Source organism: Pseudoalteromonas sp. B160, from assembly GCF_037162485.1.
Classification (GTDB): Bacteria; Pseudomonadota; Gammaproteobacteria; order Enterobacterales; family Alteromonadaceae; genus Pseudoalteromonas; species Pseudoalteromonas rhizosphaerae.
The window spans coordinates 922,747-980,417 of record NZ_JARLUX010000002.1 but is presented as its reverse complement, the minus strand read 5'-3'; the positions used below and the strand labels follow the sequence as shown (position 1 = coordinate 980,417).

Annotated in this window: 50 protein-coding genes and 3 pseudogenes (1 of these 53 running past the window's edge); 18 read left to right on the top strand and 35 right to left on the bottom strand. The window is 39.6% G+C overall.

The genetic code is table 11. From position 1 onward, the window contains the following. The 7 genes from P4S61_RS22795 to P4S61_RS22765 form a co-directional block, all read right to left on the bottom strand. On the bottom strand, positions 1 to 2,872 hold the 5' portion of the coding sequence (locus P4S61_RS22795; protein ID WP_337119276.1) for a glycosyl hydrolase family 18 protein. The gene continues 299 nt to the left of window position 1, outside the view; only the first 2,872 of its 3,171 coding nucleotides appear in the window; its start codon is at positions 2,870 to 2,872; its stop codon lies off the left edge, out of view. Between the two features lie 458 nt (positions 2,873 to 3,330). After that, positions 3,331 to 3,531 (bottom strand): alternative ribosome rescue factor ArfA, encoded by a 201-nt coding sequence (gene arfA, locus P4S61_RS22790; protein ID WP_337119275.1) that lies wholly within the window; start codon positions 3,529 to 3,531, stop codon positions 3,331 to 3,333. 108 nt (positions 3,532 to 3,639) lie between these two features. Beyond that, positions 3,640 to 6,177 (bottom strand): TonB-dependent receptor plug domain-containing protein, encoded by a 2,538-nt coding sequence (locus P4S61_RS22785; RefSeq protein ID WP_182758624.1) that lies wholly within the window; start codon positions 6,175 to 6,177, stop codon positions 3,640 to 3,642. A gap of 285 nt (positions 6,178 to 6,462) precedes the next feature. After that, positions 6,463 to 7,113 (bottom strand): UPF0149 family protein, encoded by a 651-nt coding sequence (locus P4S61_RS22780; protein ID WP_182732540.1) that lies wholly within the window; start codon positions 7,111 to 7,113, stop codon positions 6,463 to 6,465. A gap of 923 nt (positions 7,114 to 8,036) precedes the next feature. After that, positions 8,037 to 9,200, bottom strand: coding sequence for an HDOD domain-containing protein (locus P4S61_RS22775; protein ID WP_182758595.1), 1,164 nt, complete (start codon positions 9,198 to 9,200; stop codon positions 8,037 to 8,039). Next, positions 9,197 to 11,200 (bottom strand): EAL domain-containing protein, encoded by a 2,004-nt coding sequence (locus P4S61_RS22770; RefSeq protein ID WP_182732538.1) that lies wholly within the window; start codon positions 11,198 to 11,200, stop codon positions 9,197 to 9,199. Before P4S61_RS22770 ends, P4S61_RS22775 begins: the two co-directional genes overlap by 4 nt. Positions 11,201 to 11,224: 24 nt before the next feature. Continuing rightward, the gene (locus P4S61_RS22765; RefSeq protein ID WP_182758594.1) at positions 11,225 to 11,782 is read right to left on the bottom strand and encodes a response regulator; all 558 of its coding nucleotides are present in this window, start codon (positions 11,780 to 11,782) and stop codon (positions 11,225 to 11,227) included. Between the two features lie 578 nt (positions 11,783 to 12,360). On the opposite strand from P4S61_RS22765, the gene P4S61_RS22760 reads away from it, so the two are divergent. Continuing rightward, complete coding sequence (locus tag P4S61_RS22760; RefSeq protein WP_337119274.1) at positions 12,361 to 13,785, top strand: ATP-binding protein; 1,425 nt, start codon at positions 12,361 to 12,363, stop codon at positions 13,783 to 13,785. A gap of 45 nt (positions 13,786 to 13,830) precedes the next feature. Here the strand turns inward: P4S61_RS22760 and P4S61_RS22755 are convergent, their stop codons facing one another. The 5 genes from P4S61_RS22755 to P4S61_RS22735 form a co-directional block, all read right to left on the bottom strand. Beyond that, positions 13,831 to 14,736, bottom strand: a complete 906-nt coding sequence (locus P4S61_RS22755; RefSeq protein ID WP_182732127.1) for a sensor histidine kinase — start codon at positions 14,734 to 14,736, stop codon at positions 13,831 to 13,833. Continuing rightward, entirely contained in the window at positions 14,729 to 15,274 is a 546-nt protein-coding gene (locus P4S61_RS22750; protein ID WP_145239835.1) for a heme NO-binding domain-containing protein, read from the bottom strand. The genes P4S61_RS22755 and P4S61_RS22750 overlap by 8 nt, the downstream gene beginning before the upstream one ends. A gap of 85 nt (positions 15,275 to 15,359) precedes the next feature. After that, entirely contained in the window at positions 15,360 to 16,634 is a 1,275-nt protein-coding gene (locus tag P4S61_RS22745; RefSeq protein WP_145239837.1) for a sensor histidine kinase, read from the bottom strand. Next, positions 16,634 to 17,209, bottom strand: a complete 576-nt coding sequence (locus tag P4S61_RS22740; protein WP_145239839.1) for a chemotaxis protein CheC — start codon at positions 17,207 to 17,209, stop codon at positions 16,634 to 16,636. Before P4S61_RS22740 ends, P4S61_RS22745 begins: the two co-directional genes overlap by 1 nt. Continuing rightward, complete coding sequence (locus P4S61_RS22735) at positions 17,206 to 17,571, bottom strand: response regulator (protein ID WP_145239841.1); 366 nt, start codon at positions 17,569 to 17,571, stop codon at positions 17,206 to 17,208. The genes P4S61_RS22740 and P4S61_RS22735 overlap by 4 nt, the downstream gene beginning before the upstream one ends. Positions 17,572 to 17,819: 248 nt before the next feature. Between P4S61_RS22735 and P4S61_RS22730 the strand changes: the two genes are divergently transcribed. Together P4S61_RS22730 and hemH are read left to right on the top strand one after the other, a co-directional pair. After that, positions 17,820 to 19,148 (top strand): HD domain-containing phosphohydrolase, encoded by a 1,329-nt coding sequence (locus P4S61_RS22730; protein WP_145239843.1) that lies wholly within the window; start codon positions 17,820 to 17,822, stop codon positions 19,146 to 19,148. A gap of 96 nt (positions 19,149 to 19,244) precedes the next feature. After that, entirely contained in the window at positions 19,245 to 20,264 is a 1,020-nt protein-coding gene (gene hemH / locus P4S61_RS22725; RefSeq protein ID WP_337119273.1) for a ferrochelatase, read from the top strand. A gap of 1 nt (position 20,265) precedes the next feature. Here the strand turns inward: hemH and arfB are convergent, their stop codons facing one another. Further along, entirely contained in the window at positions 20,266 to 20,679 is a 414-nt protein-coding gene (arfB, locus tag P4S61_RS22720; protein ID WP_145239847.1) for an alternative ribosome rescue aminoacyl-tRNA hydrolase ArfB, read from the bottom strand. Between the two features lie 131 nt (positions 20,680 to 20,810). Between arfB and P4S61_RS22715 the strand changes: the two genes are divergently transcribed. From P4S61_RS22715 to P4S61_RS22705, 3 genes are all read left to right on the top strand, one after another. Beyond that, entirely contained in the window at positions 20,811 to 21,371 is a 561-nt protein-coding gene (locus tag P4S61_RS22715; RefSeq protein WP_182735312.1) for a short-chain dehydrogenase, read from the top strand. 105 nt (positions 21,372 to 21,476) lie between these two features. Then, complete coding sequence (locus P4S61_RS22710; RefSeq protein ID WP_337119272.1) at positions 21,477 to 21,905, top strand: hypothetical protein; 429 nt, start codon at positions 21,477 to 21,479, stop codon at positions 21,903 to 21,905. Then, positions 21,862 to 25,536, top strand: coding sequence for a DEAD/DEAH box helicase (locus P4S61_RS22705; RefSeq protein WP_337119271.1), 3,675 nt, complete (start codon positions 21,862 to 21,864; stop codon positions 25,534 to 25,536). The genes P4S61_RS22710 and P4S61_RS22705 overlap by 44 nt, the downstream gene beginning before the upstream one ends. Positions 25,537 to 25,607: 71 nt before the next feature. Here the strand turns inward: P4S61_RS22705 and P4S61_RS22700 are convergent, their stop codons facing one another. The 4 genes from P4S61_RS22700 to P4S61_RS22685 are packed head-to-tail and all read right to left on the bottom strand — an operon-like array spanning position 25,608 to position 27,731. Further along, complete coding sequence (locus tag P4S61_RS22700) at positions 25,608 to 26,363, bottom strand: phytanoyl-CoA dioxygenase family protein (protein ID WP_337119270.1); 756 nt, start codon at positions 26,361 to 26,363, stop codon at positions 25,608 to 25,610. Between the two features lie 4 nt (positions 26,364 to 26,367). Then, positions 26,368 to 26,958 carry a uracil-DNA glycosylase family protein gene (locus tag P4S61_RS22695; RefSeq protein WP_337119269.1) on the bottom strand — a complete coding sequence of 197 codons (591 nt, stop codon included), beginning with the start codon at positions 26,956 to 26,958 and terminating at the stop codon, positions 26,368 to 26,370. Continuing rightward, positions 26,948 to 27,322, bottom strand: a complete 375-nt coding sequence (locus P4S61_RS22690; protein ID WP_145239857.1) for a VOC family protein — start codon at positions 27,320 to 27,322, stop codon at positions 26,948 to 26,950. Before P4S61_RS22690 ends, P4S61_RS22695 begins: the two co-directional genes overlap by 11 nt. Positions 27,323 to 27,368: 46 nt before the next feature. Beyond that, positions 27,369 to 27,731: a VOC family protein gene (locus tag P4S61_RS22685; RefSeq protein WP_182758592.1), complete on the bottom strand. Its 363-nt coding sequence runs from the start codon at positions 27,729 to 27,731 to the stop codon at positions 27,369 to 27,371. A gap of 259 nt (positions 27,732 to 27,990) precedes the next feature. On the opposite strand from P4S61_RS22685, the gene P4S61_RS22680 reads away from it, so the two are divergent. From P4S61_RS22680 to P4S61_RS22670, 3 genes are read left to right on the top strand one after another with little or no spacing between them, the layout of a single operon-like run. Further along, positions 27,991 to 28,335, top strand: coding sequence for a hypothetical protein (locus tag P4S61_RS22680; RefSeq protein ID WP_337119268.1), 345 nt, complete (start codon positions 27,991 to 27,993; stop codon positions 28,333 to 28,335). Further along, a complete protein-coding gene (locus P4S61_RS22675) occupies positions 28,332 to 29,939 on the top strand; it encodes a PepSY-associated TM helix domain-containing protein (protein ID WP_337119267.1) in 1,608 nt (535 codons plus the stop codon). The genes P4S61_RS22680 and P4S61_RS22675 overlap by 4 nt, the downstream gene beginning before the upstream one ends. After that, a complete protein-coding gene (locus P4S61_RS22670) occupies positions 29,939 to 30,274 on the top strand; it encodes a DUF3325 domain-containing protein (protein ID WP_145239865.1) in 336 nt (111 codons plus the stop codon). Before P4S61_RS22675 ends, P4S61_RS22670 begins: the two co-directional genes overlap by 1 nt. A 218-nt stretch (positions 30,275 to 30,492) precedes the next feature. Here the strand turns inward: P4S61_RS22670 and P4S61_RS22665 are convergent. The 3 genes and pseudogenes from P4S61_RS22665 to P4S61_RS22655 form a co-directional block, all read right to left on the bottom strand. Continuing rightward, positions 30,493 to 32,168: pseudogene (locus P4S61_RS22665) on the bottom strand (hypothetical protein). Positions 32,169 to 32,247: 79 nt separating this feature from the next. Then, positions 32,248 to 34,149: an alkaline phosphatase PhoX gene (locus tag P4S61_RS22660; protein WP_337119266.1), complete on the bottom strand. Its 1,902-nt coding sequence runs from the start codon at positions 34,147 to 34,149 to the stop codon at positions 32,248 to 32,250. 247 nt (positions 34,150 to 34,396) lie between these two features. Beyond that, entirely contained in the window at positions 34,397 to 34,933 is a 537-nt protein-coding gene (locus tag P4S61_RS22655; protein WP_149981969.1) for a lipocalin family protein, read from the bottom strand. Positions 34,934 to 35,056: 123 nt separating this feature from the next. On the opposite strand from P4S61_RS22655, the gene P4S61_RS22650 reads away from it, so the two are divergent. The 3 genes from P4S61_RS22650 to P4S61_RS22640 are packed head-to-tail and all read left to right on the top strand — an operon-like array spanning position 35,057 to position 36,470. Beyond that, entirely contained in the window at positions 35,057 to 35,506 is a 450-nt protein-coding gene (locus tag P4S61_RS22650; RefSeq protein WP_145239874.1) for a YaiI/YqxD family protein, read from the top strand. Next, positions 35,503 to 36,045 carry a DUF6942 family protein gene (locus P4S61_RS22645; protein ID WP_337119265.1) on the top strand — a complete coding sequence of 181 codons (543 nt, stop codon included), beginning with the start codon at positions 35,503 to 35,505 and terminating at the stop codon, positions 36,043 to 36,045. The genes P4S61_RS22650 and P4S61_RS22645 overlap by 4 nt, the downstream gene beginning before the upstream one ends. A gap of 53 nt (positions 36,046 to 36,098) precedes the next feature. Further along, positions 36,099 to 36,470: a response regulator gene (locus tag P4S61_RS22640; RefSeq protein ID WP_182758585.1), complete on the top strand. Its 372-nt coding sequence runs from the start codon at positions 36,099 to 36,101 to the stop codon at positions 36,468 to 36,470. A gap of 17 nt (positions 36,471 to 36,487) precedes the next feature. Here the strand turns inward: P4S61_RS22640 and P4S61_RS22635 are convergent, their stop codons facing one another. After that, positions 36,488 to 37,399 carry a LysR substrate-binding domain-containing protein gene (locus tag P4S61_RS22635; RefSeq protein WP_149981972.1) on the bottom strand — a complete coding sequence of 304 codons (912 nt, stop codon included), beginning with the start codon at positions 37,397 to 37,399 and terminating at the stop codon, positions 36,488 to 36,490. Positions 37,400 to 37,512: 113 nt separating this feature from the next. Here P4S61_RS22635 and P4S61_RS22630 point away from each other — a divergent pair, with 113 nt between their 5' ends. After that, positions 37,513 to 37,818, top strand: coding sequence for a hypothetical protein (locus P4S61_RS22630; protein ID WP_145239882.1), 306 nt, complete (start codon positions 37,513 to 37,515; stop codon positions 37,816 to 37,818). Positions 37,819 to 37,868: 50 nt separating this feature from the next. Here the strand turns inward: P4S61_RS22630 and P4S61_RS22625 are convergent, their stop codons facing one another. After that, positions 37,869 to 38,150, bottom strand: a complete 282-nt coding sequence (locus P4S61_RS22625) for a putative quinol monooxygenase (RefSeq protein ID WP_337119264.1) — start codon at positions 38,148 to 38,150, stop codon at positions 37,869 to 37,871. A 240-nt stretch (positions 38,151 to 38,390) separates the two neighbouring features. Between P4S61_RS22625 and P4S61_RS22620 the strand changes: the two genes are divergently transcribed. Beyond that, positions 38,391 to 39,257: a LysR family transcriptional regulator gene (locus tag P4S61_RS22620; protein ID WP_337119263.1), complete on the top strand. Its 867-nt coding sequence runs from the start codon at positions 38,391 to 38,393 to the stop codon at positions 39,255 to 39,257. 202 nt (positions 39,258 to 39,459) lie between these two features. Further along, complete coding sequence (locus P4S61_RS22615; protein WP_337119262.1) at positions 39,460 to 40,308, top strand: substrate-binding periplasmic protein; 849 nt, start codon at positions 39,460 to 39,462, stop codon at positions 40,306 to 40,308. 64 nt (positions 40,309 to 40,372) lie between these two features. Here P4S61_RS22615 and P4S61_RS22610 read toward each other — a convergent pair whose 3' ends face one another. From P4S61_RS22610 to P4S61_RS22585, 6 genes and pseudogenes are all read right to left on the bottom strand, one after another. Continuing rightward, positions 40,373 to 41,083, bottom strand: a complete 711-nt coding sequence (locus P4S61_RS22610) for a hypothetical protein (RefSeq protein ID WP_337119261.1) — start codon at positions 41,081 to 41,083, stop codon at positions 40,373 to 40,375. A gap of 328 nt (positions 41,084 to 41,411) precedes the next feature. Then, positions 41,412 to 41,642 (bottom strand): hypothetical protein, encoded by a 231-nt coding sequence (locus tag P4S61_RS22605; RefSeq protein WP_337119260.1) that lies wholly within the window; start codon positions 41,640 to 41,642, stop codon positions 41,412 to 41,414. 852 nt (positions 41,643 to 42,494) lie between these two features. Continuing rightward, positions 42,495 to 43,883, bottom strand: a complete 1,389-nt coding sequence (locus P4S61_RS22600; protein WP_337119259.1) for a HipA domain-containing protein — start codon at positions 43,881 to 43,883, stop codon at positions 42,495 to 42,497. Continuing rightward, the gene (locus P4S61_RS22595; protein WP_259401956.1) at positions 43,867 to 44,187 is read right to left on the bottom strand and encodes a helix-turn-helix domain-containing protein; all 321 of its coding nucleotides are present in this window, start codon (positions 44,185 to 44,187) and stop codon (positions 43,867 to 43,869) included. The genes P4S61_RS22600 and P4S61_RS22595 overlap by 17 nt, the downstream gene beginning before the upstream one ends. A 771-nt stretch (positions 44,188 to 44,958) precedes the next feature. Next, positions 44,959 to 46,076, bottom strand: a pseudogene (locus P4S61_RS22590) (Fic family protein). A 355-nt stretch (positions 46,077 to 46,431) separates the two neighbouring features. Continuing rightward, the gene (locus P4S61_RS22585) at positions 46,432 to 47,892 is read right to left on the bottom strand and encodes a family 43 glycosylhydrolase (RefSeq protein WP_337119258.1); all 1,461 of its coding nucleotides are present in this window, start codon (positions 47,890 to 47,892) and stop codon (positions 46,432 to 46,434) included. A gap of 654 nt (positions 47,893 to 48,546) precedes the next feature. Here P4S61_RS22585 and P4S61_RS22580 point away from each other — a divergent pair. Then, positions 48,547 to 49,563 carry a nuclease-related domain-containing protein gene (locus tag P4S61_RS22580; protein ID WP_337119257.1) on the top strand — a complete coding sequence of 339 codons (1,017 nt, stop codon included), beginning with the start codon at positions 48,547 to 48,549 and terminating at the stop codon, positions 49,561 to 49,563. Between the two features lie 71 nt (positions 49,564 to 49,634). On the opposite strand, the gene P4S61_RS22575 is transcribed toward P4S61_RS22580, so the two are convergent. After that, entirely contained in the window at positions 49,635 to 50,324 is a 690-nt protein-coding gene (locus tag P4S61_RS22575; RefSeq protein WP_337119256.1) for a hypothetical protein, read from the bottom strand. A 734-nt stretch (positions 50,325 to 51,058) separates the two neighbouring features. Here P4S61_RS22575 and P4S61_RS22570 point away from each other — a divergent pair. Next, positions 51,059 to 54,225 (top strand): annotated as a pseudogene (locus P4S61_RS22570) (DUF3427 domain-containing protein). A gap of 34 nt (positions 54,226 to 54,259) precedes the next feature. Then, positions 54,260 to 54,910: a hypothetical protein gene (locus P4S61_RS22565; protein WP_337119255.1), complete on the top strand. Its 651-nt coding sequence runs from the start codon at positions 54,260 to 54,262 to the stop codon at positions 54,908 to 54,910. A 40-nt stretch (positions 54,911 to 54,950) separates the two neighbouring features. Here P4S61_RS22565 and P4S61_RS22560 read toward each other — a convergent pair whose 3' ends face one another. Genes P4S61_RS22560 through P4S61_RS22535 form a run of 6 tightly spaced genes read right to left on the bottom strand, consistent with a single transcriptional unit; the run spans position 54,951 to position 57,646 of the window. Beyond that, positions 54,951 to 55,373: a hypothetical protein gene (locus tag P4S61_RS22560; RefSeq protein WP_337119254.1), complete on the bottom strand. Its 423-nt coding sequence runs from the start codon at positions 55,371 to 55,373 to the stop codon at positions 54,951 to 54,953. Continuing rightward, positions 55,289 to 55,870, bottom strand: a complete 582-nt coding sequence (locus P4S61_RS22555) for a hypothetical protein (protein WP_337119253.1) — start codon at positions 55,868 to 55,870, stop codon at positions 55,289 to 55,291. Before P4S61_RS22555 ends, P4S61_RS22560 begins: the two co-directional genes overlap by 85 nt. A 49-nt stretch (positions 55,871 to 55,919) precedes the next feature. Continuing rightward, complete coding sequence (locus P4S61_RS22550; RefSeq protein ID WP_337119252.1) at positions 55,920 to 56,408, bottom strand: hypothetical protein; 489 nt, start codon at positions 56,406 to 56,408, stop codon at positions 55,920 to 55,922. A 2-nt stretch (positions 56,409 to 56,410) separates the two neighbouring features. Next, positions 56,411 to 56,857 carry an ATP-binding protein gene (locus P4S61_RS22545; RefSeq protein WP_337119251.1) on the bottom strand — a complete coding sequence of 149 codons (447 nt, stop codon included), beginning with the start codon at positions 56,855 to 56,857 and terminating at the stop codon, positions 56,411 to 56,413. Further along, the gene (locus P4S61_RS22540; protein ID WP_337119250.1) at positions 56,850 to 57,344 is read right to left on the bottom strand and encodes an ABC-three component system middle component 5; all 495 of its coding nucleotides are present in this window, start codon (positions 57,342 to 57,344) and stop codon (positions 56,850 to 56,852) included. Before P4S61_RS22540 ends, P4S61_RS22545 begins: the two co-directional genes overlap by 8 nt. After that, on the bottom strand, positions 57,344 to 57,646 hold the full coding sequence (locus P4S61_RS22535; RefSeq protein WP_337119295.1) for an ABC-three component system protein: 303 nt from the start codon (positions 57,644 to 57,646) through the stop codon (positions 57,344 to 57,346). Before P4S61_RS22535 ends, P4S61_RS22540 begins: the two co-directional genes overlap by 1 nt. Positions 57,647 to 57,671 lie beyond the last annotated feature (25 nt).

Genomic DNA, 57,671 nt, shown 5'->3' with positions numbered 1-57,671 from the left:
CTTTTTCTATAGTAAAGTTACTAGGACCGGTAATTGGCATGTAATACATAACTTGCGCATTGACTGTTTTGCCACCACTGAAGTCTTTCGGTTGACCGCCCCATTCATTGTTCAGAGTGATTGAAAAACGGTGGAATTCATTTTCATACCCACCAATGTTGTTACCTGCTGCATTTGAGCCATTTACTTCAACTGCCATGCCCAATTTTTCTTGTGCGTTCCAGTTAGATTTAAAAATAGCCGAGGTTGATACAGGTACATCAAACGAAATTTTCGCACCGCTTAGATCAATATTGGAGTTATTAGTAAACGCAAATGTTGGGCTAATTGGGTAGTTATCATCACCAATTGGGAAGTCTTTTGCTGCAAACGTTACATCTACCGCTTCAGTTGGTACAACAAAGTTTGGATTACCTGGATGAGTGTCGTACGCCACACCACTTTGGTTAAACTTGTCATAAGCCAAAGTTGTTAAGGTAGAACCCATGAAGTACTCACCTTTTGCTGAGTCAAAATCATAATCACCAGCAAGTTCCCAAAACATGATACCGCCAAGGCCATTGTTAATTACGTAATCAACTTTAGCTGCCATAGACTGCTCATCTTCAATAGATAGGAATACTTTTTTCTCTGAGTTCCATAACCAAGGTGCAACAGCAACGCTGTCATAGTGACGTGTATAAGTACCCGTTAATTGATCATCAACATCAGTCTCTGGTGTTAAGCCATACACACCTAAGTACGAACCAACAATGCCGTTCTCAAGATTTTTAACATGCCACAACGGGTTAGAACCTGCTGGCATTTCTTGTCCTGCATCGTTCTTATCATGCCAAAGATTATCAATGCCTAATGCGCCATTGCCACACTTGTTCTTTTCGCCAACGCCGGTACCTGTTGCGCAATCTGCTTGATTAGGTAGTGCAGATTGCCCCCACAGCCCATTAGTACCACCGCTGACATCTTTAAAACCACGGGTATAATAAGGAATACCAATATTGATACGCCCTGCCGATACTGCGCCGCGGAAATAACGTACCGCCCAATCAGTATTTAAATAACCAATCCCTTCAAACTCTTTAGTGCCATATACATTCCACTGCGCAAGCTCGGAGTCAAGACCGGTATCAAATAAGGCAGCGTTGTGGCCAACATGCGAGTTCCATGCACCGTGAAGGTCGTAAGACATGATGTTAACGTAATCGAGGTATTTAACCGTTTGGAATGTTTCCATACCACGAAGTAAATAACCTGAAGAAGGCGATGCAATTGTTAGTAAATAATGTTTACCCGCTTTTTCACCAGCACGGTCTAACTCTTCGCGCAGCTTTTTCATTAGTACTTGGTAAGATGCATTTAAACCTGCACGACGTGCATTTGAAATTGGGAAATCATCAGGGTGACCTGAATCTTTCATTGATGATGGGTATTCATAATCAATATCAACACCATCAAAACCATATTTCTCAATGAACTCGACTGAGCTTTTTGCAAAGGCATCAATGCCCGCTTGATTAACTGAACCATCTGCATTGGTCGTCATGGTATAAAAACCACCACTTTCAACGCGGCCCGTTTCATCAAAGAAACCACCCGTTTCAGCCCAACCACCTACAGATACTAATGTTTTAACGTGTGGGTGTTGTTTTTTGAATTTGTTTAAAAGATTGAAGTGACCTTTATACGAGAAGCTTGGGTCCATTTCGGCACCTACCACTCCTGGCCATTCCATATTTGTAGCTGGATTACCGGCTGCATTTGGATCGCCAATCGATACTTTATTATTGGCATCAACATGAGCAAACGCATAGTTGATATGAGTTATTTTATCCCATGGAATATCATTTACTAAATAGCTCGGTTGGCCATTTGCGCCATTGCGCCAACTGGTAAAGTAACCAATTACACGACGCGGATGATCAACACCCATTATCTCACGACCATCTGCATCATACACAGTACAATACGGCGTATTTACACCTGGTGTTTGATATAACCCCTGCGGATGACAATCAGTTCCAGTCACTGGTCCGGTATTTTCTTCAACAACAGTAAGCACCTTTGTTACTTGGGCTGTTGCGCCTTCGTTATCAGTTACCGTTAACGTAAAGGTTGCCTGACCAAGCGCTGTTGCTTGCCAAGCATAACTGCTTGATGCCGTACTTGCTTGGTGCACATCAGCACCATTAACCGCAAAGTTAAGTGCCGTTACTTGACCATCACTGTCAGTACCTGCAAGAGCAAACACTATTTGTGAGCCAACCGTTAATTCTGTTGGTAAACTACTGAAACTAATTGTTGCCACCGGTGCTTGATTAACCGGATCCACGATTTCAGTAACGCTGATCGTATTGATCACTTGCGAAGATTGCGCGCCGTCATCATCGGTTGCTACTGCACTCAATTGATGAGTGCCGACAACCGCGGGCCAATTAGTACTAAACGGTGCGCTACTATCAGTTGCGATTAATGCACCATCAACAAAAAACTCAACTTTTGTCACAGAACCATCTTCATCGGTTGCTTGCGCAGTTATGACAACGCTGTCTTTATCGGCAAATTGAGAATTATTTGCAGGAGTTAATACTGTAATATTGGGTGCCTGATTCTCAGTGACAGCGCTGTCACACAAACCCAAAAGTTTCCATTCTTGCCACGGGCCTGAATTCTCTAAAGGGTTTGATTGTGTCCACCACTTTGCCTCATATGCACTATTTTGTGTGTGTACTTGGCTGCCACCGCTGTGAGTTTGACCCGTTTGCCATTGCGTTAATGCACTACAGTCGACTGCTGCGTGCACACTTAAGCCTACAAAACTGAGTGACACCGCACTTAGTTTGAAAGCATTTTTTATTGTCATTTGTGAGCTCATAGCTCCTCCGCCCAGGGTTAAATATAACATTAAATTTACAACTCAGTTTAAAAACTACCACAGTTAACTCATACGTCAACTTAATTTGGATATGTGATGTATAGAAAACAGCCATTTTATTAACCAAAAAGGACTATAAATTATATTTTTCATCAGCATTTAACATCAAATAAAAACCATGCAGTTTAAAGAATGGGTAATTTCGCACACAAAATATGAACGCAAGGTTAATTTATGGTTACATTTTATTTGTGAGTATCTTCGCGGGCTCTAGCAAGTTTTACGAAAACGTAAACGTGAGTGTGAATAGGTATAAACAATAAGGTGGTAGACTATATAACCAAAAAACCTCGATTAGAAAAAAATTATCTAAGCGAGGTCTTATAAAAATTTCTGAGCTTGCTATTTTTTATAAAAAATAGCGTTTAGAACAAAAGCCCTATTTGATCACAACGTCATTAAGCGGCGATTAAATAGGACTCTTGTCCTGCATGCTTTTTGTTGCGCTTGTAAGCACCTTTACCTTTTTTAGCAGCTACAATTTGTGGTTCAAAAATTTTCGATGTCACTAATGCGGCTAATGCATTATCGCGAATAACACCCCGACCTGTATCTACTGATGTTGTAGATTTAGTCACTTTAGAACGACGTTTACTCATTTATTTTTCCTCTTTAAAAGTTTTGCGATTGTATGCTTGATATAAAAAAACACAAGCATTTTAAATCAAAAAGCCCGCTTATTTGCGGGCTTAATAACAACTATAAATTTAGAAACTAAAACTTACTTTTGCGTAATAACTTCTGCCATCAAAGCCATAAGGCAATGCACGTACAGGGTATTTAAATGCGCCATTGGTGATAAAGTTTAGTACTTCGTCATCACCTAGTTCATCTGGCGTTTCGTCAAATACGTTATCGGCACCAACCGAAAGCACAAACATATCATTAATTTGGTAGCTAACATTTAAATCAACTAACACTGCTGATTCAACCGTACTAGTTGGTTTGAATGAACCTGTTGGCGAAAGCTCACCCGGTAATGATATATGGTCGTTACCAAAATATTTTACATCAGTTTCGCCAAAGTAATTAAAACGAATTGTTGAAGTGTATGCATCACGTTCGTAGTCAAAGGTAAGTGTTGCTCGTTCACTAGGCTGTCCGTCGGTAAAAAAGCTGCGTTGTAAATCATCAAATGCAACCGATTCTGGAATGCCGTCCGCTGCGTTTACACCATCAATTTTAGTATCGTTTAAGTTACCCGCAAAAGTAACACCAAAGTTACCGCCTTCTACATCGGTACGATATGATGCAATTATATCAACGCCTTGAGTGGTTGAATCAACTGAGTTCGAGAAGTAGTTAGCTTGTACAGCGCCGGTTGCTTGTAAAGCAGCAACAGCCTCAGAGCTAAACGATACATCGTCAGCCGTTAATAAACTGCCAAGTGTAATACGGTCTTCAATTTCTACGCGGTAAAAATCAACCGTTAACGAAAGTTCGCTTGTGACATCGTAAACAAAACCAGCACTGTAGTTTGTCGATGTCTCAAGCTTTAAGCTATCTACACCTAGTGCACTTGGGAAAGCAGTGCCCGTATTTGCAGTAAATGATTGCGTTAACGTGCCGTCGGATCCTAAGTTAGTAGTAAATGCTGTATAGCCACTTTGCTGCAACGAAGGGGCCCTAAAACCAGTAGATAACGCACCACGTACTGCAAAGTCATCGTTAAATTCATAACGCGTTGCTAACTTACCAATTAAGTCATCTCCAGCATCAGAGAAATCTTCATAGCGAAGTGCACCACTGACGTTCCATGCATCAGTAAGCATAGTTTCAACATCTACGTAAAATGCGTAGCTGTTACGGTCGCTCTGATTTGCAGCTTCTGGACGCAAACCGTTATAAGCTTGAAAGCCACATTGTGCAAATTGCTCAGGGTCGTTCACTGATGGATACGATGTATCCATGTTTGCTAAACCACATGCGTACGAAGCTTCATCACCAGGTACTATCTGGTAATTTTCTTTACGGTACTCTGCACCAATTGTTACATAGAGTGGTTCGCCGCGACCAATGTCCACAATACCATTTACGTCAAGGTTAATTGTTGTTTGATCGAACCTAAAACCACCTGAGTAACCACCACTTGGGCCTGCATTTGCTGCTATATCAGCATCACTTGCCGTTGGGTTATTAAATAAATACTCCGCCGCGTAAGAAGCATTTAATGTATTGCGTGATGTAAAGTCATATTGGTTTTCACCATAAACTGCCGATACATCGTAATTCCAATCTGGATTAATATCACCTTTAAAACCTAGCGCAATAGAAATATCCTGTGCTTCGTTATAAATGCGCGGTAAAAAACCATCACTGTATACTTGAGTAACATTTTTAGATGCTTCGTTAAAGTTACGGTAAAAACCGTTACCCAGTGCAGTGCGCTCAGAGTAACCACCAAACGAGTAAAGCTCACCGTCGCCCATTGGCAATGCCATATTATAAAATAACGAGGTAAATTCACTTTCCGAATTACCTTGGCCCCAACGAACGTTGTCAGATAATGTACCTGGCTCTACATCAAGCGATCCACCTGTATCGCGCTCTGCGCGGTTAGTACCATCGGCATCACGATACTCAAGAGATAAATTAATAAAACCGCCTTCTGTGCCCAAATCAAAACCGCGATTTAAACCCGCTGAAATGGTATCGCCATCACCTTCAGCTGTTTCACTATATTGTACATAACCAGTTGTTATACCAGTTGAATCATTCAGTGATAAGTTAATGACCCCAGCAATAGCATCAGAGCCATACTGCGCTGCAGCACCATCGCGTAATACTTCAACGCCTTTAAGTGCCGTAAGTGGAATAGCATTCATATCGGTACCCGCAGCACCTGCACCAACTGTACCATTAAGGCCAAAAATAGATTGATTATGACGGCGCTTACCATTTACTAAAACCAGGGTTTGGTCTGGCTGTAAGCCGCGTAATGTTGCTGGGCGAAATAAATCGGAACCGTCAGAAACTTGTGTACGCGAAAAATTAAACGATGGCGCTGTAGCTTGTAAGCTTTGACCAAGCTCGGTAAAGCCACCTTTGTTTAAATCATCAGCGTCAATTAAATCAATGGGTGACGAAGATTCAGTTGCTGTGCGGTTAGATACCCGTGAACCTAAAACGGAAATTTGTTCTATGTTTTTTTCTGCTTGAACTTGTGCGTCTTCAGCCATGACAGCTGAGCTGGTAAATGCAAGTCCTACGGCGATAGCCAATGTATTTAAACGAAGTATTGTCATGTGTGTTGTTCGACCCTGTTGACTCTTCACCTGTTTACTCGATTGCAGTAATAAACAAGTAAATTCATAAAAGTTATAATTAGTGTAATGCAGCGTCATTTACATAATGACGCCTTGACGAACATCCTAGCAACATACACATATAAAAAGAAACATATTTAACTGCGACAATGGTCGATATATGCAAAAATTAGCTAAATTTTCTTCTTTTTCATGTTTTTGATTGAATTTTAAACAAAAAAAGCATGATTATTCAAATCATGCTGGTTGTTAAAACTATGTTTTCTAGCCTTCTTCTTCCCACAAAGCCAGTTTTTCATCTTCTAGCATCAATGCCATGGATGCAATGCCAGTAAGACTTTCATCTAATCCAGTATACAGTAGTGCAAAGCCTTCACTAAGTACCGCTGGTTCTGGATGCTCTTTGAGCGAATCTGGCCACATCGCAAAAGTGGCTAGTAAATTAAGCGTCGCTTCAAAGTTATCAATAAATAACTGTCCATCTGCCTGATTCTCAACGACCTGTTTATCGGCACTGAGTAAAAAGTTAAAGTCATGCTGCCATACTTCTTGATTCACCATATAAGCAGCTAAATAGCCGACACACCATTGTTGTAGTTGCTCACTCGGCTCTTTAGCATCTTTACCATGAGGGTAAATACTTGCCAGTATATGCTGCTGCGCGACCTGAGCCTCGGTCACATTATCCAGCAGCGTGATCATTGCGTCATGCTCCGCTGAGCTTGTCATTAATCGGGTATAAATAGGGTCATTTTTATCAGCAATATAATTGGCAATTTCTGACTCGCCATAAAATTCCGAGCACGCCAATAACCCACTGATAAAACCAATCACGCTGTCAGTACTCACCACTTTTAGTTCAGGGTGCTGACTTAGATAATCCCTAAGAACCAATTCACTTTTTTCATTAAGCATTATTCACCCTCAAGTTATTATAAAATTCATACCTACACTAACCAACAATTGGCTAATTTAAAAGCAAATTATTACTTAACCTAACTCTGGTTAAATGGTTTTTGCCCTGAGTTAAGGTCGCTCACTCAACACTGGAAAAATACATCGCACACATGTACCTAAACTTACGATAGTCTCAATTTCAATTTTCCCCTGATAATCATTAACCATAGTGTAGACTAATAGTATGCCCGTAGCTGTTAATTGCAGACTGGTTTGCTAATATAGGAGAGATGTAATCTAGTCATAGTTCGTCGCGATCATAGCAACCCTTTTCTTAACATAAATTATGGCGAAACAATTTCAAACACAACAAGCGTCGAGTTGCAGCAAAATACAAGCATTTTATTTACCTTATACCCCACAGCTAAATTATTAACTGGCTTTTTACAAAAAATTATCGAGCACTTCCTTTTCAAATAACCTGAGATCACTATAAAAATCCCATCACTTATTAAGCCTTATTAATAACCACAATAAATGATGCTAAGTAATAAAATCGAAAGGTTAAAATATCTGTAGCGTGTAATACCAATCGACTTAAATATTTAACCATTCTAGCGAGCTAAATGGTCAGTAACTTAACACTATTGGTATAAATCTTTCGAGGTTAAGTTTACAGCAGTATATTTTTTGCTGATACAGTGCCTGTGCAATGTGGTTGTATCACTAAATAATTGATAAAAAATTAAAAAACGCGCAGCTCAAAATTTCTGCCTAGAACAAATTGGTTTTTCATTACTTACATGGATTTAGAGAAAAGCCGATAACAGAATGCGCTAGCTTTACTTAGTTTTTATTTAGTCTACTAAGTTATCATGCTAATGCCGCGATTGAAGCGCCCCTAGATAGAGCTAATTTGAATCATGAAAGATCAACACTCCCTAGTAAGAAATCAGGTATGTTTTCCAATCAAAACTAGCTAATGCTTGCGTCAAATTAATATCAACATTTTTATCAGTTAATAAAACTTGTAAATTATCTACTGAGCATGCACTAAATAAAATTTTCCTGACTATGTAAAGTAGCTGATTTATTTCGTTAAGCTTAGCTTCTTTTATGCCATTTAAGTCATTACAGCTCATCAATAAAGTACATATTCGACTATCATAACCCCACAATTTCATTACATAAGCAGAGACACTTTGATAATGAGCTAAATCATCCGTGTTGATACCTTCATCATAGCTTTGCGCTAGACTTTGATCCCCGCAAAGCAAAATAACCTTACCGACAAAGCTAAGTATTGCGACAGAAAAAAGTAATTCTTGGTTTTTTCGATTAAACCCAGCATGCTCAGCAAATGTTTTTACACAGCCTGCGTAATTAGACGCTATTTCAAGCTGTCTTTCGTGCACACGAGTAGGTAATACATTACCTACTGCTTGCGACATTGCTAAAGAAGTAACAATCGCTAATAACATAGTGGAGCCAATCCTAGATACGGCTTCATCTATAGAAGATGTTTGTCGCTGAAAACCAAGATAAGCTGAATTAGCAATTTGAAGTAATTTAGCTGTAATAACAGGCTCTTGAGAGACTATGGTGGTTATTTGATGTAAGTTATAATCATCGCTACTCAATACTATTTGTAACTTTTGGAGAAATATAGGACAAACAGGAAAACTCATCATCGCCCCTAACTGACGACGAACATGTTTTTCAAATGGTAAACTCTTTAGCTCGGCAACATTATTTAATAAATTACTAATGTCTGCACCGCTAAAAGGCTTACTTAAATACGCATGCACTAAATTAGGTTGACGCATTATTGTTGTGTTTGTCATATCCCCAGTTAGTAATGCTCTTACCGGATACGGATACCTAGCAACACATAATTCAAGCACATCCAAACCATTCATATGAGGCATCAAGTAATCACTAATTACTAAATCCACATCGGGGTTGTCTTGTAATAATTGCCAAAACTCATCTAATTCATTGGCAACAAGTACTATTGTGTTAGGAAATGTGCGAATAATTGTCCGCTGTAAAGCTTTCAGTAACAGCGCATCATCATCTAACAATACCACGGTCACTGATGTCATATAGTAATTATCTTGTTAGTTGATTGTATAAATGCGCAGAAATCATCTTCTTCAAGTGGTACTGAAAAGTAGAAACCTTGCACATAATCACAACCTAATGTCTTTAATTTAGAACACTGAAAGGGCGTTTCTACACCTTCAGCGATCACTTTAAGTTTTAGCTCATGGGCCATACGAATAATATTACGCACTAGGCTCTGCATACCAATTGATGAATCGAGATCTGTAATTAGTACTTTGTCTAACTTAAGTGCATCAACCGCCAGTTTAGATAAGTAAGCAAGTGACGAATAGCCAACACCAAAATCATCAATTAAAATCTCAAAACCATGAGATCTTAATTCTGAGAGTTGCTGTTGACATCCAGCAATATCCTCAACTAGGTATGTTTCAGTCAATTCAAAATGAAGTTGTGATGAGAGTAAGTGATGTTTTTTTACACATTCAAGAACAAAATCAACAAAACCTTTGTCTTCTTTTAGCTGCCTACCAGATACATTAATTGCCAGAGGGCAAGACTCAATCCCCTCTTTCATCCAACGGCTAAGTGCTTCGCAACTTTTTTCAATCACCCATCGCCCCAATTCAATGATCTGGCCATCACATTCTGCTATTGGAATAAACTGAGCAGGTGACACCCAGCCATATTTTTTTGGCTCATACCATCGGACTAAGACCTCAGCACCGGCAACTTTTTGAGACGATAAATCAATTTTAGGCTGAAAACGTAGTGTTAATTGTTCTTCAGAAATAGCAGTAAGCAGCATTCTGCTCAGCTCAAACTCTTTTTTATAATCAGCTACTAAATCTGGGTCAAACCTAGTTATAGTGCGGTGTTGTTTAACTATCTGATGCCCCATATTGAGACGCATTTGATTGATAAGTTCTTTCCCGGAAATACCATCTTCTGGCACAAAACCATAAACACCGTATAAATTCAAATCTGTTGTAGCACGAGTTAAACAAAGTAACTCATTGAATTTTTTTATTATTTTTTCCATATAGATTAATAGCTGCGTGTCATTCATAATTCTTGGGATCAATAAAACAAACCTGTCCATATTAAAGTGGCATAGTTTTATTTCATCAGTGAGCGCACCTTCGATCGCATTAACTATATCGTGTATCAGACTGTAAATTTCATGGTGATTAAGTAAATTATTCAATAATGAGAATTGTAAGACCCCTAAATAAACGACAGTACAAGGTCGAGAATTTAGCTCAAAAGAAGTGACTAACTCACAAAATTCATGTTCAGCCATCAGGCTTGACTTTTTAAACCTGAGTTCATTTTTCGGACAAGCTCCCCCAAAAGAAAGCTTGAGAAGATGAGCAAATTGATCCGATAGGTATCGCTCTATTATTATTTCCTTTTCTTCACCCGTTGCAGACACATCGAAATAATTAAGAAACAGTGTTGGACTTTCCTCTGCAAAAAAAGCATCGATAACATCTGTTTTTAACGTCGCAGATAACTCAGAGACATTTCTGCCTTGAAGTTGTTCGATATTATGGATAACTTTTTTTGCATAACCATTATAGCGACCGATTACTCCTTTATCAGTAACTTCAATCAAGGGAGAAACACTACCCAAAAGTATCTGGTCTCGTGTTTTTTGAAAATGATATTTTGAAAATTCAACCAGTGCTTGATGAATATTTGTTAATAAATCATCATCACTCCACGGCTTTTCCAAAAAACGGAAGGCTACACCTTGATTGAGTAATTCAACGACTGATTTAAAGTCTGCATAGCCACTAAGTACCAAGTTAACGGTAGTAGGCCATTTTTGTTTCACTTCAAGTAAAAACTCAGCGCCATCCATAACCGGCATTCTGAAGTCGGTAACTATGACTGCTACACGATTAGTACTCAAATATTCAAGAGCATCTGCTGCACTTGATGCTGTTGCAACATCAAAACCCGATCGAACAAACAGTCGCTTAAGCGATCGTAAAACATTCAATTCATCATCAACCAGAAGAATAGTGTTTATCATTATTTGCTACCTCTGCATCAACGGCTACTTATTAACTAATTTATTAACAATATTTATTAATTCATCGCTAGTAAACGGCTTGCAAAGATAACCATGCGCACCAACTACAATCGTATTCTTTAACTCTTCTTCGTGTACCCCTGATATAACAAGAATTTTAACATCTGAAAATCTTTCCTGCGCACGAATCATACGAATAACTTCTAACCCACTTATACCAGGCATACGTAAATCAACCGTTATCAGATCAGGGTTCTTTTGTTGCAATAAAAGCCCTGCTTCAAAGCCACTGGCAGCTTCAATAGTACTAAAATTTTGTTTTTTTAAGGTTCGCTTGATACTTGAACGAACATTGACCTCGTCATCAATAATTAGTACTTGTTTCTGCAAAGATAAGCTATCCGATATTGGCATGTTCTGCTTCTTAAGGAAGTTTATAAAATCAGAAACTTGAACACGATAATTGCCCCGTCCAGGTAATTTATGACCAACTAATTCACCGGATGCAATCCAGCGACTAACGGTTCTTTGGTGTACATCGCAGTAGCGGGCTATCTCACTTGGCTTTAACGTTTTTAACATCACACAACAACTTAGTATCAATCTATTTAAATCGTAGCACAGCTTTATTACTATTGCGACAAATGAGACAGAAGGGCTATTAATGCTATACAAGTAGAGCCTGACATTAAAATTGGTACACCCAAAGACAACAACAGGCGCACTTTGCAACTTGAATATTAAGGTAACTTAAACATCTAACTAAATGCCGCTGGCTGAATATTTCATCGGCAACGTATTGGACAGAAACATGACGAGATATTAAGCTCAACAAGGACACCAACAGTATTTATGAATATTAAAAAAGGTTGAAAATGTTTTCGATTGAAACTAAGTGCATCCAGAATAAAAAAATAAAGAGTGCGAACATCAATTAACACAAAAAGTATCTGCGATTATTCGTTTAGTGGTATCTAGCGCTGACATAATAATAGGATCTGTTCTTATTTTTTTGGTGCTTATAGACGATTAAATAAGTACATAATGCAAGAATTACAACTTGCACACATTCCTTTAACAACAGAATTTCATTTTCGCGACGTAAGCTACTTCGATATTTATAAAAATAGAAAGTAACTTAATTATATTTGGTAAATACTATGAAAAATAATGAACAGCTATTAGAAAGGATTCATCAACTGGAAATGAAAAATAAAGCTCTAGAGCAAGCAGGGGCTTTTAATACGCTAATATTAAATGGCCTAGAAGCAATATTAGCAAGCTCAAATACTGATGAGTTATTTAAAGATTTTTTCTCTATATTACAACGAACAATATCTTTTTCAGCAGCAATATTAGTCAAATATAATCCTAATACTGAATCCTACTCTATGCTAAAAGCATCAAAGGAAAATGCAGAGAAAGTATTACCTGAATTAATCGCTATTTTATCGATACAGCCCAACATAAAAAATATATTTGAGTTACGTAAACTCACTAAGTGGCAAATAGATGACCTTTTTTGGCAACAACAACACTCACTATTAACTGCGCCAGTAACAACAAATAAAAAACAATATCAATTATTTGTTTTTTCTGAGAAACAAGGTGCTTTTAATCAAAAAGACGTGAGTTTACTTCAGCAATTTATTAGCTTCACCGGTAATACAATTTCACAATTTGAACAAAAAAGTCTACAGCAAAGGCAGCAAAACATAGAGCAAACGTTAATCAACTCAGAAAAAATGGCTTCATTAGGACAAATGGCCGCAGGCGTTGCTCATGAAATAAACAACCCATTAAGCTACGTTATCAGTAACATTCAGAACTTAGCCCATAATATACAGCAGCACACTAATTTGATTAAAGATTTAGTAAAACCGCAATTTCAAAGTACACACGCTATCAACGAACGGCTAGAACACTATCAATTTGATGAATTAACACAAGATACCAGTGATATTTTAAGTGAAATGAAAGAAGGTGCGAATAGAGTCAAAGAAATAGTTCAGAGCCTAAAACTGTTTGCTCATCCAAATCAAACAAAAATAGATGATATCAACCTCACTAGTTTGTTAGAAAACACTCTACGAGTTGCTTGGAATCAAATAAAATACAATGCAACAATTGAAAGATACTATTGCGCAGATGAAATAAAGCTCATAGGTCGTACAACCCAGCTTTACCAAGTATTTCTAAATATTTTTATCAATGCTGCGCAGTCGCTAAGTAATTCTGTAGGAATGATAGCTGTAACCACAACACAAGACTCTTACAATGCTTATATAACAATTAGTGATAATGGTTGTGGGATCCCAGCTGATAAGCTAAGTAGTATTTTTGATCCTTTTTTCACAACTAAACCAATAGGTAAAGGGACTGGATTAGGTCTGGCTATTTCAAGAGCTATTATAGAACAGCATAATGGAAAAATTTCGGTACAAAGCAAACCAGGAGAAGGCACTGTTTTTAGTATTACACTTCCTAAAAACTCAGATTTAAATGATGAAGAATTAACCATAATAGCATTAAAGGAAAAAATGATGACTAAACTTTATTCTTTAGCGGATTTTTCAACTGTATAATAATCGACATAAATAATGACTCAACCTTTGCCAGATAATAGATAGTTAATCTAATGGTGGGAATTCAATTAATATAGTAGACCCCACATCAATAGCTGACTCAATATATATTTTACAATTATGCTTTTGTACAACTTGTAAAACCATTGACATACCCATTCCGGTTCCAGTACCGACAGGCTTAGTTGTATAAAATGGGTCATAAACTTTGTTTTTTATATCATCACTCATTCCGCAGCCAGTATCAGTTACTTTTAAAACAGTCTTATTGTTTAACTCACTCACTGACACATTGATCTGAGCTGTTCGTTCACTATCGGGAATAAACGATTGAATAGCATTAAGAAGAATATTGACTAATAACTGATTTAATTCGTTCGGTGTAAATAAAACGGACGAGTTATACGTAAAATCAAGTTCTACATTAATATCTTTAAGTAATGGCTTTAGCAATTTTAAGTTTAATTCTATAGCATCTTGCAATTTAACCTCAACCTGATGCTGGCTATCATTACGGGCAAAAAATAACAGGTTTTTTGTTATATCTCTAATTCTAATTAACCCCTCATTAATATCTGAAACTAATTCAGGTAAATCATCTTGAATGACAAGTAGTTGCTCCTTATCTTCGGATAACGAAATACTGGAGCGATTTAATGCATCAATCATATTTCTACTATACAAATAAAGTGTATCAACATTACTCATTACAAATGCCAGTGGATTATTAACTTCATGAGCGACGCCTGCCGCTAACGATCCTAATGTGGCCAACTTTTCTTGTTGTAACATTGACTGCTGTTGTGATTTTATTTGCGTTATTTGCTGCTCAAGTAACTTATTCTTTTCGTATAGCTGCCGCGAGCTATCTTCAAGCAACTGCTCGACCTCCCTTCTTGCTTTTTTTTCGCGTAGATAAGCAACATAATAAGCATCGCTAGATTCACTCATCAGCAACCTCAATATGCAAAATACACTGCTGGGCGCCTTTGTGCATACACACAGCGTGCGTAATATTAATAGCTTGATCGAAGTATTCAGCAGCACCGAATAATAAACCTTCTGCACATAAGCAAAGTTTACGCGGCGAGTTGTAATTCATTTCGATGTGACCAGGGCGGCTAATACGACATGATATAGTCGGCAGTGATGGGTCTTGATATAACTTATTTACTTCAAGATGAATAACATCATGGATCCCCATAACCAATGACGTAAAATCAGTAAAGCGCTCGACTACATCAAGGTGTCTATCAGCGAGTCCTTTAAATAAAAATTGACCAAATGCCTTCACTACATCTTGCAATGGCATATTGAGTCTCAGCGCAACACCATTAGCCATTGCAAATAACTCACCAGCGTCATAATTTTTTGCCGACACGTAAACGCGCCCCTCAGGTGTATGTGATTGTAATAGCTCATTCCATACCTCCATACCTAGTTGCTCTACAACCATGTCTTCTAACACATTAAAAATTATGCCTTTCATTACCCGCCTCCATCATTTAAAAACATTAGCTTTAGCCAGCTCAGTATTACCTTTGAAAGGAAGTACTTGTGTTTCACTCTAAAGTTTATTTTTGCTTTTTAAACGTAAATTCAAAGCAACTGCCTTTGCCTAATTCACTACTCACATTAACCTGACCGTGATGTTCCTGAACCGTTGCGTATACTTCAGAGAGTCCAAGCCCAGTACCTTGGCCTATATCTTTCGTAGTAAAAAAGGGATCAAAAATACGCACTAAATCTTCAGGGCTAATACCAGATCCTGTATCGGTTATTGTTAGTAGCACATCTTTACTTTCATTATAGGCACAACTAATACTCAATAAACCCATTGGCTGCATTGCATACAACGCATTTACAATAATATTAAACAACAACTGTCTAATTGCACTGGGTTTTGCCCAAAAAGTTATAGCTTCATCAGGTAGTGAGACGGATGTTTTGGCTTTATATTTTATTTCGTTTTCAAGTACCACCAAGGCAGAATCAATCTCTGCACATAAATTAACCTCAGCCCAATTTTCATCATCTTGTATTGCAAAGTCACGTAATCCACTTACTATTTTTCGAACTCGCTCTGTGCCATCTAAAGACTCGTTAAGCAGTTCTGGGAGATCTTCATTAATGAACGCAATACCGTTTTTTTCATAAACATCTTCAAGTAACGCAATAAACCTAGGCTCAGCTTGCTTTAAAATGATTTTCTTTTGCGTTTCATTGGTCTTCATTAATTTTTGCGAGTAATCTTTTAGCGTTTCTAAATTTGAGCGCACAAAACCAATAGGATTATTAATTTCATGTGCAACCCCCGCAGCAAGCTGACCAATAGAAGCCATTTTTTCGGATTGCAACATTTGCCTTTGTGCAATTTTAAGCTCTTGATGTAGTTTTTTTAGCTGCTGATGCTCAGACTCCAACTCATTTTTCAAATCAGTTTGCTGCATAAAATAACTAGCCTCTGCTGTTACATCTGTTACAACAATACACACATGGCTCACTTCTCCATCACAAGCAGTAATCGGCATAAATTGAACATTTTGATACATTTGAGACTCATCACCGGTAATAGGTCGAGTGCTTCTCATCGGAAATACATGTGGCCGTTGTTGCCAGTAACTGAAGCTAGAGTTTTTGAGTACAAATACACTGTCTATTTTTCGCCTTAAAAAACGCGCTTGCTCAGAGAACACAGTGAGCAGGTTCTCACCTATAAGGTGGTCATTTCTTGCAGTTAAACCGCCAGAAAATGCAGGATTAGCAAAGGTAATCACACAGTTTACATCAATAATGCAAGCTCCTATGGGGATTTGCCTTATTACTCGCTCAAACTCCGCTTTTTCCATTACTCCTCCAAGAGAGCACGGATAGGAATGAGTGCTTGTTCTATAGACCCTTCACTGAGTCCAATTAACACGCGAGCATCAAATTTCATATGCTCAATCTTAAAATCCACTTCAATAATTAACACAGAGGACCATTCAATATTTTGTGTTGCTTTATCTGGATAATAAAAGGCAGGCATATTTAACTGAGTAGATAACTCAAGTTGACTAGTAAAACCCTGCAAACAGGCAGCCGAGATTATATTTGTAACCTCCAATACAAGTTCCTCAGTAGCCGCTTGATCTAATGGTAAGTCAAAATCCATTATATCAGCCAGTGCTGAACATCCATCTTTTTGTATGCCAGTAATCACTTCACCTCGAATTGTTCCGACAAAAGATTGCCTTGCAAACCAGCTACTTTTAAAATTATCGAGAACTTCTTGAAATGCCGCAGGCGACAACGCCTCAATGGCTGGCACCGACAACGCAACCTTTGTTTGGATCAGCCGAGCAAGTGCATCTGCAGCTTGCCCCATAGATATATTCATTATTTCTTGTAAGGCATCTCGCTCCTCTTCGCTAATAGTAATCATAACAACCCAACCTCTTGTAATGTATTACTAAGCTCCTCGGCAGATATTGGCTTTTTCAAAAACCTAAACGCTCCCAAAGAATTAACTAATGCCTGCGCCTCTGGTTGAATATCAGCACTAATTACAATTACGATTGTTTTTTTATGCTCATCATGCAGTTCCTTTAAAACCTCATACCCATTCATTTGCGGCATTTGTAAATCTAGAAATAACACCTCAGCCAGACCATTATTCACAGCCTCTAAAGCCTCGATTCCATTTTTAGCTTCATGTATCTCTACATCCCAATCTTCTGGCAAGACCCTTCTAATAGTTTTGCGTGACAGCGCTGAATCATCTGCAATTGTTATCGGTATCGCCATTACAATCTCTCTTGTATTAACATTAATGTCTTATCTGTCTCATACTAGATGGGTTTTATACTTTCTGCAAAAAAACAACTCACTTTTGTCTGCGCTCGCGAAAGTTTTACGATACTAAAATTTGAAAAGATATGTTTACTTTCTATAAAATCACTCACAACGCTGAAAACATTTAATAATTAAAAATTGTTTATACTTTAAACATATACTAGATTAAAAATGACAAAGTATTTGAATAGACAATAAATATGCATGAAATACAAGAAATCGCGGAGTTGACAAATAAGCCTGCAAATATCTTATGCTTAGACGACGAACCAGGAGTACTAAAATCACTTACTAGACTGTTAAGGCAATATAATTTCACCTCAACAGTTTGTAGCGAGGGTGAAGAAGCATTAAAGAAAATGGCAGAGACAGAGTTTGATGTCATCATAAGCGACATGCGCATGCCAAAAATGAATGGTGCTCAGTTTTTAGCAAAAGCAAGAGAGACAGCCCCAGACACGCAACGCATACTACTTACTGGTTTTTCTGACTTGGAATCTACTGTGAAAGCAGTAAATGAAGGCGGTATTCATGCATATATCAACAAACCATGGCAGAATGATCAACTAATAAGCATAATAAAGTCAGCAGTAGAGAAATACCGTTTAAAGAAACAAAATATAATTCTTCAAGCCCATGTAGAAAAACAAAACTCGCAATTAAAAGATTTAAATGACTCACTTGAAGAGTTAGTTGAGAAACGAACTAAACAGATTAAACAGGTCTTACAACAGCTAAAAGTTGCCAATACAAATGAAAAAAATGAACACCGCGCAACCTTCGAGCTGCTCTATAATTTCATTAATGCCAATCCATATTTAGATGGCACCAAAGCGCAGAACATTGCCAATACCTGTACGCAAATAGCAAAACAGTTGCAGCTACCGCCAAAAAATATAGAAATGGCGGCAATGGCTGGTTACTTAGCTCAGATAGGGCTGTTAGCAATGGATCCCGCACTTTATGAAAAACCCGTGCATGCGCTTAATGAACAGCAACGCAAAAGTTATTATACGCATCCAAGTACAGCACAATTGATGTTAATGCCTGCGACTCATCTGCATGAAGTGTCTGACGCCATTTATCACCAGTACGAACGCTATAACGGTAATGGCCTACCTAAAGGATTAAAAGGTAATGATATTCCTCTTAGTGCAATGATACTCGCGCTTGCACGTGACTATTGGGATGCATTTGAACAAAGTAATTTAAAAGATGAAGAAAAGCACCAACATGCACTCGAAACAGTAAAAATGTACAGCGGTAACTTTTACCATCCTAAATTAGTGCAAGCTTTGGAGGCTTGCCGAGTTAAATGCATTAAGCAGCAAGCAAAAGTAGGCTCAATGAAAATAATAACGGCCAAAGAGCTAGCCATCAATATGGTACTTAGCCATGCACTGCATAGTCACACGGGTATTATGTTGCTACCAAAGGGGCATATATTTAGTGCTAAATCCATTGAAAAGTTACAGCAACTAGAAGCTAAAAAACCGACTCCATTTAGGATCATGATCAAATCATTGTAAATCAGTGATCCTATTTACCCTTTCATTCGTTACAATAAGCTATTAATATTAATAGCATATATTCCATAACCGTCTATTTTGCTTTAGGAGCATTGCGTGTTGCGATTTTCAGCCGTTACCGATAACCCTCATGATCAGCGTTTTAATCAAAAAACAGGGATTTTACTGACCAACTTAGGCAGCCCCGATGCCCCAACAGCAAGTGCATTGCGTATTTACTTACGTGAGTTTTTGTCAGATCCTCGTATCGTAGAAATACCGCGTATTGTGTGGATGATCATCCTGCATGGCATCATTTTGCGTATTCGCCCAAAACGCTCAGCTAAACTATATAAAAATATCTGGACTGAAAATGGCTCGCCACTGACCCATATTACACGCCAGCAAAGCCTTAAATTAAATGCCTTATTAAAACAGCATGGCTATACCAATACCGAAGTGGTTATGGCGATGCGCTACGGTAATCCATCAATCGAAGCGGGCCTTGAAGAGCTCAGAGATAAAGGCTTAACCCGCATTATTGTGTTGCCACTTTACCCACAATATTCAAGCCCAACGACAGGCTCAACATTTGATGCCGTGGCGAATGTATTAAAAAAATGGCGCTGGGTGCCAGAGCTTCACTTTATAAATGGGTATCACAAAAACCCAACCTACCTAGAGTCACTCGCTAACAGCATTAGCGAAGATTTAGAAAAACACGGTATGCCACAAAAAATGGTGTTTTCGTACCACGGTATGCCTAAACAGTTTTTAGATAATGGCGATCCCTATCACTGCCTGTGCCAACAAACCACCCGTTTAGTGGTAGAAAAGCTAGGCCTAGACAAAGACAAAGTGATCACCACTTTCCAAAGCCGTTTTGGTAAAGCTGAGTGGTTAAAACCTTACACAGATGCAACCCTTGAGAGCTTACCAAGCGAAGGGATTAAAGACGTGGCTATTATCAGCCCTGCATTTAGCGCTGATTGCCTTGAGACACTTGAAGAATTAGAAGGTGAAAACCGAGAGATTTTTGAACAAGCTGGCGGTGAAAAATACCGTTATATAGCTGCGCTTAATGATAGAGACGATCATATTAACGCGTTATTTGAGGTGCTTAAACCAAACTTATAAATTAAACTTTAACACTGCCGCGCAGCGCTTTGGTATTACCATGTTTGGTTTTCTTATCCATGCGTCTGCGCTGTGAATTACGTGTTGGCTTAGTAGCACGACGAGCACGTTCAACCTTAGTGGCTGATAAAATAAGCTGTTTTAGTCGCTTTAACGCATCTTCCCTGTTTAGCTCTTGAGTTCGATGACTTTGTGCTTTGAGAACAATCACACCTTCTTTAGTGATTCGACTATCATTGAACGCCAACAACCGCTCTTTATAAAACTCTGGTAACTTTGAGCGATTAATATCAAAGCGAAGGTGGATCGCACTGGCCACTTTATTAACATTTTGACCACCCGCTCCTTGTGAACGAATAGCTGACAGCTCGACTTCCCATTCATCGATTGTTACGGTATTTGAAATAATTAACATGAGGTTCAGCTACATCAGGCAAAAATGTAGTATATCATCTGATGTTAACAGACTAAAACCCTCTTTAATTTATAGCGGTTATCTAATTAATAGTCTTTAATGCAACTAACAATTGAATAAAGGTGCTCAACATGAAAAAAATAATTTTATCTCTTAGTTTGTTAGCAATGAGTTTTTCAAGCCTTGCGGCAGATATCACAGAAAAAGATTTACAAGGCTATATGAAAGCATTACCCGCGGTTGTTGATTGGTCACAAAGTCAAGATTCATTAAAAAGCATGGATTTGGGTAGTATGTTAGGTGGCTCTGAAGGGGGCTCGACTGCAATGGCATTAGGCGCCCTTGGTACAATCAAAGATAATGATTTATACAAAGAGTTTGCAGCCCTTACCAATAAATATGGTTTCACCCCTGAACAACTAATTACTGTGGGTTCTGAAGTCTCAATGGCTTACCTTGAAAACATCAAAGGTAATTTATCGCCAGAAAACAAAGATAAAGTAAATCAGTTAATGGGCGGTTTGCAAAGTATGGGCGGCTCGAAAAATAACAGCGCTAGTTCAATGATGGGCACACTTGGTAACTCAGCTAATGCTGCTAATACAGGTGCGCCGGTTGTTAGCGAAAGTAATTTAAAACTAATTAAAGAATATATGCCGCAACTACAAAAACTGTTTGCCAAAGTGCAATAGGTTTTTATAAAAAAGCGACCTTTGGGTCGCTTTTTTATTGGTTGTAACTCCCCCAGCTGAAACTTATACTGGCTGCAATCATTAGCGACTTTAATTATTGATTTTATGCCATTAAGTACTTTGCCGCCCGCCACAACTGATAACGACCAAAAACAACTGTGTGTATTACTTGCACTGATAATAAGTGGCTCATCGCATGGCTATGAGAACTCTGTTCAACAGCTCACTAAACGTCTTTATAGTCACATTAAAAATGGCTATTCATTTTCTCAAGCTGAAGTCGCTAAATACACTAAACAACTCGAATCTAAAGATTTAATTTGGAAGCTCCCCTACGGACCAAACTTTCGTATATCAGTTAGCGCAGTTGCTTATGGAGCTATTAATGCGATAAAACATCAGCCAGTTTTATTGCATGCTTTCTTAACCGAAGCTACAAAAAGCTATTATTACCACGATAAAGCAGTGCACTTTCTGCACCTGCTATTTAATGATCTTGACCGCGCAAAAGCGGAAAAAACCGCTCCCTGGTGATTTATCACTTGAGCTTGATAGCGGCTTTGTTAATTTGCTCGCGCAATCACCATACAGCGAGCAACTGTGGCAATGCCTACCTGAGCAATGGCAACAGCTTTGCTTAGATAACTTTATCCGCGGTCAATTTTTCAACCTCACCAGTGAGCATGCATGGCCGACTCTGATTGCCAAAGCGCTCCCAACAACAGAGCTGAGAAAACGTATTTATCTGAATGAGAATTTAGCCATATTATTACAAGAAGATAATTTTGCTGAATTGCTAGATGATAAAAAAGACCGTGTTTTAGCCACTTTTTATGAAGCAAATACCAATGCCATCAAGGGTGAGTTTATTGATATTGCTTTGATACAGTATAAAAGCGCTTTAACAGCGTTTAGAAAAAACTTTGGCAAAGGCATCTATCCGACCGAGATCACCGGATTACTTTACACTATATGCCTATTTATCAGTGCAACCGCAGCAGATATTAAACAACTAAATACCTGTCGAAAATGGTATCAAAAAAATCTTGGGGAATTAAGCCACCCAAGCCAAGCGATTGATTATTTGCTGGAAGAGGATTTAGCTAACTATCAAAACCATCGTTTAAGCAACAGCTTAAGTCATCTACTTGGTAACCCGAATGCATTAGCGCCATTATTTTGCTTATTACTGGCAATTATTAAAAACGCCACAGACGAACAGGTAAATCATCTAAGGGGTGATACTGAACTGTTAGAACAGCTCAATAGCGCAATTAATGCGCATCAACACTGGTTAGCTGAGCAATGCCAGCACTTAGTTAATTGGCTTAGCGATGACACACCATTACCCAATACTGGTTTATTACAGCACTTTACCCGCGTCCCACAATGGCAGCGTTGGCTTAATGATATTAGCCAAATTGATACGCCCACTGCGCAGCAACGAATTATATGGCAACTGGATTTAACCCATTTAGATTTACCGCTCATACAAGCCAAAGTACAGCAACTCAATGCCAAAGGCGAATGGACCAAAGGTCGTAAAGTAAACGCCCAAGAACTTGCTTATAACCAGTATCAAGATGCATTAACCAGCGCCGATCATAACTTAGTACAAGTGCTCAACAACCATGCCGGTTTTGGTTATCACGAGATACACGCAACGGCCGCGGTATTACAAGCATTAATAGGGTTTAAAGGGCTTGAAGATCACAATGGACAGCCACTTACGCTGATCAAAGGCGAGTTTGTCATTGAAATTGCACAAGACAGCAATGATTGCTATCGCCTGGTAATGCAACCGAGTATCAGCGATCCGGACTGTGACTTTTTACTTATCCACAGTCACGCAAATTGTTACCAAGTATTCGCCATTGATGACAAACAGCTCAAATTACTGCAATTATTTGAGCAACAACCCAATAATTTAACCGAAGAAAAACTGCCACAACTAAATGCCGCATTACAAGTACTGGCTAACGAGCATCATATTAGCAGCCAGCGTACCGAGTTTGCTCATATCAACAACGTACGCCAAGGCTTGTGTGAATTTGCCGCAGTGATCGCTCTTACCCAATTAGGTATCAACATTAACTTTTATGCCATGCCAAATGGCGTAGATGGCCCTTGGGTTGAGCCCGGCATTGGTGCTTTGACACTCGCACATACTGATGATGATCAAACCGACAGCATTGTTATTAAACGTGATTTAAAAGCAGAGCAAAAAGCGTTTAGAAATTTACTGAAAAATATGGCCGGATTATTTGCTGATCGGCAATCACCGCAACATAATCAAATTCAACAGCAGTTTTATTTACCTGAAGATATTAGCCAAGCAATTGAGTTACTTGAAGCTGCGCAAAAAGCACAGTCTCTGATATTAAGTTGGGACGAAACGAGCCAAGGCATGAAAGTTGCGAAAAGCCAGCACCTTTCTCTTAACTTAAATGATGATAACGATTGGTTAAGCGTCAGTGGTAAAATCTCACTCCCTAGCGGCCAAATATACGAATTACAAACCCTGCTTAAAGCCCCGCGCCGTGGCAGCATTTTAGAGTTTTCGGAAGGCAATTCATTATTATTGGATCAGCGTTTAACTAACTTATTAAATCGCTTAGAAGGGATGCAAAATATTGATAAGCACAACCCAAGTGATGAACTACGGATTGCCAACGCGCGTGCATTGCCTTTACACCAAAGCATTGCCGACTTAGGTGATGTCACATTTGGTGACAGCTGGAAAACGCGTTTAGCTAAATTTGAGCAAACTATCGACCCTACCTTACCTGCACATTTAGTCCATATTTTACGAGACTATCAAGTAGTCGGGGTTAAATGGCTAATGCAACTGGCCAACTGGGGACTCAATGCTTGTTTAGCCGATGACATGGGGCTAGGTAAAACCTTACAAACCTTAACCGTGTTACAAATGCGCAGTAGTTTAGGTGCCAGTGTAGTGGTTGCGCCAAAATCTGTGTGTCATAACTGGCAAGTTGAAACCGAGCGATTCGCGCCGGCTTTGCATGTAAAAATCATTGAAAACGCCACTGCATGCGCTGATATTCTGGCAGCGGCTGGTAAACACGATTTAGTGATCGTCAGTTATGGTTTACTGCCACTAATTGGTGAACAACTGGCGCAATTTTCTTTTGCTAATATTGTCTTTGACGAAGCACAGGCAATTAAAAACCCCTTGAGTTTAAGAGCTAAAGCCGCATTTGCACTCAATGGTCAATTTAAAATTGCCCTGTCAGGCACGCCAATCGAAAACCATTTAGGTGAACTGTGGAGCTTGTTTAACTTTTTAATGCCAGGCTTTTTACATACCCTGCCAGTATTTAAAAAGCGCTTTGGTAACGCCGATAAAAACCAACAACAAGCCGATACCCTGAAAACCCTCATTGCTCCATTTATCCTGCGTCGGACCAAACAAACGGTATTGACCGAGTTACCTGAAAAAACCGAAATAAACTTAACCTTTGCATTAAGTGAAAAAGAGCAAGCACTGTACGAAGCAACTCGTTTAAACGCACTTGAACAAGCAAATCAGGAAGACAGCCAATACATTACTATCTTGGCGTCATTAACTAAATTACGCCGCGCTTGTATTGCCCCGCAGTTGTTACTGGAAAATAGTAAGTTGCCATCGAGTAAACTCGACACTGCAGAAGCGATTATTGAAGAATTACTAGAAAACAACCACCAAGCGCTGATCTTCAGCCAATTTGTCGATGTGTTAAAACTGGTTGAAAAGCGCTTACAAAAACGCGGCATCGATTATTGTTATCTTGACGGCAGCATGAGTACTAACAAACGCAAACAACAAGTTGATAAATTTCAAGCAGGTCATGCACCACTGTTTTTGATCAGCTTAAAAGCAGGCGGCACGGGGCTTAATTTAACGGCAGCTGATTATGTACTGCATCTCGATCCGTGGTGGAATCCCGCGGTTGAACAACAAGCATCAGATCGCGCGCATCGCCTAGGGCAAACACGCCCCGTTACTGTGTACCGACTGATAGCACAAAATACCATTGAAGAAAAAATCCTGCAATTGCACGAACATAAACAAGCACTCGCAGATAAAGTACTCGCCGGCAGTGGTGATGCTGGGCAAATGTCTAAAGATCAACTACTGGCGCTGTTAAGTAACAGCGAAATGTAGCTCAGACCTGTTTATCTTTCGAGATTATTACAGAGGCCCATGTGGTTTTTAGGCAGGTCTATGTAGCGCGGTTATTCTTGGTGTGCCAAAGTAACCGCAAAGGCACTGGCATCTTCTAATGTCGAAAGCATCGCTGGAGTAGGCAAACAGATATCCTGAACAAAATGCAGTACGTGGGGCTGTGGCTCACCAAAAAGAATATCCAGCGCTAAGCGGTCTTTACCGTATAAACCACGGTGGATCATATTTGCCGAGAAAATTAATAAATCCCCTGCTTGCATTTCTATCACATGGCCGGTGGCTAAATCATCGCTGGTGTTGTTGTGATCAATAGCCAACCGAGTTGCCAGCTCATCAGGGGTATCCCAACGTCGATGCGTACCTGGTACTAACTCAATACCTGGCTCATCCTCAAGCGCAACCCGACAATGTATCACTTCAGGACCCGATAGCGCAGCTTGCTGCTCCGCCAAGCTTAAATGGTATTGCATATCACGATGCCAATAATTTTCTTGCTCAGGATTAACCGGATTAAAAAACAACTGGGTATTCATAAAGGCCGCTGATTCAAGTATCGAATCAACTTGAGCCATTAACTTATGGCTGGCAATAAACTTAAATAATACTAAGCGCTGGGCCTCATCTAAATAGGTATTTGCAGTTAAATAGGCACTATTAACCGCCTTGGTTTGATAAAAATGTTGATTATCTGCGATCCATTGCTGATGAAAACAATTGATCACTTCGCGCTCATGCACAAGTTCACGTTCAGTGTAAAAACCTTTTACATGAAAAAAACCATGCTGCTCAAATTGGGTATTGATCATCAAACTAATCATCCTCACATTGCAAAATTGCTTGAATAGTTTGCGCCAACTGTGGCACCACATCACGCTCAAACCAAGGGTTTTTAGTTAGCCAAATATTATTACGCGGACTCGGGTGCGGCAATGGCAAAATATCTGGCCAATACTCACGCCATGATTTTACTAACTCAGTGAGGGGTAAATGTTTTGTGTGTGGTAAATGGTACGCTTGGGCATATTTACCCAGCACTATGGTTAACTTAATATTGGGCAGTGCCGCTAAAAGCTGGGAACGCCATGCAGGTGCGCATTCTTTACGCGGCGCTAAATCGCCTGACTTACCTTTACCTGGATAACAAAAGCCCATCGGCAAAATAGCAACCTTAGTTGCATCATAAAAATCGCATGGCTTAAGCCCTAACCACTCGCGCAGCCGCTTACCACTGGCATCATCAAATGGAATGCCACTTTGGTGTACTTTAAGCCCTGGCGCTTGCCCTGCAATTAAAATACGCGCACTGGGATTAAATTGCAGCACCGGACGTGCCCCAAGCGCCAGCTCAGATTCACAGATCACGCATTGACTAACTTGCTTTAACAAGGTGCTAGCCATCATCACTGCTTTGCCCTATTCGCCACAGCACACCACTTGGATCATAAATAACAAAATCAATCATTTGCCACGCTTGCAAACTTGGCTCAGTAATTTTTATATTATATTTTTGCGCCAACCCCGCACTTGTTAATTTATCATGCCATGCTGTCACATCTGCAACTAATAAGTGCATCATAAAATTTTTAGCGTGCTCTGGATTATAAAAATTTTGCAGTAAAAAACTACAGTCTCCGTGGTAAAAGTACGCCATATCTGGGGTTTCCCACGCGACTTGAAAGCCCATATGCTGATAAAACGCACAACTAAGCGCAAAATCTTTTGCTGGTACAAATGCTTTAATTTCTTCGCAACTCAAATCTGTCATTCAATTTCTTTCCTTGAGTTAGTAAAATTATGATCTATTTTTGCGTTCAATTATGTTCTGACCACACTGCAAATTCATTGCCACTGGGCTCGGTAAAATGGAATCGGCAGCCCCCTGGAAAATCAAAAATTGGTTTTATAATACTCCCGCCATGTTGCTCTACTTTAGCCTGTGTTTGCGCAATATCCTCGCTATAAAATACTAATAAAGCTGCGCCATGTTGCGTTAATGAGCTAAGTGGTGCTTGATAAAAACCGCCATCAAGCCCAGCTGTATCAGCACTAAATGACGTATATTCGGGGCCATAATCAATAAACTGCCAATCAAAAACCGCACTAAAAAATGCCTTAGTGACGATTAAATCTGCTGCGGCAAATTCAACATAATTAAGTTTTTTGTGTGCTGACATAGTACTCCCTAAAAAATTAATGTAACGGCTTATAGCCTTCCAATCACTAAGCATACAAGCAGTTGAAAAATTTGCGAACTTTTCAATTAAAACAGCAAATGATAAAAGCAGATCATCATTTTACTAAGTAAATATACTGAGTATTATTGCGCTGTCGTCGCGACAAACAACAAAGAAAATACGAATCACTATCTTTTCTGTATCTAGAATATATAATACCCCCTTTATTCGCCCCCATTTGGGACTTTGAGGGATCATCATGCACGCTCAATCTATCAAAAACAGCCAAACACTCTCTATAAGATCTAAATTAAGCCAAGCTTATCAAGCCCATGCTTACCGTTTTGCTGTTATCTCACGCTTTTTTGCCGCCATTGTTGGTGGTTATACCTTTACTGCCGTATTTACCGTGTTACTGAGTATTATTTTACCGCTGAAAAAATCAGATGCTGTACTGCTTAGTATCAGCCTGACTATTTTAGTGTACAGCTGCGTGTTTATTTGGGCGTTTGCAGTTAAGTCATTACCTAAAATATGGATCACTATTTTACTAACTACTTCAGGGTGTGCTCTGATCTTATCATTACTAAAGGGTTGGCTATGAAAGAGAGTTTTTTCCGCTCCATGACCTGGATGCATACTTGGGTTGGATTATTAGTATGCTGGCTACTCTATTTAATATTTTTTGCCGGCACGGTGAGTTTTTTTCGGGACGAAATAACGCTATGGAATCAACCAGCACTGCACAATGTACAAGCGCCTGAACAGCGTGTAGCGCAACAGCGTAGCCAAATTATCAGTGGTATTAATTACCTACAAAATGCAGGCCTGGAGTCTACGCGTTGGGGAATTTACTTGCCCACAGAGCGAAAACCGCAGCTTAACTATGCTTATGAAAAGCCTCGTCCTGAAGGGAAGCGTTTTGGTGGTTGGCAAGAGCACAATATCAACCCACAAACAGGCGACGAAATAGCACAAACAAGAGACACCAGAGGTGGTAACTTTTTTTATCGACTGCATTTTGACCTACATTACATTGATGTACGCACAGCCCGTTGGATTGTCTGCTTTGCGAGCTTATTTATGTTGGTAGCGCTGATATCTGGGGTGGTGATCCACAAACGTATTTTTAAAGATATGTTTAGCTTTCGTGCCAATAAAGGCAGCCGCAGTTGGTTAGATGGTCATAATGTATCGTCAGTATTGGCGTTACCTTTTCATATTATGATCACCTATACAGGCCTAATCACGCTAATATTTATGTTATTCCCCTATCCAGCAATGACCGCATACGAAGATGGTATTCGTGGTTTATTTAACGATGTGTCACCCACTAATGTGCGCACCAAAACTAGCCCAGATAGCGCCCCATTAATAGCCATCGATACTATTTTAGATCAAGTTTATACTAACTGGCCTGATGCTGACTTAACACAAATATCAATTCGTGATCCAAATAAAGCCTCAGCCACAATTACAGTCCGTGCAGATACCGCTAGCCTAGTTCGCGACCAAACACCCACCTTATTATTTAACGGTGTAGATGGCAGCTTAATAGCTAAAACTGCTGCCCAATTAACCAATACTGAAGTGTTCTATGACTCGCTAACAGCCCTACACACAGGCCGTTTAGCTAACCCATTATTACGCTGGTTATACTTTTTATGCGGCGTAGCTGGCTGTGTAATGATAGCAACTGGCTGTATTATGTGGGCTAAGCGTATTCGCGAACGCATGAAAAAAGACCAACCTGCTACAATTGGCTTAAAGTTGGTAGAAGGGTTAAACCTTGCCACATTAATGGGCTTACCACTTGCAACCTGCGCATTTTTTATTGCCAACCGGTTACTGCCTATGACAACCCCTGAGCGCGCTGATAAAGAAATACTTGCATTCTTTGTGACTTGGCTAGCCGTTGCTTTGTTTGCGCTATTTAAACGCGCAAGGCCGCAGTGGATTTTACTCGCGTGGATAAACGGTATCGCCTGTCTCAGCGTGCCTGTTATTAATGCTCTTACCACCAATGGCAATCTAATAAGCTACTTGCTAAACGGCCAATGGGCGTTGTTTAGTTTTGATTTAATGTGCTTAATATTTGCAGCCTTATTTGTAATTCAGGCCAAAAAAATACCAACTCACACTCCGGCTAAAACACCGCAACAACGGGCGCGCCGTTCAGCAAAAACTAAGTTACAGGAGCAACCATAATGCATGAATTACTGCAATTGAGCCTATGTTTACTGGCATTTAATTGTTTTGCTTTGGCTAAATTTAATCATTACCGTGATGTATTTAAAACCCGCCCTAGCGACAAACTCAGTAAACAGTTTTTGATCGCTGCTTGGATCAGTATTTTACTAAGCTTAGTACTGAGTGTTGTACAACATAACGGCTACGGCGCTTTACTATTTTGTGGTTACATGGCGCTAAGTGTCTTAATATTAATGATTTTTTATAGCTTCAAAGCATCTTGGGTAAAAATAATGACTGCTTTAAATATCACCGTTGTAATGCTCAGTGGGCTGTTTTTAACTGTTTTTTAAGCTTAGTTAGTAAAAATATGATCTGAGCAAAAAAAAGGCAAACTAACTTAGTTTGCCTATATCCAAATGATTTGGTTATAAATAGTAGGGGGATACTCATGTCACAAATAGCTTGATTGAAGCTATTGCCAATCAATCTATGTGGAATATGATATCCCTCTAATGTGTCATATTTATTACCTAGTAATTACTTTTTAATATAAAACATATCAAACCTATTACTGTGTAGCAGTAGACCAATCTAATTGCATGTCCCACACATAACGGTTTTGTTCTTCAAGTGGTGCTTGTGAGTCGTCAACTGTTTGCAGTACATTTTTAGCTTTTAATAGTGTTGCATCGCGGCCAAATAAGTAGCTCTGCTCTTTCATGATCGTAAAGTAGGCTTTATTAAGCTTAGTTGCGCGTTCTTTAGAGGGCGTAATTAACTCATATAAATTTTTTGCCTGCTTCACTCTTTGCTTATTCACAGTGCCATCTTGATTAAACCAACGCATGAGCATTTCTTGATTTTGACGAAATTCATCCCCGCCACCAACACGTTCAAAATAAGTTAAAAACTCCCCTTGCTGCTCACCTTTATTTGGTACATCGGTCATGGCTTTTAAATCAATATAACCCCAGCCATCACGCCCTTGTACTTTTCGCGGAAATGAAAAGCTTTGATCATAAGTTGATCCCACCGTTTTATGACAGCCATTACAAAATGCCAGCTCTTGTTTATGTTGAGGCCTCAGATCACCTTGAGCATCTTCGATATAACCGTTTATAGTCCAACCAAACATATTGTTTATGCCTTTATCGCCTAGATAACGAGTTTGTGGCAGATTTTCAAAGTGCTTTTCTTTCGCTTCTTTATAATACGAGGAGGCCAGTAATTGCTTAGATTTAAAGCGATGCTTTTTCATGTAGCGGACTTCTTTCATGCGTGGTGCATTGTAGACTTGACCATCCTCATCGACACCAATGTAACGTACCGTATGTAAAAACTCAGTATCTTGTGGGTATAACTGATAACTTAACTCTATGTCTTTTGCATCCCCTACATAATTGGGCTGCTTAGTTATATTACTTACCAATGCCGATAACCTGCCATCGTTATTTAGATCCTGACCAATACGCCGCTCTGAAATATCTGGTGTACTTATCTGCGCTAAATCTTTTATCGCCATTTCAACCAGACTTAAGTTAGCGATATAAACATCCTGATTGTAGATGCCGTCACGCTCACGAAATTCTTTTCCAAGGCGGATCATTACATCACCGGTTGAACCGTTGGTTGGCCAAAAGTACTTGGAAAAGGTTTATAGTTAAAGGCAACCCAATGGCTGCCATCTTTAGCAAAACCTTTTTCATCAAATGCCTGAGCTGGATAAGCTAAATTTTTAACTTCAGCTATTTCTCCTTGCCAATCAGGATTAGCTTTGAGTTTTTTAATAAAGCTGCCGTAATTATCTTGGTTTACCCAACTATTGATTTGATCGTCTGAAATACCCGCAATTAAATCGGTTCTATCAATGAAAAGATTCTTCCAGTGGTTTTTAAGTCCAAGATCTGAAAACTCGTACACACCTTGTAAATGCCCATCATTCATTGTATTTGGGCGATTTTTATCTTGCTTGTCTGTTTGATGGCAGGCATAACAAGGATTATTTTTGCTCTGGGTTTTGGTATAACACTGCGGTGGAATAACCGATTCCGGATTATATTCTTCATCATATTGCATATACGCAAGCGCGGGAATATCATCGCCCTCTTTATAAGGCGCTGAATATAGTGAGGTAGATGATGAGGTTTGTTGAACATACGTAACGTCGCTCATTGGCATCTCATTATCAAAACACCCAGTGAGTAAAACAACGTTCAGTAATATAAAGGGGGTTAAATACTTCATTTTTATGACTCTATTTTTTTCTAAAAAATGGGTAAACACAGGGTTTACCCACCTAAAAACGCTTTATCTAACGCTTAAATTACTTAGACTGTGGATCGTACATCCACAACGTATTGTTTTCTTGGAAGCCATCTTCACCAATAATGATACGACCATCACGCATAACAATCACATTGTCTGGTTGTGAAAGTTGTTCAACATCACAACGCTCAGCGCCAGTCAGGCTTGAACGATATGTACCGCCCATAATCACCGGTTCAATGCGAGTTAAGCTGTAACTTGTATCAATGTGCGCACGGTATACACCACCGCAGTCTTTTACTCGTCTTGATAGTTGAATATCGCCTTCGTCATCAACCATGGTGTTATCGAGATCTGAAATACCGATATACATGTACGCTTTTGTAACAACTTCATTTGCAATAACATCTTGCCCAGTGATCGCTTCGAGTACACGATCATGATTGATGCTAATACCTTCAAGCTTACGCCATTCGGCGGTAGCACCTTTCATTTTAGCCGCTTGGCGAGACTCTAAAAATGCGGCACGGTTATCCATCGGTTTGCCTGCTGTAACAGGGCTACCACCTTCGGCCTCGCTAGGGTATGTCGCTTTACCATCTGCCCATGCTTGTACATCAGCCAGTGACATATAACTTGTTTTACCGGCAACATAATCGCTGGTATTAATACCATCGTATTGTGCAATCCAGGTTTCAATATCAACATTGCTGCCACTGGCAAGCTCAACCCACTGCACATCAAAACCAGTGACAGTTGGCTCGTTTAAGCCGGCATCTTGGGTTAGTTTTGCACCATATAAAGTACCTGCGGATAAATCTTCTGGTTGGTCGGCAATAAATTTAAATAATACCCCACCGGTATCATCTTGTGATGAATATACGGTACGACGATCTGGCATAACTACCGAGTTTTCATGCTCATAACGACCAATGGTGTAATGCTTTACCACTTCTGGCGCATCGGTCATTGGTTTTTGAATTTCCGCGATATAACCATAACGGTAAGGATTTGGGAAATCAGGAGCAACAAGTGCTTCGATACCATCTGTACCTGTATCACTCGGATCATTCCATGATGCATCTGTGGTTGAGTTAACCGTTGAATTAACGATCCACTCTTCTGAAGTTAGCGGGGTGCCCCACGGAGAAACTGACCCAAAACAGTTAGCAGCCGTCCCCTTCACTGCGTCAAAGTTGATCATCATAGCATCGGTCACAGACCAAGCACCTTCTGCACTTTTTGACATTTTTAATCGGCTTACGCCACCAGGGTAAGATTCCCAGTTAGTAAAGAGGTAGCCTTCGTTTTCGCCTGCAGCAATAAAACCATTAAAATCTGGATTATTATTTTCGATGATTTTTTGATTATTATTAATACCGTAGTGCACACCTAAACCACCAGCCAGACCACTGTCACCTAACTCAGCATAAGTATCACCGGTTTGACCAAGAATTTGATATTCACCAAGCGCTGCAATCACAGTTTGGCGTTCAAACTCACTTTCTGGTACTGGCGAATTGATAATATTACGCGGTAAATTATTAAAGTTTACCCCACGTAATACGCCAACAGTGCCTCGATCAATAACTTTACCATTAACTGAATCTTTTGCCGTATTCGTGTCTGACGGATGCTGAACGTTGAAAAACAAGTCACCGCCATTACTTAAAAAAATGCCTGTGACTTCAGCCCCCGCTGGCACAGTCGCTAACCGTGTTAAGCCACTGCCACCATTTTTTCCATCAACACCATTAGCACCATCAACACCATTTGTGCCATCGCTGCCATTCGTGCCGTTAGCTCCATCCGAACCATTCACACCGTTGCTGCCATCTACACCAGCTTCACCGACAGGACCTTGTGAACCGGTCTCGCCCTGTTTTCCGTCGTCTCCGTTACACGCTGTTAATGCTAAAGTGACGGCTCCAGCAATTAAAGATAATGCTACACGCTTCATTACTTACTCCTTGAAATTGGCCTGTTAAAAGTTTCAACCGAGCCTGATTATTGTTAGAAAAATTTCAAGAATAAGTGTGACCAGAAGTTGTTTCAGTTCTCTTACATATAAATTATGTTTTAGGGACGTAACTTTGACTAATGAATTACATATTCCTAGTTGTATTGACTAAAAAGCGTATGAATTGTTAAAAGCTAAAAAATGGCACTCTTTAGTGCCATCGATACACTGTAAAGGGGATTTACAGTCATGGTGTACTGTTCTGTTTAACCATAATCAGGTTGTCAGTATCAAAGCCTTTTTGCTGCGCAAGCACTTTAAAGTCAGCTAAGCGTTGCTCACTCACTGTGGGGGTACGCGATAATAGCCACAAATAATCGTTATTGTAGCCAGATACGTACGCATATTGGTAATTTTGTTGGTCTAACTTAAATACAATATAAGAGCTGTAAAAAGGACCAAAAAACGATACTTTTAAATGACCAACATCATTGCTATCAACAAATTTCGCAGTACCTTGAGCCTCACTCCATTTGTTTTCCTCGCTATTAAAACCACGGTTTAGCACAGTTACAGAGCCATCATCGTTAATTGTATAATCCGCTGTTATATTATCTAAACCCCGCTCAAAAGAGTGATCTAATCGGGCTATTTCATACCACTTACCTTGGTACTGTTCGATGGAAAAAGGACTCACTGGTGCAACTTTATCGGGCATGCCAGTACAGCCAAGCAGTAAACTACTGACGAACAGAGTAAGAGTGATAAATAATTGATTTTTCATCGTTGATTCCTTGATAGTTAATTAGGCCACCAACGCAGTAAAGCATAAAAAGTTCACTTAATACTAGTTGTTCTAAAAGCCTTAGGTTAGGATCATTTTTTTACTAACTATTAGAAGTTAACAATGAAGATATGGGTTGATGCTGACGCCTGTCCAGTGGTGATCAAAGAAATTTTGTTTCGTGCCGCAGAGCGTACGCAAACTGAAACAATTTTAGTCGCTAATCATGCAATGCGTATTCCGCCTTCAAAATACATTAGCCGGTTGCAGGTCTCATCAGGATTTGATGTGGCTGATGACGAAATAGTCAAACGTATTGCAGCCAATGATTTAGTGATCACCGGTGATATTCCGCTAGCATCAGAAGTAATCGATAATGGCGGCCAAGCGCTAAATCCTCGCGGCGAACTGTATACCAGTGAAAATATTCGCTCGTTACTAAATGTGCGCGATTTTATGGATACTATGCGTTCAAGTGGCGTTGAAATGAACGGCGGACCGCCACCGCTTAGCCAAAGTGATCGTCAAAACTTTGCTAATAATCTAGACCGCATTCTAGCTAAAAATAAATGAGTAAGGCTGCAAGTAATATAGGCTTTGGTGACCCAGCTTTTACAGTCGCTGTGTATGTAGCGAATGTACCACCGATGCCACAGTACACCAACCTAAGTACAGTGACTTCATGTGTGGATGGACAAATTGCCAGCATCAACCAAGCCTGTGGTAATGGCTGGCGTAAAGTATTTAATGTATATGCTAAAGTGTTATTTGCACTGCCTAGCGAGTATTACCAATTCGCCAAACTCGCCCCGACTTGGCAACACTATCGTGATGAACAACTGTTGCAGCTTAATAGTCAAACTGCCTTACTTTTTAGCCCTCCGGTTTTAAATAACAATAATACCTTGCATATTATTGCCGGACGCACCTATGCTAAAGTGCTGTTGCAGCAAGGACACTTACAGTGCCAATTACAGTGGTTAGATGAAGAATTTGCTATCGATAAAGTAAACAAGTTGATTGTGTGTCCATACTTTGATTACCGCCAACTTAGCAATATAAAAATAGCGCGACTTAGTCAGCTAGTTGCCCAGTGTTTTGTGGCAAAGTAAGACTTTGTTAACTAACCTTAAGGTAATTTGAATATTATGGACAATTTAACTTTATGAAAATCCTCGTCGTTGACGATATGCCTTTGATGCGCCATGTATTAATAAATATGTTAAGAAAACTAAATTATCACGATATTGTTGAAGCGACTGATGGAATACAAGCATTAAGTTTATTACAAAACCAAGGCTATGATTTAGTTATCACCGACTTGCATATGCCAAAAATGGATGGCAAAACTTTACTCAATCGTATTCGTGATGACCAAGAGTTAGCCGAAATCCCGGTGTTAATGATCACCTGCGAAGACAGCTCCACAGCAATCAAAGAAATTATCTCCGCGAAAGTGTCAGGCTTTATTGTAAAACCTTTTAATTTAAATGTGTTAGATAGCCAGTTAAAGAAAGTTATGAAGTTAGAAAGTTAGTCAATCTCAACGCTATGTTACTTTAAACATTGTTTAAGTGCGTCATCATCTTGCTGAAATCTAGATAATAACCAAGCTTGAAAAGCGATTACCTTTGGCCAATTAAAATGCTCCTTAGGGCCCACTAAATAATATTTATAGTGGCAGTTATATTCAAAATTTGGGTAAACTTCTAACTGCCCGAATTTGATATGGGACTCAATTAAACGTCGCCTCACTAACGCAATTCCTTGACCCGCCAACGTCGCTTGGATCACCAAGGCTGCGTTATCGATTTCTAAAAATACCGGCATTGCTGTAGTACTAATGTTTAATTCAGCCGCTAATGTTTGCCAACCACGCTCTGCATCAGGGCAAACATCCATAATTAACTGCTGTTGTAATAATTGCGCTCTTAAAGGTAATTGTGGGGTAAGCAACCCTGGTTTATAAGCCAGTAACAAACTGTCATCAGCGACCAACTCACTGTGTAACTCGGGATATTGCCCTAACCCAAAACGAATGCCTAAATCAACCTGACCAGAGGCAAAATTTGCATGTTGATCGCTAGGATCAATACGTAAATGAATGCCAGGATGGTGACGTTGAAAATCATTAATATGTTGCAATAACCAACCACTGGCAAACGAAGGTAAAACCGATAAATTTAAACTATGTGGATTTGTATCTTGGCTTAACGAATTAATCCCAGATTGAAAATGACTAAACCCTTGCAAGATAGCCGGGAGCAATTGTTCGCCTTGGCGTGTTAGTTCTACAAATCGAGTTTGCCGCTTAAATAACCGACATCCTAAATGAGCTTCTAACAACCTGATCTGTTGGCTCACCGCGGCTTGGCTAACAAATAATTGTTCCGCAGCCAACTTAAAGCTACCCAATTCAGCCGCATGCTTGAAATACCAGAGACTTTTTAATGGGGGTAGAGTCATAGCCATTCACAATTAAGAAAAACTAAAGCATAAGCAATTTTTAATCGTTTGTCAGCTTTTCTACATCAGGCAATACTTATATTACCAACCAAGCAAAATGAAGAGTTAACACAATGAAATATTTAATTATATTAGTTATTACATTAATTAGCTTTAGCAACCAAGCGCAAGCTAACACCACAATAAAACTTGATACCGATGAAGGCTACCCATACAAAAACTTAATCAACAAAGCGCAAAGAGTCGAATTACGTTATGTTGAAAATGATCATCAAGTGACCTGTAAAGTCAGTGTGCAAACCCTGCATAATCAATATATGGGGAAAGAGCAAACCGTTTCAGCTAAGCAATTTAAAAAGCAACCAATGGCGGCATGCTTAACTCGTATAAAAGCCAAGCAGATACTAAATATGTTATAAGCTATGGGAGCTTTATGTCGTTACTCCCAGCAACATAAAGCGCCTATTTCTCAGATTTCAGCTAAGCTATTTATTTCCACGGCTTTCGCTAATGCACTCTCATAAAATGTAAAAACCTGTTTTGTATAAGCTTGTTGATAATGCTCATCAAGTGCTTGTTGCGATACAAACCGCTCAACCAAAAATAAGCATGTTTGATTATCACCCGTGTATAACTCAAAGCGAATACAGCCAGCTTCAGCTAAAGTGGGTGCCACAATCGCTTGTAATTTACGTTTACACTCAGCGAACAACGCTGTCTTTGGGGTAATTTTAGCTACTATATTAATCATAAAATCTCACTACTTTCAAAGAAATGCATTCAATGCATTGAACCGGCAATCATAAAACGTTAGGGTTAAAGCTAAATTTAAATAAGTTGCCCATACTCCGAACAAAAACAACATAAAAAGCCATATCAACTTGATTAATGTAAAATGAATTTTCATAGTTGCGTCTATGCCCTACTACTATATTTTGATAGCAGTCGTTAAAATAGTGACCAAAATGCAAACTAAGATTGAGAAAATAACATGCTAGACGACCTGTATTTATTTACCGAAGTTGCGCGGCGCAAAAGCATGAGCCAAACAGCAACAGCGCTTAATTTAAATTTATCGACCTTATCGCGACGCATTCAAGCATTTGAACAAAAGTTAGGCACGCCACTATTACAGCGCAGTGCAAGAGGAATTTTACTCACCAGCGCGGGGCAGCATATTTATGACTCGCTCGCGAACTCTGTTTTAACACTTTCGAGTCAGGTTGAGCAGGTAATAAGTAAACAAAATATCAACGAAGAATTTTATCTACTATGCCCACAAAACCTGATTGCTGGGCCACTAATGAGCGCAATTAGTGCGTTTCAAACATCACACGCTCAGCTCAATTTGCATATTTATCCAAATAACTTAAACAGTCAGCTTAGCCAACAGCGCTTTAATTTAGCGATACGAATTGGCGAACAACAAGATTCAAGCTTTTATCAAAAGCGGCTCGGCTCAATTGCCACAGCGGTAATTACTAAAAAACAAACGGCACCGCAAAATCGCCTAATTTTGCCCTACACCGATAAACAACTATCAGCAGCGCTGCTCAGCGAATTAAAGAGCTGTTTTGAGCATATCACCTATTGCTACGACATAACCATTGCACGCCAGCTAGTGCAATCGGGTGTGGGAGCTGGCTTATTGCCGATGAGCGAAATTGCCAGCTTAAACGCCAAGCAACAGTTTGCTTATGTAGCGCAAAACATACCGCTACCCGCTCGCCCAATTTACGCCATGTGGGCGCATACTCGCACGCCATCAGTCACCGCCAATAAGCTGATCACCAATATTCAGCAAGCAATCGCAGAGCAGCCCTGCTTACAAGGTGAAATAGTACCGCTCGGTAATTAATTTGTGCAGCCAAACTCAGCTATTAAAGCGCCGTTGTCAGCGTTGTTTACTTTGCTTCACACCACAACCAGGTTTCACTCATCAGACAACTCATATAAGTCGCACACAAGTTTATTAACTAATTCGCTTTTGCGTGATCGCTACTGTAGTATCATAAATGAGGAATTTATAACCAATGCAGATATTTTTACCATGATCATAAATGCTAAATTACACAATGCGAACAGCTAAACGATTACGCAACATATGCAAAGCCAGTCTGTTACTACTGTTGTGTGTAAGTAACGCCACTAAAGCAGTACCGACAGCGCAAAGTATTGACTCAACGACAATTCAACTTAGCGCAGGTGAATGGCCGCCTTTTCTTAGTGACTCGCTGCCCTACCAAGGTGTAGTAGCGCATTTAATTCGCGATATATTTGCAGAAGCAGGCATTACCGTTAACTTTACATTTTTACCTTGGTCACGGGCATATCACGATACCGAAAATAACAAATATGCCGCTACTGCGGTATGGATGTTCAGTGACGAAAGAGCAACGGCTTACTTATATAGCGAACCGGTACTCAGTGAAAAATTTGTGTTTTTTTATCAAAAGCAACGCCATTTTGATTGGCAAAATATTGCAGATTTAAAAGGCCTATTACTCGGTGGTGGGCTTGGCTATAGTTATGGCCCAGAGTTTGATAAAGCCCTTACCGAAGGCTCTTTTGAAATGTCGCGGGTAGGTAATACCGAGCAAAACTTCCGCCGTTTAGCACTAGGGCGCATCGACGCCTTTGCTGAAGAGCAAAGTGTTGGCTACTTTACCCTCAAACATCAACTACCCGAGCTTGTTAATGTTATTAACCATCACCCCAAACCCCTGTTAATTAATAAAAGCTTCTTACTATTTCCAAAAAATAACAGCGAAAGTGAAAAACTGCTCAACACCTTTAATCAGTACTTATTACAGTTTAAGCAAAACGGCCGTTACCAAGCTTACTTTAAAGGTTTAGAGCAAGGTGATTATCAGCCCCAAGCCAAGCTACAGCAACGAGTTAACCCGTAGTTCATGCTTTACGTGACAATAAGCCTAACCTAACCCGGCGTTTACTTAGAGCGACCTTTTGCACTTAATCTTTAAACCAGCGGTAAACGCCAAAAACTCCCATAAAGGCAAGACAACCAACAGCCACTAATTGCCAAATTTTGTAGTTATAGCCTTCTTTTTCCAAAGCAACTGTATTCAAACGGGTATCAGCTTTTGACACTGGGGTTAGCGTCATCGAATGTGTAATTGTGGGTATTGCAGTAGTGTTTTGTTGAGATAAAACAACCGTTGGCTGTTTAACATTCGCGCTTGCTTTGCTTGGTACTTGCCACTGGGCTTCAAATTTTGCACGCTGCTCAGCTCGATTTTCACTGCACCAAACAAAGTCAGTTTGTTGCATTTCTTTAGCACGGCAGCGCTCAGGGTATTGGTAAAAACTACTCCACGCGAGTCGCTTGCTATCACTGTCGTATGTTTTACTATAGACCGTTGAATCATGAACTTTTTTAGTTAATAAATCATTAGCAGATGAGCGAGTATAAGTTCGTGAACCTGAACTGTGGCTCCTCCCATTAGTTGGGCTTATGCAGTGACGACCTAATATTTCAAACAACTCAGTTGAGCGCCTGCGTAAACGCTCACCTTCAGCGGCCTTATACCCTGCCCTCATTCTATCCTGAACTTTTTCTCGCTCGGCTTTAATAGCATCACACCGTGATTGCGAATACTGCTCTGCGGCCAATGTGCTATTGCTTGAAATCACGCAGATAGCCAATAAAATCCTTTTAATCATATATACATCACTGTCGTTAAATTAGGGATAGCGTAGCAGTTTTCATCCTAGCAGCAAGCTTTTCAGTTTAAAATATCAGCCTCTGGCTTTATTCGCCTCATTAGATGAGTTTTCAAGTTGCAACGGCCCCGTAACAGTGATTTTATATCGCGTCTAAACTCATAGAGTATAGCTCTCAACCTCCGCAATTATTCTTGTTGCTTGAACCTTGTTCAGACTAAGGCATTTGGCTTGCGACAGTAAATTATCGATACCAGCATATCGGCCATCATCACCTCGGCCTGTTTGTGTATTTAACTTAAAAAATTACAAATAATGGGGTTGTCTTCTAAACCGTCAATAAACACTTAAGCTTCCAGAAGTCATCGTTAATCACCTGAGTTTTATTGCTTTTACGCTGTCTTGCATTATAACCCCCCACATCCGCGGCTAGCTCGTTAATTTCATCCAGCAACGAGCCTTGCAATTGAAGAATAACGAGAGCTTCAAACAATATATCGCTTTTTACTACCTCACCTTGTTCAAGCTTTTGTACCGTGTAGTGAGATACACCAACCATCTTAGCGAACGTGCTTTGGGTATAAAGTAAAGTACGATGCTGACGCGGTCTTTATATTCTTTCTCTAAAGCGTAGCGCCTCTTAATCTCTGTGGGAATACATCACTTACAATCAATTTGCACAAAGAGAAGACAATGAGGGTAAACAAGAATACAACGCAACGGGCTTTGAGCTGCGTGCAGCGAGCTGGTGCAAACCCTAGCGCCTAGTCACTTCCCTAGCACCTAGCTCCTTTGCCTTAATCTATGATTGTTTTAAAAACAATTTTACCACCGAGCTCACCGAGGCGCGGCGCTACACAGAGAAGATAAAATGCTACGGGCTATGGGTAACAGGCAACGAATTAACCCTAGCTCCTCGTCACTTCCCTAGAACCTAGAGCCTTTATCTTGCCTGTGATTATCTTAAAACCACTTTTACCACCGAGGGCCACTGAGGCGCTTCGCTGCACGGAGAAGATAAAAAGTGCTTCGAGCGACGGTCTGCGGGCTAATCCTAGTACCTAGCGCCTTTTACCACCGTAGGCGTTAAGCTTGCTGACGCGGTCTTTATATTCTTTCTCTAAAGCGCAGCGCCTCTTAATCTCTGTGGTGAATAAATCACTTAAAACCAATTTGCACAAAGAGAAGACAATGAGGGTAAATAAGAATACAACGCACGAATACAATCCCCTAGAACCTCGTCACTTCCCTAGAACCTAGAGCCTTTATCTTGCCTGTGATTGTTTTAAAACCAATTTTACCACCGAGGCTGCGCTACACAGAGAAGGTAAAAATAATGCGGGCAACGAGCTACGAGCAAATCCTAGCACCTAGTCACTTCCCTATCGCCTTTTACTTACACCGAAGAAACTTAAATAAACGCTTTCATACTTGGTAACAGCTCAACCTGCTCACTCAGTTCGCCAGCTGCTTTATTGATAATGTTAATACATAAGCCGATATGTTCTAGTTCACTATTAGACAAATTATTTGCAATAGCAGTCGCTTTAGCCATTGTTATTGCAGCTAATACTGACTGAATTGTTTGACTCATCAGTAGCTGCATACGCGCAAGAGAAATATCAAACTCATCAGCAAAATCAGCTAACATATAAGCCGTTATTTCATTACTAAAATTACCCGCGCCTTGTGAATTATAATCACCTAGCGACATTGCATAATGCCTTGAAATAGCTAGCTTTGAACCACCTTTTGCACAATCAATACCCGTCTGTTCAATAATAGCTTCTATATTAACCAAGTCGTAAAACGGTGTGAGCTCTAAACCATTTTTGCCAACAAAAAAACTAATGTTCTTACCATGAGCATCATAATTACGCACTAAAATATTAAATGTTATCCAGCGAATAAGTTGCGCCTGATACGCTTGCAGATTCACTGTTTCAATATTGAAGAGCTTAGGAAAAGAAACACCATCTCGAATATAAATACCGTCCCCCTGATCACCGTGCTGACGCTCGTATTTGTAAGAAGGAGGCAAATTTGTCGCTTGGCACCCATCAATAACATGACGACGTAACACTCGGTTTTGCTCTTTAACAACACGCCTATCAAAACGATCGATAACAAAGGCCCGCATTTCACCATAGCTACGCAATTCAACGTCAGGCACATCAAGTCCTGCGCCTCTTGCCAGCAACATAGTAAATAACTCATTTACGGCAATGAAAGGCGCAGCGCCCGTTTCAAACTTAAATATTTTATTAGAACATAATTCGCCTTCACCAAACCCCAGCCTGCCGTCGATTTCGAGTAAATTAAGCTTATCTTGAACCCCAGCGACAGAGAGCCTCGTTCGCCCGTCCCATAATGTAATAGGCTCGCCCGCTTGCTTAAAACGGTTCAGCTTTTGACTTAACTCACCTTTAGTTACTTCACGAAAGGAGGTTTGCTTTACTGCACGATTACTTGCTCTAAACGACAAAGCGCCCGATGTTTCTTCGCCAATCACTTTAATTAAGCCGAAGGTGTTATTTTTTGAAATAGTCGTACTGCTAATTATTTCCTCAAGGCCTTTCCCCTCAGGCAATAAGTTTTGCAAATAATTACGTACTGCACGAGAGTCAAAATCGCCATTGAGTGGCAAATGTGGTGAAACAGCAAAACCCTCGTTGATCCATTTAGCCTCATAAGTAAATGAAATCTCATTTTCAGAGCCTATTGCCAGCGTTATCTCAGCCACCTTTTGCGATTGACCGATAAACACATCTAAACGATTGGTGTTAGTACCACTGTTCATCGCTCACCTCATCATTGCTATGAGCTATATCATCACTGACAAGGCTGAACGACAACCCTAAATACTCCATAACTTTTAGTACATTATGCAGTTGCACAGTTACATCACCTTTTTCTATTTTTATTAGCGTAGGCTTAGAAATAGCAAGCGCTTGTGATACATCCACTAATGTCAGCTTCATACCAGTTCGCTTTGCAGTAATGGCTTTAGCCAGCTGCATGGCTGAAAATGGCTTAGAAAGCTCAGGCATTTCAGTACGCTTAACAACTCTTCCGAGTGTTTTTTTGACGGAGGAATCGCTCATTTATGGTCAACTATAGTTTACTTATACAACCAATTCTAGAATACCTTAAGAAAAAGTCAACGATACTTTACTTTTAGACTAAATAATTAATCAACAAGACCATAAGTAAAATGCATTTAACTTATGAATACTTGTAATTAAATTAAAACCCATAAGTAAATTTTAATTGACTAGTTTATAGCGTAAAACTGGTAAGTTGAAAAACGGGCTACGGTTACATCCTAGCTCCTAGTCACTTCCCTAGAACCTAGCGCCTTTATCTTGCCTGTGATTGTTTTAAAACCAATTTCACCACCGAGGGTTGCGGGATACGTGCGACGAGCGACGAGCTTCGAGCTTCGGGCGATGAATTCAGCCTAGCACCTAATCACTTCCCTAGAACCTAGCAGCTTTTTCGATCTGTGATTGTTTTAAAACCAATTTTACCACCGAGCTCACCGAGGCGCGGCGCTACACAGAGAAGATAAAATGCTACGGGCTATGGGTAACGGGCTACGAATAAACCCTAGCCACTAGTCACTTCCCTAAAGCCTAGCACCTTTTATCACCGTAGCCGTGCAGCTTGCTGACGCGAAAAACGCAATTTTTGAATAGGTAGATGCGATTTTATATCGCGCTTGGGTTTATAACCGTTGAACCAAAACAAAGGGTTAATGGCAACGTATCCCCATAAACACAGCCATAGAGTCATTACTAACACAAACTTTTCAATTTGCGTTTTTAACACAGCACTTATAATTATTATTCGCCTCACTAAATGAGGCAATAAATTCACTTAATTGCCTCACTGTGTGATTGCGTTACAGCATAACGTGTACTTCGCCCCCCAGCTGCAGTTTTTGCAATAAACCCCAACCTCTGCAAATCAGCTAAATGGCGCGTAGCGGTAGCGCGGCTCACCTTAGCTACTTTTTGATATTGGCTAGCACTTATACCGTGCTCAAACTGACCATCAAGTAATTTATTAAGCACTTTTACTTGTTGTTCATTTAGCTTTGTTTGGTCTTTACTAAGCCAATAGTTACTTTTAAAAACTGTTTGCTCAATATTTTTTAGCGTATGCTGTATTGCTTTATTAAGCGTGCCCAAAAACCAGCAGATCCACTGCGTAATGCAAAGATCGCCGCGTTGGGTCGCTTCAAGTACTTCGTAATAGCTTTTTCTGTCCTTTAAAATAGCCACCGACATCGCATAAAACCGGATTGCCTCGGCATGCTCTTGCGCCAGTGCTAAGTCAGTAATAAGTCGCGTAATACGCCCATTACCATCCTCAAGTGGATGTAAAGTTACAAACCATAAGTGTGCTATAGCTGCGCGAATAAAAGGATCTAGCGTTGTGTCATTATGACTGCTGTTAAACCAATTAAAAAAACCGATAGCTCACTTTCAATCCGCTCTCTAGGTGGCGCTGTAAAATGTAATACCGGTTTATCTAATCGTCCCGACACCACTTGCATTGGCTCGTTACCACGTAATTGGCCACCTTCTATTTGCGTAAATAAACTCTGTTCACTGGCAAACAATAAACGATGCCAATTAAGTACTCGCTCTAAATCAAGTGGAGTATGGGTATTATTAATTGCATCTAACATCATTTCAGCAAGGTTATCACTTTGCACTGTAGTTGGATAAGGCTGCTCATCAATGTGGAGTTTTTTAGCAAGTGACGAGCGTACAGAAAATGCGTTAAGCTTCTCCCCCTCAATTGCACTTGAATGAATAATATTAGCGAGTAAGGTATCAAGCGCTTGCTGCTTTAATTTAACGTTTTGCAAGCCCATTTGCCCCATTAACAGCCCTTGGTTATAAGTGACTTCACGCAAAAGCGGCGCCAATGCTTGTTGATCCCAACTAAAATCAGGCCAGTTTTGCTGCTGCCATATCCACATTATTATTCACCTCAAGATTAATTAAGACCAGTATATGACAACTATTCGCCTCACACAATGAGGCGAATAGCCAACTTAATTGCCTCATTGTGTGAGTTAGCGAGATTGTGTAAACATCCTAACACCTAGTCACTTCCTAGAACCTAGCGCCTTTTCCCTTTAACCTAGAGCACCTAGCCGCTAAAACCTAATATCTTTTACAGTCCTAGCACTTATATCTTGTGGGCTGTGATTATTTTAAAACCAATTTGCATATGAGCGATGTCTAAAGCTAACAATAGCGTTACCAAAATTAATAACTGGTTAGTTTAAAAATAACAACGGCAATATTTATTGCGGTTGTTATTACTAAAAACTAGTCTAGATAGTTAATATTCCATTGCTGACCTTCACCACCCCAGTATTCCCACTGTACTATATTTGCGCCATCTTCGGTACTCATATCAAATACATCAAGGGCCAAGCCGCTCCATGCGCTTCTTAATGCATAATGGCCATTACCAGTATATTGCATTAACCAACGTTGACCTTCGCCACCCCAAAGAGCCCACTGCACAATATTGCCGCCATTGTCTTCGCTCCAATCATATACATCAATTGACTTGCCGCTAGCTACATTGGTAATGCTGTAATAGCCGCCACCTACATGAACAATATCCCATTGCTGATTAGTACCGCCCCAATATCCCCATTGCACAAGGTTATCGCCATCACTAAGCCCAGCATTACTCACCTCTAACGCTTTACCACTGAGTACAGAGGTAATACTTACACGGCCATCGCGCAGACGCGTATCGTTGCCTAAATTAAGGTTGCGAGAAAAGTATGGCCAGCCATCATTGCCAAATTGAATTTTTAGTACATCTAAACGTGCAGGCCAACCCGTAGGAGAATTGCCATCATAATAATGGATTGTCGCTAAATCTTGTTCGCCGTGGCGCAGGTAACCAAAATGGCCTGGGCCGATGTAGATACCTTCTGTTGATAATACGGTGCTGCCGCCGTAGTTCCACATATCAACATTGTTCTTATCAAGGAAAGGTCCTGTAGGTGAAGTCGAGCGACCCATAACAATATAATAATCACTCTCTTTACCTTTACAGCAATCTGCTAGGTTAGAAAAAAGATAATAATAACCATTAATGTACTGTACTTGTGCAGCTTCAAACTCATTCCAATCGCCACCACTGCCTACAGCTGGGTAACGTGTATTATTCATAAGCTTACCGTTATCAGGGTTAAGCTGCCTGATAAAAATACCCGCATAGTGAGATCCATAAATCATCCATACTTTGCCCGCAGTGTCACGATACACACCTGCATCAATCGCATTTACCGCAAACCCAGCAGACGAAACAGGGTCGTCATTAGTCGACACTAACATACCTAAATCTTGCCAATTAGGATTATTAAGTGAATCGGTGACCATAACACCAATAGCTGAGTGCATACCTTGGCTTGCTGAAAAAGCAGAGTAATACAGATAGTATTTACCCTTCATCTCAATTATGTCAGGAGCCCAAAAATTACCATCAAAACCAGGGACTTTACTGTTAATCCAACTTGGGTATGTATTAGGCGCGATAGGTGACGGACCTCGCTGCCAGTTAACCATATCGGTAGAATAAAGTGCATTTATGGGTAATCCGCTCGATCCAGTGCCTGTACCAAAAGTCCAGTAAACACCGTCTTCGCGCATTATTGTAGAAGGGTCATGAATATCAGTGGTGCCCTGTAGATTAACAGCAGCACTCGTTACAGTACTTACTAACATAAAGAGCAAGCATGCTAGTAGTGGTTTAAATCTTATAAACATTTAATGAGTCCTTATAAATAGGTTAAACCTTATTGTGTGTAGTTTAATGTTGTAAGCACGAACAAGCCTGTACGTGCCAAGCCTTACTATAGTCAAAACACAGTAAAATGTTAATTTTATATTATAAAACTATTAATTTACCTAAATAAGGAAAATAACGAAGGGGTTGCCATAACAACAGCGTTTAAATTTGTTACAGGCGCAAAGAGAAGTAAATAAGAAACAAAAGGCTACCGGAAAACCCTAGCAGCTAGTCACTTCCCTAAAACCTAGCGCCTTTTACCACCGTAGGCGTTAGCTTGCTGACGCGAAAAGCGAAGCTTTTAAAATGTAGGTCGTGCCGTAGGCGGGAGTTTATCTTGCGCTTAAATTGTAGGTCGTGCTTTAGCGCGTCAAAGCAATAAATTTCAACCAACGTAAAAATTTATCCCATAGACACGCAGCTTGCTGGCGTTAAAAGCGCAGCCTCATTGTGTGAGTTAGCAAGCTTGTGCAAACATCCTAGCAGCTAGTCACTTCCCTAAAACCTAGAACCTTTCCCTTGTAGGAAACGGCTTCAGCCGTGATTGTTTTTAAATCAAATTAATCAGAGCAGTATTTTTATTAGGTACTTCAATGTTATTCTATACAAATACATGACTGAAAGGACTCCGCATGATTTTAAAAGATAAAACGCTCGTCACAACCAACTCAGCAAAATTAAAAGCAGGCCAAAAGCAAGAGCTAGACGTAGCCTTTTACTTACGCCGCGCATTTAAAGACCACCCTCAAGTATTTGTGTTTAATGATGTAAAGTTTAAACACAACGGCGAAACCGCACAGATAGATCACCTTATTGTTTACACCTACGGGTTTATTCTTATTGAATCAAAGAGTATTACCGGTGAAGTCGCTATAAACCAACATCAAGAGTGGAGTCGCAGCTACCGTGGGCAATGGCAAGGTATGCCGTCACCTATCAAACAAGTTGAGCTACAATTGGCATTACTAAAAAGTTTAGTAAGAGACAATGCTCCTCAACTCCTGCCAAAGATGTTTGGTAAAATACAGCAAAATTTTGGTGGCCGTGAATGGTATAGCATCTGCGCAATATCGAGTAATGCCATAATTAATCGAGATAACACGCCAAAAACGCTTGAAGAGCGACTCGTTAAATCAGAGTTTATAGCGGATAAACTTTTAGACATAATGAAGCTACCGACATCAATACCAAATGCCCTGCACTTTTTCTCAACCAATACTCGCCCATGGTTTAGTGAAGAAAGCTTAGCTAGGATCTGTCAGTTTCTTTTGGAGCAAAATATTACTCCTGCCACACAGTTAAAACCTGATGCGTTAGCAACAAGCCTCAACGAGCCAAGCCCGATTTATCAAAATGAATCAACACTTATAGCACCAAGTCCTATCGCATCCGTCGCTCAAGAGCAATCAAGCACCAATAATGAAGTAAATCTAAAGTGCAAACAGTGCCGTAATGGCAACACGCTTAAAGCGCGCTCAGGCCGCTACGGCTATTTTGTTACATGCAGCGAGTGCGATACCAATACACCAATGAAAACGTCTTGCCCGCAATGTACCAGTGCTAATACCAAGGTGAGCAAACGCAAAGAGCTCTACTCATTAGTATGCGGTGATTGTGAAAATACAGCGCTTTTCAAGTTTGATGGTTAATGTCGCGTTGGCGACGGCAACCAAGGGGCGCATAGCTCCATGTATTCATTATTGCCCCCCCTTTCAAAGCTTTATATACCTGAAAATTCTTTAATCCATTTTAAAACAGGCTCTTTGTTTGGGCTGTAGTAACTCAAATGCGGCAAACCGATTATTGCAGTTGACCTACCATTGATATCAGCTTTGAACCCATAGCACTTCCATTTACCGTGTCCGGAATCTATTTCTTCAAAATTACTTTTTTCAAGGTCTTCGCAATATAATGACTTTAAAAATCCGAAAGGTGAATGTAGCCTAGAGTTTCCAAAAGATAGAATTAATTTAGGTTGCACAATCTCAATGACCGCTTGATGAAATGGCCAGAAAGTACCAGCAAAACCAAAATTATAACTATCATCATTCGATGATTTTGAAGTGGTAAAAATTAAATTGCTAGCACATACATCCGCTACATTTTGGTCCAGACCTTCAAGTAAACTTTGAATTCGCTTCTGAAGTGGAGCGGAGCCTTTTGCATATTTACGACTTTGTCCATTAACCCAAGCTTCATCTAAATATGAGTTTTCAGTACGAGTTAAAGTTTTACTCATAAAGTCACCAAGCAGAGTGTGTCCTGACCCGCCAGGATTTAGTCCTAATAGATACACGTCTCCTTTTTTTAAGGTTTCATGTGAACTATAAAGCCCTTCACCAAAACGATTGTATAAATGACCAAAAAGTCGCTCGCCTAGCTCTATTAAATCTTCCTTTTTATAATTCATTCTAATTCCTAAATGTAGTTAACTTAAACCTTTATAAGTCAATGTTCCTAACAAAACTAGATAATACATGTCGCGTTGGCGACGGCAACCAAGGAGCGCTCTTTACCAAATTAAAGCGCCGACTTCTCTTTAGGCTCGCTCGTCGCCCCGAGCATTTTGCAATTTCCGCAAAGCCACAATTGATATGAACGTAAACTCCGTGACTGGCACATCCATGTGCCAGTCACGGCTTCGATTGCTTCCATGCAATCAATTACTCATCAATTGAGTCTTTTTGGGCACAAATGACGGGGGAGTTTTCTTAACAGCATCGTTTAGGTTGACCGTAGGCGTTAAGCTTGCTGACACGAAAAGCGTAGATTTTAAATTTTAGGCGGGAGTTAACCTCGCGCTTTGGTTTTTAATTGCAAATTTGATGGTTAATGTCGCGTTGGCGACGGCAACCAAGGGGCGCATAACGCCGTACGCCCCTTGGAACCCCACGGCGCCCAGAGGATCACACAGCTTCCTCAATTTAAATTAATGATATGAACGTAAATGCTGTTTATTCGCCGTCCATGGCGAAGTCACAGCTTAACGCGCATCCATGCGCTGTTATTACTCATCATTAATTTAATTTCGGGTGTGATCACGGGGAATTATCTTAACAGCTGCCTTTAATTCAATAGTGAGTTAATGCTTGTTTACATTGCATTTTTTAGTAAACTGAGTGCTCGCAAACAGGGAGCGATTTAATGCAACAGATTGGTATTTACGAGCAGTTAATTACACAAGTAATTGAGCAAAACTTAAATCGTGACCAATTTTATGTGGGCGAACGCCAACTAGAATCGGCTGAGGCAGCTACGTGGCTTTCGCGCTTTTTAGGTAAGCTGGTTGAACATGCAATCGATGCAATCCCTAATTCAAGCGAGCGTTTGCACGAGCAAATTAACCTCGCAAACAGCCTTGTGCTTTGGCTTAAAGATCATATTCGCGATGACGAGCTGATCAACGAAAACCTTATCGACAGCCAAGGTCGAATACTTACTGCGCTGTTTAATACCCAAAACCCTATTGCCGCCAATCTTAAAGATTACTCCAAAGATATATTCCCGCTAACAGGGCTTACACAAAGCGAATTATTTAGCGGTGCGAATGCGGGAATATCGCTCGAAACCGAGCTAAAGCGCGAGATTAAATCGTCCGACACTATTTACTGGCTTGTCTCATTTATAAAATGGACGGGGCTGCGCATTTTAAAAATGAGCTTGAAGCCTTTACCAAAAGCGGCAATAAACTCAAAGTAATTACCACCTCGTACATGGGCGCAACGGATGCTAAAGCGGTTGAGTTTTTAGCAGGCCTACCAAATACCGAGGTAAAGCTTAGTTACAATAATCAGCAAGAACGCTTACACGCAAAGTCATACTTGTTTATGCGTAATACGGGGTTTCATACTGGTTATATTGGCTCGTCTAATTTGTCGCATTCAGCGCTTACCAGCGGCCTTGAGTGGAACTTAAAAATTACCGCGCAAGAAATTCCGCACATTATAGCTAAAACCAAAAGTACCTTTGAAACCTACTGGCAATCGCCAGATTTTGAATTATTTACTGGCAAAGCTGAATGTAAAGAAAAGCTCATAAATTCACTTAATGAGCAACGTGGTGTTGGCCAAGCAAGCAGCCAGTTCTATTTTGATATAACACCTAAAACCCACCAACTCGCTATTTTAGAAAAACTAAGCGTTGAACGTAGCGTGCATAATCGCTTTAAAAATTTAGTGGTTGCCGCAACCGGCACAGGTAAAACAATAATATCGGCGTTCGACTTTAAAATCGTTTACGATCAAAACCCAAACGCCCACTTTTTGTTTGTAGCCCACCGTGAAGAAATACTCAAACAAGCGCAAAGCGCTTACCGTGGTGTACTTAAAAATAACCACTTTGGTGAGCTTTGGGTGGGTAACTACAAACCACAGCGTTACAACCAATTATTTGCATCAATCCAAACGCTGAACAGCCAAATTGAATCACTTAATTTAACTCACGATTACTACGACTACATTGTGATAGATGAAGTGCATCACGTAAGCGCTGCAAGCTATCGCGCTATATTAAATCACTTTACGCCCACAATATTACTTGGTTTAACTGCTACACCAGAGCGACAAGATGGCGCAAATATACTGGATGATTTTTGCGGTGTAATAGCCGCAGAAATTCGCTTACCCGAGGCAATAAACCAACGCCATTTATGCCCGTTTCAATACTTTGGATTAGATGACGATATCGACCTAAGCCAAATAACTTGGCGAGGCGGCCGTTACGATATAACCGAGCTAAGTAACCTTTATACAGGCGAGAACAGCCGCGCAAACAAAATTATATCCAGCCTTGCTGATATAGTGACTAATGTTCACAACATTAAAGCCTTGGCATTTTGCGTAAGCCAAAAGCACGCAGAGTTTATGGCGTCTAAGTTTAACTTAGCTGGGATAAACGCTGATGTGCTTACTAGCAAAAATACTAATGAACGTACGGCCAAGCAGCAAGCACTGCGCCAAGGTGAAATACAAATACTTTGCGTGGTCGATATTTTTAACGAAGGTGTCGATATTCCAGAGGTCGATACTCTTTTATTTTTACGCCCAACAGAAAGCCTAACCCTGTTTTTACAGCAACTCGGCCGTGGCCTGCGCCTGCCCGACAACAGCTTTTCTTTAGGTAGATCAAAGCAGTGCTGTACCGTACTCGACTTTGTCGGTAATGCCCGTCCAGAATATGACTTTGCCAGTAAATTCCGCGCGCTAATTGGTAAAAGCAACCAACCGATAAAAACCGAGATTGAAAACAACTTCCCGCATTTACCGCTGGGTTGCCGTATAGAGCTACAAAAGCGCACACAACAAACAATATTAAAAAATATTCAGCAAGCTATAAACTCTAAACGCCGTTTACAGCAGCTGATAAATAGCTATTCGCAACATACCAATGACACGCTAACCCTAAGTAATTTTTTACGCATAAACCCCCAGGTCACGCTTGAAGATATTTACAAACCAAAAGATAAAAAACTCGGTGGCTGGCACTGGCTAAAAGGGGATGAAATACCCGCAGAGCAAGCCGACATTTACGCCGCGTATTACCGCGCTATAAACACCCAATTACTCGGCTGCGACTCGCTCAGTTACTTATGCTTTTTACGTGATTTATGTAACAACGACTTTAGTTTAACGCCAACGCCACAAAACCAACAGTACGCGCTTATGGCGCATTACAACTTTTGGGATACTACTGGCTCAAGTTTAGGCTTTAAAAGCCTTAAACAAAGCTTACAAGCGCTTAAACACAAAGAGCTACAACAAGAACTTGCACAGGTAATTACACTATTAATAAACCGCATACACCAGCAAGAAAGCGATTTAGCGTGCTTACCTAATCATGCAATAAAATTACACAGCCGCTACACGCGCCAGCAAATACTCGCAGCATTTGGCGTTCACTCGTTTGATAAAAAATCGACTGCCCGCGAAGGCGTTTTAGAATTTAAAAATCAAAACCTAGAGCTGTTATTTGTAACACTCAACAAGTGCGAAAAAACCTACTCGCCCACAACGCTGTATCACGACTACGCAATTAGCCCTACCCTGTTCCATTGGCAAACGCAAAACAGCGCCCGCCCAGAACACGGCCGTGGCCTTAGTTATATAAAGCACCAAAAAACAGGCAAAACCATTCTGTTATTTGTACGAGAACAAGGTAAAGACGAAAACGGCCGAACTATGGGGTTTGTAAACTACGGCGAGGTTAAATACCAAAGCCACAACGGCAGCCAGCCGATGAATATAACGTGGGAGCTAATCAACCCCATGCCAAGTGAAATGTGGCACGAGGCAGGGAAATTGGCTGTTGGATGATGATTTGTTTTTAATGCGCTAAAAGGAATTTAATATGAGAACTAACCCGTGGCTAGAAAAGTCAAAACTAAACCTTATTCCATTAAGTTTAGCTGATGAATTTATAGAAGCTTTGAAAGAATGGACTTTTACAGGTGAAGTACAAGACTACGGAGATGCAACAGAAGATTGTGAACTCTGTGAACACCCAGAGTTACGCTATCATTTTGAAATAAAAAATGAAATTAAAAAAAGCTCTCTATGGGTTGGCTCTAGTTGCATATTACGCTTTCAAGAAATCGGTGTTTTTGATGAAGATGGAAATCGTCTTATCGATAAGTCATCACGTAGTAAAGAACTAAATCGTATGCTAAAAAAAGCCTTAGAAGATAAAATGCTAGATCCGTTACGCAAGCTCTGGAAAGTAAGAGACAGGAATGATGACGAACGGCTGTTCATTGAACGAGCCGTTAGAAATTACAAACTGCAATCAGGCTTTACGCCAATTGAGTTACTCAACATATTTAAATTTTTAGATTCATCAAACATAAGTTATGACCCCAAGAATTACAAAATAAGCCTACGTTCTGACGACAATAAATATTCTATTTACTCAATGTCAAATGACGACTTACAATTAATTAGACCATGTTTTACAAATGGACAAATGAAAAAACATACTGCCTTAATAAGTAAAAATAGTTGATAACTATATGATGTAAAAAACCATCAATACATTATTAACTTCATATACTAATTACATTATCAGTATAGTAAGGGCCCACACCATATTCGTCATTATTTAACTCATCTAAAACCATTGAAGTACAAAATATTATTTGAAAATTTTCTTTGCCTTTAAACATTTCAATTATAGAGCGTTGGAAGTTATGGCTACGCCATGCTTTCATACCGCCATTTTCAATAGCATCCAACATAAGAAACCTTGGAAGTCGATAATGAGGATCTGATAATGACTCAAATAAAGCAGCAAGAAAGAAAGCATTCTTTTTTATATAGTTAGAGCTACCTGAGAACTTTACACGTCCATCAATTAAGGTTCTATCTTTTGAAAAATCAATTTCTATATCTGAACAATCTGCTTTTTTAAAAACTTCTTCATAAGGTTCTCCATTTTCACGTAAATCAGCGCGAAGAATAGCCAACATATTATTACAAATACCAGCATTAACTTTATCTCGTCTTTTTTTAGTAGATGTAGAAGCGAAAGATATTTTTCTTTATAACCTAAAATTAATTTATTTAGCTCAGACTTTCTTGATTTAAATTTATCTAAGTCTTTAATAATACTTATTTGCTTTTGTATTTGCTTACTTTCTGATTCTAATTGTCCAACTTTTCTCGCCCTTTCAATTAAATATTGTGTTTCAACATCTACTGTTTTAGCAATGGCAAGCAACTCACTTTGAGTATTTTCAAGGTTAGTTTTCGCGATAATAATAGCCGACTGAAGACCTATTAAATGCTCTTGGTAGTCATAAAGTACCTTTTTATTACTCTTAATCTGAAAATCAAGCTCGGTCAAAATCTGCATATAATTATTTGAGTGAGAAGACTCCTTTTTAGTTGCGTTACAGAGGTGACAAGAATTTACATCTGAAGTAGTAATTTCTTCTAAACAGCACGGGCAATGCGTGTATTTCATCTCTCCAATATTATCATAAGCAGCCCTCGACTCTAGAAGTGATTTTTTTCTAAAATAAGAGACTTCTCAAATAATTCGCAATCAATAATTTCACCACTAGTTGATTGTATATCCAAATGAAAGGATTGGAGCTGCCTATTAAGTATTTCAATTTTTTCTCCAAATCTTTATACTTTTTAGTATTAATTCTATCTTCCTTTGGAGGTTCTTTAAATTCAACATCTTTATTTAATAAAACATTTATTTCGTTAGAATTTTTTACAATATAGGTATTTAAAGTTTCAACGGTTAAACTCGAATCAGTACCTAAGACCTTGTACATAGCATTTAATTCTGAAGAAATTTTTTCGAATTCGCGCTCTGCTAATATAAGTTGCTGCCTCAATTTATGTGTATCGAGATTATCTAAGCCTAGTAAAAATTCAGCAATAGCAATACGTATACCTTCGCTATCTCCTCGATTATTATCTTCAGCACGAAAAATTTTAGTTGAGCCCGATTCTTGGTCTACATATAAAAACCTAAGTATTTGATGCATCGTTAAATTTGCATAATCATCCGACTTATGACTGTCCCAACCAAGTAAATCAAAAAACTGCTGTGAAAAGAGTATTTTTCACCAGATTCACTTCTTCTCGGACCAAACTTTTTCCAACCAAGATTAGTTGAGCGTGTCTTTTCATATGTACCGCTTTGAATACGAATGGGTGGTATCGCGCCTTTTTCAATATCCCTTTTAATAGTAAAAGTTTCATTATTTATATTTATTTGACAAAATACCTCATCACACCTGTCAGCAGGGTACAACCATTGATTTTCTTTTATTTCCCCACCTAAAACATAGAACAATAGTTCTAATATTGTAGTTTTACCGACCGAGTGGTCTCCTCTAATAACATTTATACCACGATGAAAATCTTCATCATAAACACTAAATCCTGATTTTAAAATTACCAACCTTTCTACAAAAAAATTAGTGTTAGTCATATTTATATTCCATTAGTCCACTTTTTGATTTAAGTCCATTCTCTCCATCAAGCTTGGTTTTAGGAAAAGACTCAACTAAAATTTTAAAAATACTGCTTTTATTAAATTCATCATTTTGAAATATTTCTATAAGTCCCTTCGGTAGATTTGTAATTTCAAGAAAAATTTCGTTTGCATCAATATAGATAAGTGATTTTTGTAATAGCGACTGTATAGAGGCCTCATGCGTTGATATCATTTCAAAAAATAAAGTACTTGGGATTGGTGTCAATTCAAATGGTTCGTTAATACTATTAATAACTTTTGATTTATAATTCAAAGGTCTTGGAAGGCTTTTCATCCGTTTTATTAGATGTGGATATACATAGTAAAAGTTGATTATTTTTAACAAATCACAATTAGTCTTATGATTTTTCAAAGCATATAAAATATTTAGGATTCGGTAAGAGCAATGATTCACATCATATGCAGGATGGTAGATTATCATTACACCCACTCCACATGACACTTTTCAGTCAAAAAATATAACATCCCTTCGATAAGATCAGATGTTATGTATCCCCCAGCTAAGCTAACTTCTTTATATAGAGGCTCAACGATCACTGTATTTATACTAGTTCTTATAGTTAAATCGTCTACACCATTATCAACTAATGGTCCTATATGTGCCCTAAATCGAGTAATAATAAGACTTAATACGTGATTAAATATTATTTGATAGGATTTCACATGTTGAAATTTCAAAATCATCTTTGAAGCTTTTTGACTGGATTTTAATGCCTCTTTAATAAAGATCTTTTTTGGCTTTAATCAA

Coding starts and splice junctions, on each gene's coding strand:
- P4S61_RS22655 (WP_149981969.1), bottom strand. CDS start 34,933: ATGAAAAATCAATTATTTATCACTCTTACTCTGTTCGTCAGTAGTTTA.
- P4S61_RS22600 (WP_337119259.1), bottom strand. CDS start 43,883: ATGAACAGTGGTACTAACACCAATCGTTTAGATGTGTTTATCGGTCAA.
- P4S61_RS22730 (WP_145239843.1), top strand. CDS start 17,820: ATGCATGAAATACAAGAAATCGCGGAGTTGACAAATAAGCCTGCAAAT.
- P4S61_RS22745 (WP_145239837.1), bottom strand. CDS start 16,634: ATGGAAAAAGCGGAGTTTGAGCGAGTAATAAGGCAAATCCCCATAGGA.
- P4S61_RS22735 (WP_145239841.1), bottom strand. CDS start 17,571: ATGGCGATACCGATAACAATTGCAGATGATTCAGCGCTGTCACGCAAA.
- P4S61_RS22565 (WP_337119255.1), top strand. CDS start 54,260: ATGAGAACTAACCCGTGGCTAGAAAAGTCAAAACTAAACCTTATTCCA.
- P4S61_RS22610 (WP_337119261.1), bottom strand. CDS start 41,083: ATGATTAAAAGGATTTTATTGGCTATCTGCGTGATTTCAAGCAATAGC.
- P4S61_RS22660 (WP_337119266.1), bottom strand. CDS start 34,149: ATGAAGCGTGTAGCATTATCTTTAATTGCTGGAGCCGTCACTTTAGCA.
- P4S61_RS22575 (WP_337119256.1), bottom strand. CDS start 50,324: ATGAATTATAAAAAGGAAGATTTAATAGAGCTAGGCGAGCGACTTTTT.
- P4S61_RS22595 (WP_259401956.1), bottom strand. CDS start 44,187: ATGAGCGATTCCTCCGTCAAAAAAACACTCGGAAGAGTTGTTAAGCGT.
- P4S61_RS22620 (WP_337119263.1), top strand. CDS start 38,391: ATGCTAGACGACCTGTATTTATTTACCGAAGTTGCGCGGCGCAAAAGC.
- P4S61_RS22695 (WP_337119269.1), bottom strand. CDS start 26,958: ATGATGGCTAGCACCTTGTTAAAGCAAGTTAGTCAATGCGTGATCTGT.
- P4S61_RS22785 (WP_182758624.1), bottom strand. CDS start 6,177: ATGACAATACTTCGTTTAAATACATTGGCTATCGCCGTAGGACTTGCA.
- P4S61_RS22770 (WP_182732538.1), bottom strand. CDS start 11,200: ATGATAAACACTATTCTTCTGGTTGATGATGAATTGAATGTTTTACGA.
- P4S61_RS22740 (WP_145239839.1), bottom strand. CDS start 17,209: ATGATTACTATTAGCGAAGAGGAGCGAGATGCCTTACAAGAAATAATG.
- P4S61_RS22630 (WP_145239882.1), top strand. CDS start 37,513: ATGAAATATTTAATTATATTAGTTATTACATTAATTAGCTTTAGCAAC.
- P4S61_RS22550 (WP_337119252.1), bottom strand. CDS start 56,408: ATGCATCAAATACTTAGGTTTTTATATGTAGACCAAGAATCGGGCTCA.
- P4S61_RS22635 (WP_149981972.1), bottom strand. CDS start 37,399: ATGACTCTACCCCCATTAAAAAGTCTCTGGTATTTCAAGCATGCGGCT.
- P4S61_RS22685 (WP_182758592.1), bottom strand. CDS start 27,731: ATGTCAGCACACAAAAAACTTAATTATGTTGAATTTGCCGCAGCAGAT.
- P4S61_RS22705 (WP_337119271.1), top strand. CDS start 21,862: ATGATCTTGACCGCGCAAAAGCGGAAAAAACCGCTCCCTGGTGATTTA.
- P4S61_RS22585 (WP_337119258.1), bottom strand. CDS start 47,892: ATGTTTATAAGATTTAAACCACTACTAGCATGCTTGCTCTTTATGTTA.
- P4S61_RS22750 (WP_145239835.1), bottom strand. CDS start 15,274: ATGAAAGGCATAATTTTTAATGTGTTAGAAGACATGGTTGTAGAGCAA.
- P4S61_RS22710 (WP_337119272.1), top strand. CDS start 21,477: ATGCCATTAAGTACTTTGCCGCCCGCCACAACTGATAACGACCAAAAA.
- P4S61_RS22775 (WP_182758595.1), bottom strand. CDS start 9,200: ATGACATCAGTGACCGTGGTATTGTTAGATGATGATGCGCTGTTACTG.
- P4S61_RS22675 (WP_337119267.1), top strand. CDS start 28,332: ATGAAAGAGAGTTTTTTCCGCTCCATGACCTGGATGCATACTTGGGTT.
- P4S61_RS22625 (WP_337119264.1), bottom strand. CDS start 38,150: ATGATTAATATAGTAGCTAAAATTACCCCAAAGACAGCGTTGTTCGCT.
- P4S61_RS22765 (WP_182758594.1), bottom strand. CDS start 11,782: ATGTTAAAAACGTTAAAGCCAAGTGAGATAGCCCGCTACTGCGATGTA.
- P4S61_RS22555 (WP_337119253.1), bottom strand. CDS start 55,870: ATGAAATACACGCATTGCCCGTGCTGTTTAGAAGAAATTACTACTTCA.
- P4S61_RS22645 (WP_337119265.1), top strand. CDS start 35,503: ATGAGTAAGGCTGCAAGTAATATAGGCTTTGGTGACCCAGCTTTTACA.
- arfB (WP_145239847.1), bottom strand. CDS start 20,679: ATGTTAATTATTTCAAATACCGTAACAATCGATGAATGGGAAGTCGAG.
- P4S61_RS22650 (WP_145239874.1), top strand. CDS start 35,057: ATGAAGATATGGGTTGATGCTGACGCCTGTCCAGTGGTGATCAAAGAA.
- P4S61_RS22605 (WP_337119260.1), bottom strand. CDS start 41,642: ATGGTTGGTGTATCTCACTACACGGTACAAAAGCTTGAACAAGGTGAG.
- P4S61_RS22715 (WP_182735312.1), top strand. CDS start 20,811: ATGAAAAAAATAATTTTATCTCTTAGTTTGTTAGCAATGAGTTTTTCA.
- P4S61_RS22760 (WP_337119274.1), top strand. CDS start 12,361: ATGAAAAATAATGAACAGCTATTAGAAAGGATTCATCAACTGGAAATG.
- arfA (WP_337119275.1), bottom strand. CDS start 3,531: ATGAGTAAACGTCGTTCTAAAGTGACTAAATCTACAACATCAGTAGAT.
- P4S61_RS22580 (WP_337119257.1), top strand. CDS start 48,547: ATGATTTTAAAAGATAAAACGCTCGTCACAACCAACTCAGCAAAATTA.
- P4S61_RS22680 (WP_337119268.1), top strand. CDS start 27,991: ATGCACGCTCAATCTATCAAAAACAGCCAAACACTCTCTATAAGATCT.
- P4S61_RS22670 (WP_145239865.1), top strand. CDS start 29,939: ATGCATGAATTACTGCAATTGAGCCTATGTTTACTGGCATTTAATTGT.
- P4S61_RS22540 (WP_337119250.1), bottom strand. CDS start 57,344: ATGATAATCTACCATCCTGCATATGATGTGAATCATTGCTCTTACCGA.
- P4S61_RS22755 (WP_182732127.1), bottom strand. CDS start 14,736: ATGAGTGAATCTAGCGATGCTTATTATGTTGCTTATCTACGCGAAAAA.
- P4S61_RS22690 (WP_145239857.1), bottom strand. CDS start 27,322: ATGACAGATTTGAGTTGCGAAGAAATTAAAGCATTTGTACCAGCAAAA.
- P4S61_RS22545 (WP_337119251.1), bottom strand. CDS start 56,857: ATGACTAACACTAATTTTTTTGTAGAAAGGTTGGTAATTTTAAAATCA.
- P4S61_RS22560 (WP_337119254.1), bottom strand. CDS start 55,373: ATGTTGGCTATTCTTCGCGCTGATTTACGTGAAAATGGAGAACCTTAT.
- P4S61_RS22780 (WP_182732540.1), bottom strand. CDS start 7,113: ATGCTTAATGAAAAAAGTGAATTGGTTCTTAGGGATTATCTAAGTCAG.
- P4S61_RS22640 (WP_182758585.1), top strand. CDS start 36,099: ATGAAAATCCTCGTCGTTGACGATATGCCTTTGATGCGCCATGTATTA.
- P4S61_RS22615 (WP_337119262.1), top strand. CDS start 39,460: ATGCTAAATTACACAATGCGAACAGCTAAACGATTACGCAACATATGC.
- P4S61_RS22700 (WP_337119270.1), bottom strand. CDS start 26,363: ATGATCAATACCCAATTTGAGCAGCATGGTTTTTTTCATGTAAAAGGT.